At 68.2% G+C, this 56,195-nt stretch carries 54 protein-coding genes and 2 pseudogenes (1 of these 56 running past the window's edge); 25 read left to right on the forward strand and 31 right to left on the reverse strand.

The window, feature by feature from the left end; translation table 11 throughout:
• Positions 1-536: pseudogene (locus ACILQR_RS00005) on the forward strand (hypothetical protein); the annotation flags it as partial.
• Position 537: 1 nt separating this feature from the next.
• Here the strand turns inward: ACILQR_RS00005 and ACILQR_RS00010 are convergent.
• From ACILQR_RS00010 to ACILQR_RS00060, 11 genes and pseudogenes are all read right to left on the reverse strand, one after another.
• Positions 538-978: a TA system VapC family ribonuclease toxin gene (locus tag ACILQR_RS00010; protein ID WP_395649480.1), complete on the reverse strand. Its 441-nt coding sequence runs from the start codon at positions 976-978 to the stop codon at positions 538-540.
• Positions 975-1,196 carry a ribbon-helix-helix protein, CopG family gene (locus ACILQR_RS00015; protein WP_395649481.1) on the reverse strand — a complete coding sequence of 74 codons (222 nt, stop codon included), beginning with the start codon at positions 1,194-1,196 and terminating at the stop codon, positions 975-977. The genes ACILQR_RS00010 and ACILQR_RS00015 overlap by 4 nt, the downstream gene beginning before the upstream one ends.
• 31 nt (positions 1,197-1,227) lie before the next feature.
• On the reverse strand, positions 1,228-2,094 hold the full coding sequence (locus tag ACILQR_RS00020; RefSeq protein ID WP_395649551.1) for an NAD-dependent epimerase/dehydratase family protein: 867 nt from the start codon (positions 2,092-2,094) through the stop codon (positions 1,228-1,230).
• Positions 2,091-3,335, reverse strand: coding sequence for an NAD-dependent epimerase/dehydratase family protein (locus tag ACILQR_RS00025; RefSeq protein WP_395649482.1), 1,245 nt, complete (start codon positions 3,333-3,335; stop codon positions 2,091-2,093). Before ACILQR_RS00025 ends, ACILQR_RS00020 begins: the two co-directional genes overlap by 4 nt.
• Positions 3,336-3,429: 94 nt before the next feature.
• Positions 3,430-5,166, reverse strand: a complete 1,737-nt coding sequence (locus tag ACILQR_RS00030) for a CHAT domain-containing protein (RefSeq protein ID WP_395649483.1) — start codon at positions 5,164-5,166, stop codon at positions 3,430-3,432.
• Between the two features lies 1 nt (position 5,167).
• A complete protein-coding gene (locus ACILQR_RS00035; RefSeq protein ID WP_395649484.1) occupies positions 5,168-5,896 on the reverse strand; it encodes a hypothetical protein in 729 nt (242 codons plus the stop codon).
• 71 nt (positions 5,897-5,967) lie between these two features.
• Positions 5,968-6,711: a DUF1223 domain-containing protein gene (locus ACILQR_RS00040; protein WP_395649485.1), complete on the reverse strand. Its 744-nt coding sequence runs from the start codon at positions 6,709-6,711 to the stop codon at positions 5,968-5,970.
• Between the two features lie 114 nt (positions 6,712-6,825).
• Positions 6,826-7,176, reverse strand: a pseudogene (locus ACILQR_RS00045) (endonuclease domain-containing protein).
• Positions 7,177-7,262: 86 nt separating this feature from the next.
• A complete protein-coding gene (locus tag ACILQR_RS00050; protein WP_395649486.1) occupies positions 7,263-9,443 on the reverse strand; it encodes a prolyl oligopeptidase family protein in 2,181 nt (726 codons plus the stop codon).
• Positions 9,444-9,626: 183 nt separating this feature from the next.
• A complete protein-coding gene (locus tag ACILQR_RS00055; protein ID WP_395649487.1) occupies positions 9,627-11,789 on the reverse strand; it encodes a prolyl oligopeptidase family protein in 2,163 nt (720 codons plus the stop codon).
• Between the two features lie 152 nt (positions 11,790-11,941).
• Complete coding sequence (locus ACILQR_RS00060; RefSeq protein ID WP_395649488.1) at positions 11,942-12,568, reverse strand: EipA family protein; 627 nt, start codon at positions 12,566-12,568, stop codon at positions 11,942-11,944.
• 138 nt (positions 12,569-12,706) lie between these two features.
• Between ACILQR_RS00060 and ACILQR_RS00065 the strand changes: the two genes are divergently transcribed.
• Complete coding sequence (locus ACILQR_RS00065; RefSeq protein ID WP_395649489.1) at positions 12,707-13,252, forward strand: hypothetical protein; 546 nt, start codon at positions 12,707-12,709, stop codon at positions 13,250-13,252.
• 263 nt (positions 13,253-13,515) lie between these two features.
• On the opposite strand, the gene ACILQR_RS00070 is transcribed toward ACILQR_RS00065, so the two are convergent.
• The gene (locus ACILQR_RS00070; protein ID WP_395649490.1) at positions 13,516-14,142 is read right to left on the reverse strand and encodes a methyltransferase family protein; all 627 of its coding nucleotides are present in this window, start codon (positions 14,140-14,142) and stop codon (positions 13,516-13,518) included.
• A 35-nt stretch (positions 14,143-14,177) separates the two neighbouring features.
• Entirely contained in the window at positions 14,178-14,768 is a 591-nt protein-coding gene (locus ACILQR_RS00075) for a hypothetical protein (protein WP_395649491.1), read from the reverse strand.
• Positions 14,769-14,963: 195 nt separating this feature from the next.
• Here ACILQR_RS00075 and sdhC point away from each other — a divergent pair, with 195 nt between their 5' ends.
• Genes sdhC through ACILQR_RS00095 form a run of 4 tightly spaced genes read left to right on the forward strand, consistent with a single transcriptional unit; the run spans position 14,964 to position 18,408 of the window.
• Positions 14,964-15,416 carry a succinate dehydrogenase, cytochrome b556 subunit gene (gene sdhC / locus ACILQR_RS00080; protein ID WP_395649492.1) on the forward strand — a complete coding sequence of 151 codons (453 nt, stop codon included), beginning with the start codon at positions 14,964-14,966 and terminating at the stop codon, positions 15,414-15,416.
• Complete coding sequence (gene sdhD / locus ACILQR_RS00085; RefSeq protein ID WP_395649493.1) at positions 15,413-15,817, forward strand: succinate dehydrogenase, hydrophobic membrane anchor protein; 405 nt, start codon at positions 15,413-15,415, stop codon at positions 15,815-15,817. The genes sdhC and sdhD overlap by 4 nt, the downstream gene beginning before the upstream one ends.
• Before the next feature lie 7 nt (positions 15,818-15,824).
• Complete coding sequence (gene sdhA / locus ACILQR_RS00090) at positions 15,825-17,609, forward strand: succinate dehydrogenase flavoprotein subunit (RefSeq protein ID WP_395649494.1); 1,785 nt, start codon at positions 15,825-15,827, stop codon at positions 17,607-17,609.
• Position 17,610: 1 nt separating this feature from the next.
• A complete protein-coding gene (locus ACILQR_RS00095; RefSeq protein ID WP_271145794.1) occupies positions 17,611-18,408 on the forward strand; it encodes a succinate dehydrogenase iron-sulfur subunit in 798 nt (265 codons plus the stop codon).
• A 3-nt stretch (positions 18,409-18,411) separates the two neighbouring features.
• On the opposite strand, the gene dnaQ is transcribed toward ACILQR_RS00095, so the two are convergent.
• Genes dnaQ through ACILQR_RS00120 form a run of 5 tightly spaced genes read right to left on the reverse strand, consistent with a single transcriptional unit; the run spans position 18,412 to position 22,107 of the window.
• Positions 18,412-19,116, reverse strand: a complete 705-nt coding sequence (dnaQ, locus tag ACILQR_RS00100) for a DNA polymerase III subunit epsilon (protein ID WP_271145796.1) — start codon at positions 19,114-19,116, stop codon at positions 18,412-18,414.
• A 27-nt stretch (positions 19,117-19,143) separates the two neighbouring features.
• Complete coding sequence (gene coaE, locus ACILQR_RS00105) at positions 19,144-19,764, reverse strand: dephospho-CoA kinase (protein ID WP_395649495.1); 621 nt, start codon at positions 19,762-19,764, stop codon at positions 19,144-19,146.
• A complete protein-coding gene (locus ACILQR_RS00110) occupies positions 19,761-20,618 on the reverse strand; it encodes a shikimate dehydrogenase family protein (RefSeq protein ID WP_395649496.1) in 858 nt (285 codons plus the stop codon). Before ACILQR_RS00110 ends, coaE begins: the two co-directional genes overlap by 4 nt.
• Positions 20,615-21,226 (reverse strand): Maf family protein, encoded by a 612-nt coding sequence (locus tag ACILQR_RS00115; RefSeq protein WP_395649497.1) that lies wholly within the window; start codon positions 21,224-21,226, stop codon positions 20,615-20,617. Before ACILQR_RS00115 ends, ACILQR_RS00110 begins: the two co-directional genes overlap by 4 nt.
• On the reverse strand, positions 21,223-22,107 hold the full coding sequence (locus ACILQR_RS00120) for a pyruvate, water dikinase regulatory protein (protein WP_395649498.1): 885 nt from the start codon (positions 22,105-22,107) through the stop codon (positions 21,223-21,225). Before ACILQR_RS00120 ends, ACILQR_RS00115 begins: the two co-directional genes overlap by 4 nt.
• A 524-nt stretch (positions 22,108-22,631) precedes the next feature.
• Between ACILQR_RS00120 and hemE the strand changes: the two genes are divergently transcribed.
• From hemE to rho, 4 genes are all read left to right on the forward strand, one after another.
• On the forward strand, positions 22,632-23,666 hold the full coding sequence (gene hemE / locus ACILQR_RS00125) for a uroporphyrinogen decarboxylase (RefSeq protein WP_395649499.1): 1,035 nt from the start codon (positions 22,632-22,634) through the stop codon (positions 23,664-23,666).
• An 11-nt stretch (positions 23,667-23,677) separates the two neighbouring features.
• A complete protein-coding gene (gene hemH, locus ACILQR_RS00130) occupies positions 23,678-24,733 on the forward strand; it encodes a ferrochelatase (RefSeq protein WP_395649552.1) in 1,056 nt (351 codons plus the stop codon).
• Complete coding sequence (locus ACILQR_RS00135; protein ID WP_395649500.1) at positions 24,730-25,194, forward strand: CopD family protein; 465 nt, start codon at positions 24,730-24,732, stop codon at positions 25,192-25,194. The genes hemH and ACILQR_RS00135 overlap by 4 nt, the downstream gene beginning before the upstream one ends.
• 254 nt (positions 25,195-25,448) lie before the next feature.
• Positions 25,449-26,885: a transcription termination factor Rho gene (rho, locus tag ACILQR_RS00140; protein ID WP_395649501.1), complete on the forward strand. Its 1,437-nt coding sequence runs from the start codon at positions 25,449-25,451 to the stop codon at positions 26,883-26,885.
• Between the two features lie 198 nt (positions 26,886-27,083).
• Here the strand turns inward: rho and ACILQR_RS00145 are convergent, their stop codons facing one another.
• Positions 27,084-28,055: a quinone oxidoreductase family protein gene (locus ACILQR_RS00145; RefSeq protein WP_395649502.1), complete on the reverse strand. Its 972-nt coding sequence runs from the start codon at positions 28,053-28,055 to the stop codon at positions 27,084-27,086.
• 106 nt (positions 28,056-28,161) lie between these two features.
• Here ACILQR_RS00145 and ACILQR_RS00150 point away from each other — a divergent pair, with 106 nt between their 5' ends.
• From ACILQR_RS00150 to ACILQR_RS00180, 7 genes are all read left to right on the forward strand, one after another.
• Positions 28,162-28,401, forward strand: coding sequence for a DUF6489 family protein (locus ACILQR_RS00150; protein WP_271145805.1), 240 nt, complete (start codon positions 28,162-28,164; stop codon positions 28,399-28,401).
• Positions 28,402-28,552: 151 nt separating this feature from the next.
• Complete coding sequence (gene mnmE / locus ACILQR_RS00155; protein WP_395649503.1) at positions 28,553-29,860, forward strand: tRNA uridine-5-carboxymethylaminomethyl(34) synthesis GTPase MnmE; 1,308 nt, start codon at positions 28,553-28,555, stop codon at positions 29,858-29,860.
• A 240-nt stretch (positions 29,861-30,100) separates the two neighbouring features.
• Positions 30,101-31,978, forward strand: coding sequence for a tRNA uridine-5-carboxymethylaminomethyl(34) synthesis enzyme MnmG (gene mnmG, locus ACILQR_RS00160; protein WP_395649504.1), 1,878 nt, complete (start codon positions 30,101-30,103; stop codon positions 31,976-31,978).
• A 44-nt stretch (positions 31,979-32,022) separates the two neighbouring features.
• The gene (gene rsmG, locus ACILQR_RS00165; RefSeq protein WP_395649553.1) at positions 32,023-32,589 is read left to right on the forward strand and encodes a 16S rRNA (guanine(527)-N(7))-methyltransferase RsmG; all 567 of its coding nucleotides are present in this window, start codon (positions 32,023-32,025) and stop codon (positions 32,587-32,589) included.
• Positions 32,579-33,400: a ParA family protein gene (locus ACILQR_RS00170; RefSeq protein ID WP_395649505.1), complete on the forward strand. Its 822-nt coding sequence runs from the start codon at positions 32,579-32,581 to the stop codon at positions 33,398-33,400. The genes rsmG and ACILQR_RS00170 overlap by 11 nt, the downstream gene beginning before the upstream one ends.
• A 25-nt stretch (positions 33,401-33,425) precedes the next feature.
• Entirely contained in the window at positions 33,426-34,310 is an 885-nt protein-coding gene (locus ACILQR_RS00175) for a ParB/RepB/Spo0J family partition protein (RefSeq protein WP_395649506.1), read from the forward strand.
• Positions 34,311-34,336: 26 nt separating this feature from the next.
• Positions 34,337-34,516 carry a hypothetical protein gene (locus ACILQR_RS00180; protein WP_271145810.1) on the forward strand — a complete coding sequence of 60 codons (180 nt, stop codon included), beginning with the start codon at positions 34,337-34,339 and terminating at the stop codon, positions 34,514-34,516.
• Between the two features lie 214 nt (positions 34,517-34,730).
• Here the strand turns inward: ACILQR_RS00180 and holA are convergent, their stop codons facing one another.
• From holA to ACILQR_RS00200, 4 genes are all read right to left on the reverse strand, one after another.
• Positions 34,731-35,783: a DNA polymerase III subunit delta gene (holA, locus tag ACILQR_RS00185; RefSeq protein WP_395649507.1), complete on the reverse strand. Its 1,053-nt coding sequence runs from the start codon at positions 35,781-35,783 to the stop codon at positions 34,731-34,733.
• 142 nt (positions 35,784-35,925) lie between these two features.
• Positions 35,926-36,372, reverse strand: coding sequence for an LPS assembly lipoprotein LptE (gene lptE / locus ACILQR_RS00190; protein ID WP_395649508.1), 447 nt, complete (start codon positions 36,370-36,372; stop codon positions 35,926-35,928).
• Positions 36,373-36,413: 41 nt separating this feature from the next.
• The gene (gene leuS / locus ACILQR_RS00195) at positions 36,414-39,002 is read right to left on the reverse strand and encodes a leucine--tRNA ligase (protein ID WP_395649509.1); all 2,589 of its coding nucleotides are present in this window, start codon (positions 39,000-39,002) and stop codon (positions 36,414-36,416) included.
• Between the two features lie 154 nt (positions 39,003-39,156).
• Positions 39,157-39,642 carry a DUF3576 domain-containing protein gene (locus ACILQR_RS00200; RefSeq protein WP_395649510.1) on the reverse strand — a complete coding sequence of 162 codons (486 nt, stop codon included), beginning with the start codon at positions 39,640-39,642 and terminating at the stop codon, positions 39,157-39,159.
• 348 nt (positions 39,643-39,990) lie between these two features.
• On the opposite strand from ACILQR_RS00200, the gene ACILQR_RS00205 reads away from it, so the two are divergent.
• On the forward strand, positions 39,991-40,383 hold the full coding sequence (locus ACILQR_RS00205; protein ID WP_395649511.1) for an NtrZ family periplasmic regulatory protein: 393 nt from the start codon (positions 39,991-39,993) through the stop codon (positions 40,381-40,383).
• Here the strand turns inward: ACILQR_RS00205 and ACILQR_RS00210 are convergent.
• Positions 40,380-41,021, reverse strand: a complete 642-nt coding sequence (locus ACILQR_RS00210; protein WP_395649512.1) for a thiamine phosphate synthase — start codon at positions 41,019-41,021, stop codon at positions 40,380-40,382. The two genes, ACILQR_RS00205 and ACILQR_RS00210, sit on opposite strands and share 4 nt — an antisense overlap.
• On the opposite strand from ACILQR_RS00210, the gene ACILQR_RS00215 reads away from it, so the two are divergent.
• Positions 41,020-41,748, forward strand: a complete 729-nt coding sequence (locus tag ACILQR_RS00215; RefSeq protein ID WP_395649513.1) for a YggS family pyridoxal phosphate-dependent enzyme — start codon at positions 41,020-41,022, stop codon at positions 41,746-41,748. The genes ACILQR_RS00210 and ACILQR_RS00215 overlap by 2 nt on opposite strands.
• 61 nt (positions 41,749-41,809) lie before the next feature.
• Complete coding sequence (locus tag ACILQR_RS00220) at positions 41,810-42,496, forward strand: response regulator transcription factor (RefSeq protein WP_271145818.1); 687 nt, start codon at positions 41,810-41,812, stop codon at positions 42,494-42,496.
• Between the two features lie 8 nt (positions 42,497-42,504).
• Here the strand turns inward: ACILQR_RS00220 and ACILQR_RS00225 are convergent, their stop codons facing one another.
• Complete coding sequence (locus ACILQR_RS00225; RefSeq protein ID WP_395649514.1) at positions 42,505-43,281, reverse strand: sulfite exporter TauE/SafE family protein; 777 nt, start codon at positions 43,279-43,281, stop codon at positions 42,505-42,507.
• 112 nt (positions 43,282-43,393) lie between these two features.
• The gene (locus ACILQR_RS00230; protein ID WP_395649515.1) at positions 43,394-44,026 is read right to left on the reverse strand and encodes a response regulator; all 633 of its coding nucleotides are present in this window, start codon (positions 44,024-44,026) and stop codon (positions 43,394-43,396) included.
• A 212-nt stretch (positions 44,027-44,238) separates the two neighbouring features.
• Between ACILQR_RS00230 and prfA the strand changes: the two genes are divergently transcribed.
• Positions 44,239-45,306 carry a peptide chain release factor 1 gene (gene prfA, locus ACILQR_RS00235; protein ID WP_292152368.1) on the forward strand — a complete coding sequence of 356 codons (1,068 nt, stop codon included), beginning with the start codon at positions 44,239-44,241 and terminating at the stop codon, positions 45,304-45,306.
• A gap of 191 nt (positions 45,307-45,497) precedes the next feature.
• Here the strand turns inward: prfA and ACILQR_RS00240 are convergent, their stop codons facing one another.
• Entirely contained in the window at positions 45,498-46,751 is a 1,254-nt protein-coding gene (locus ACILQR_RS00240) for a UbiH/UbiF/VisC/COQ6 family ubiquinone biosynthesis hydroxylase (protein WP_395649516.1), read from the reverse strand.
• A gap of 145 nt (positions 46,752-46,896) precedes the next feature.
• On the opposite strand from ACILQR_RS00240, the gene ACILQR_RS00245 reads away from it, so the two are divergent.
• From ACILQR_RS00245 to ACILQR_RS00255, 3 genes are all read left to right on the forward strand, one after another.
• Complete coding sequence (locus tag ACILQR_RS00245; RefSeq protein WP_395649517.1) at positions 46,897-47,466, forward strand: hypothetical protein; 570 nt, start codon at positions 46,897-46,899, stop codon at positions 47,464-47,466.
• A 134-nt stretch (positions 47,467-47,600) separates the two neighbouring features.
• Complete coding sequence (locus tag ACILQR_RS00250; protein ID WP_395649518.1) at positions 47,601-50,048, forward strand: ATP-binding protein; 2,448 nt, start codon at positions 47,601-47,603, stop codon at positions 50,046-50,048.
• Positions 50,049-50,360: 312 nt separating this feature from the next.
• Positions 50,361-51,101, forward strand: coding sequence for a dienelactone hydrolase family protein (locus tag ACILQR_RS00255; RefSeq protein WP_271146267.1), 741 nt, complete (start codon positions 50,361-50,363; stop codon positions 51,099-51,101).
• Here ACILQR_RS00255 and ACILQR_RS00260 read toward each other — a convergent pair.
• Positions 51,098-51,790, reverse strand: coding sequence for a GNAT family N-acetyltransferase (locus ACILQR_RS00260; protein WP_395649519.1), 693 nt, complete (start codon positions 51,788-51,790; stop codon positions 51,098-51,100). The genes ACILQR_RS00255 and ACILQR_RS00260 overlap by 4 nt on opposite strands.
• A 185-nt stretch (positions 51,791-51,975) precedes the next feature.
• Between ACILQR_RS00260 and ACILQR_RS00265 the strand changes: the two genes are divergently transcribed.
• On the forward strand, positions 51,976-52,995 hold the full coding sequence (locus ACILQR_RS00265) for a hypothetical protein (protein ID WP_395649520.1): 1,020 nt from the start codon (positions 51,976-51,978) through the stop codon (positions 52,993-52,995).
• Positions 52,996-53,004: 9 nt separating this feature from the next.
• Here ACILQR_RS00265 and trpS read toward each other — a convergent pair whose 3' ends face one another.
• The 3 genes from trpS to glnD all read right to left on the reverse strand — a co-directional run.
• Positions 53,005-54,048: a tryptophan--tRNA ligase gene (gene trpS / locus ACILQR_RS00270; protein WP_395649521.1), complete on the reverse strand. Its 1,044-nt coding sequence runs from the start codon at positions 54,046-54,048 to the stop codon at positions 53,005-53,007.
• 250 nt (positions 54,049-54,298) lie between these two features.
• Complete coding sequence (gene murJ, locus ACILQR_RS00275) at positions 54,299-55,897, reverse strand: murein biosynthesis integral membrane protein MurJ (protein WP_395649522.1); 1,599 nt, start codon at positions 55,895-55,897, stop codon at positions 54,299-54,301.
• A gap of 9 nt (positions 55,898-55,906) precedes the next feature.
• Positions 55,907-56,195, reverse strand: the final stretch of a protein-coding gene (gene glnD, locus ACILQR_RS00280) for a [protein-PII] uridylyltransferase (RefSeq protein ID WP_395649523.1). The gene runs 2,420 nt beyond the window's last position; 289 of the gene's 2,709 nt are visible here — the last part of the coding sequence; the start codon falls outside the window, past its right edge; the stop codon is at positions 55,907-55,909.

Here is a 56,195-nt window from a genome sequence, read left to right on the forward strand (position 1 = left end):
CCGCTCCGCGTCCGACGCCGACCCCTCGCCCGACCCCGCCGCGCGTCACCCCACCCCGGCCGGCACCGGCCACTCCTGCCCGACCGACTCCGGCCCGGCCGACACCACCGGCCGCCACGCCCCGCCGCAACGAGCCGACGCTGGATCTCAGCACCCTCGCGCAGGGCCCGCGCCGTCCCGGCCCCACCGCCCCCCGCGCCACCACCGGCCAGCAGGGTGCCGGCCGCGCCAGCCAGGCCTCGGGGCCCCAACTGACGGCGATCTTCAACCAGGTCTATCCGAACTGGACCCTGCCCTGCGACATTCCCGGGGCAAACCAACTGAGGATCCGGGTCAACGTCACCCTGTCCACGGACGGCCGGATCACCGCCGGACCGACCCTGGTCGATCCCGATTCCAGCCCCGTCTACCGGGCCGCTGCCGACGGAGCGATGCGCGCCCTTCGCCAGACCGCGCCGTTCGACGTCCCGTCCGGCTTCCCGGGAGGCCAATTCGCACCGGTCTTCAATACCGAGCGCGCCTGTCGCAACCGATAGCTCAGTGAGCGCGGGGGATGAAGTGGAACGCCTCGACCCCGCCGACCACCGGGGTGGGAACGATCCGCCGATCGAAGGTCGCGAACTTGCCTTTGTGGCTGACGGCCAGCGCCAGCAGGTGCAGATCGGTGATCTGGTCCGATCTGGTCAGCAATGATCGGTCGATCAGCTTTGAATCCAGCAGCCGGACATCCCCGTCCCAGTAGGTGTGACGCCCCAGACCCACCAGTTCGTCGAGCATCTCGGCCACCACCGCGGGAGGACCGGGTGTATTCAGATAGCGACGCTGACCCAGAATTCGCAGAACCGCATTCTCGGTAATGGCGCAGGTCGCCCAGCCCGACGAGGCGTGATCGCCAAACCAGGCATGGGCTTCCTCGTGGAAATCATGTTCGCCATCCAGCAGGGCGATCAGAACATTGACGTCGAGCAGGAAGATCAATCGTCTTCGTCCCTCAGCCGATTGACCATATCCAGCGTGACGCGCCCTCCACGGGACGGCAGCAACGGCACGCCGTTGCGGTACTGGCGCTCCTGCGGACGCTCAAGGGTACGGCGAGCCAGTTCCGACATCACCTCTCCCAACGGTCGCCCCTGACTGTTTGCCAGAACCTTGACCCGTTCCAGCACGTCGTCGTCGATGTTCAGGGTGGTGCGCATGATGCCCTCTTAGCGCATCACGCATCACGCATCAATCCAGCAGGAGCGCCGACAACCCCTCCTGCCACGTCGGATACCTCGGCCGCCAGCCCAGTTCCGCCTTGGCGCGGGCGTTCGAGATACGCTTGGAGTCCAGGTAGAAGCGGCGGCTGACGTCCGACACCGACGCATCGTCCCAGGCGACCTCGGGCGGGCGGGGCAGGCCCAGACGATCGGCGGCCCATTCCATGACGCGGTCGGCGGGCGCGGGTTCGTCGTCCACCAGATTGTAGGCGCGACCCGGATGCGGTCGCTCCATCGAGGCGAACAGGCCCGAGACAATGTCGTCCAGATGGATACGGTTGAAGACCTGACCGGGCTTCTTCACCCGCCGGGCGGTGCCGTCCTTCAGCCTGTCGATCACCGACCGGCCCGGGCCGTAGATGCCGGGCAGGCGGAAGATCTGCACCGTCAGCCCCATGCCGCGCCCGGCGTCCAGCCAGTCGGCCTCGGCCCGGACCCGGCGCGCACCCTCGATGGTCGCGGCGTTCAGGGCGTCGTCCTCGAACACCCAGCCGCCGGCCCGGTCGCCATAGACGGCGGTGGACGAGACATAGCCGACCCAGTCGGGCCAGGCCGATCCGGCCGAGGGCGTCGCCGACAGGGCCCGCAGCGCGGGGCAACCCTTGGCGTCAGGGGCGGAGGTAACCAGCACGGCCGTGGCTTGGGAAAGAGCCAGATCCAGAGCGGCGAGATCAGTCGGGTCGATCGCCTCGATCCCCTCGGCCGACAGGGCCGCACGACGTTCGGGATCGCGCGAGGTGGCCACGGCCCGCCCGCCACGCGCAAGGGCTTCCAGGGCGGCAGCGCGGCCGACGTAGCCGCCGCCGAAGACCAGCAGGGATGGGGTCGCGGTCAGGCGACGCCCGCCCGGATCGGGATGACGGGCGCGGGTTCGGGACGGGCCGATTGCATGGGCTCCGCACAGGCTTCGGCCCGACAGGCGTTCCAGGTGGAAACACAGGGAATCTTGGCCCGATCGGCCCGGTCGGCATAACGACCCGCCACCTCGGCGACATCGGCCATCAGCCCCTCGGCCAGGGTGATGGGCTTCAGCCCCAGGTCGCGGAACTGGTCGTTGGCGACGATCAGCTCGTTCTCGTCTGCCTCCTGACGCGGATTGGGCAGGTGGGCGATCTCGGCCCCGGTCAGGCGCGACACCAGGGCGGCCAGGTCGCGGACCCTGTGGCTCTCGGTCATCTGGTTCAGGATCTTGACCCGCTCGCCGCGCTTGGGCGGGTTTTGCAAGGCCAGTTCGACGCAGCGCACCGTGTCCTGGATGTGGATGAAGGCCCGGGTCTGCCCCCCCGCCCCATGCACCGTCAGCGGATAGCCCACCGCCGCCTGCATCAGGAACCGGTTCAGTACCGTGCCGTAGTCGCCATCATAGTCGAACCGGTTGATCAGCCGTTCGTCCATCCGCGTTTCGGCCGTCTCCGCCCCCCAGACGATCCCCTGGTGCAGGTCGGTGATGCGCAAGGCATCGTTCCGGGCATAGAACTGGAACAGCAAGGCGTCCTGCGTCTTGGTCATGTGATAGATCGAGCCGGGGTTCGGCGGGAACAGGATTTCCTGTTCGGCCGGGCCGTGATCGGTCTGGACCGTGACCTTCAGATAGCCCTCGGGGATGCGCAGGCCGGCGGTGCCGTAGCCATAGACCCCCATGGTCCCCAGGTGGGCCAGATGGACGTCACGACCGCTCTCGACGATGGCGGCCAGGATGTGGTGGGTGGCGTTGATGTTGTTGTCGACGGTGTAGAGCTTGTGCCGCGCCGACTTCATCGAATAGGGGGCGGCGCGCTGTTCGGCGAAATGGACGATGCTGTCGGGGGCCTCGTCATGGATCAGGGCGACCAGACGGTCGAATTCCTTGCCCACCGTCATGTTGACGAAGCCGATGGTGCGGCCGGTCAGGTCCCTCCAGGCGGCGATCCGCTCACCCATGGTCCGGATCGGGGTCAGCGACTGGACTTCCAGCTCGTTGTCGATGTTCCGGCGGCTGAGGTTGTCGACGATGGTGACGTCCCAGCCCCGCGCCGACAGATGCAGGGCCGTCGGCCAGCCACAGAATCCGTCGCCGCCCAGAACCAGAACCTTCATCGGGTCGCCTCTTGTCGTTTCTCTTCCGACATCCTGACTAACCCATGCGCATGACAGGGCAAAGCGGCGCTGTTCGCTGCCCTGTCCGAAGGTCTCAGCCCGGTTCGCCGACCAGGGTGAAGGGGGCCCAGAAGGCGGGGTGGCCCCACAGGCGGTTGGCGCGAACGGACTTCATGCCCGTCTGGAGCGCCTTGGCGCGGTCGCCGATGTCGGCGCCGGGGGCGTCCAGCGCGGCGAAGGTGTCGGCGATCAACTCCGTCGTAGCCACGTCCGACACCTCCCAGTGCGACACCAAGACCGACCGCGCCCCGGCATAGAAGAAGGCGCGCGCCAGTCCCGACAGCCCCTCGCCGCCGGGTGTGCCGTCCGAGGCCGCCGTGTTGCAGGCCGACAGGACCACGAACTCGGCCCGCAGCCGCAGCTGGGCGGCTTCGGACGCGCTCAGATAGCCGTCGTCGGCCTCGGTCGCCGTCTCCGGCGGGGTCAGGACCAGACCGGGCTCGGACACGGTGGACCCGGCCATCAGGCCGTGGGTCGAGAAGACGACGAAGCGCGACTGGGACAGAGCACCGGTGTCCGCCTGACGCACGGCGGTCTCGGTGGCGGCCGCGCCGGTGCGGACCAGGGCGCGGGGATAGCGGGATTTCAGGGTGTCGAGCTCGGCCTTGGAGCCGGGCAGATAGGGAAGCGCGCGCAGCTTGGCGACATCGGCCAACCGCCCCTCGCCCATGACACCGTCCGCCGAGGGCGCCCCGCGCGAGCCGTTCTGGGGCGCTCCGGCCAGGATCGGCGCCCCGAAGGCGGCCATGGAAAAGCCTCTCGTCGCCGCCTGGCGCGTCGAGGCGGGGGCGGTGCCCGCCATCGGCGGACAGCCGGGGCTGCGATCGGCGGGATCGGCGACCAGATAGCAGCGCAGCGCCTTCAGGCTCGACACCGAGGGCAGGGTGGCCAGGGCGTAGCGGTCGATCAGCCAGTTGGTCGTTGAAAAGGCATCAGGCCCGGTGTCAGATCCGATCGGCGCCTCGGTGGCCAGCACGGCCAGGGGCAGGGTCGTCAAGGCACCGGTGACGACGGTGATCAGGGTCGTCTTGCCTGCGAACACGCTCTCCACCGGCTGGACCAGCCGGGCATAGAGGCGGTGGGCCTCCGCCCGGTCGAAGGCCGTGACCGGCCGACCGGCGAAGATGGCGGGGTCGATGCCGGGATCGCTGCGCGACGCCGCCGTGGTCAGGGAGGCGCGCAGCTTGGCCACCGAGGCGGTCATGGCCTCTTCGCCCAGGTCCTCGGCCCGCGCCCATTCGATCCGGTCGCGCGACACGCCCCAGACATAGGTCGCCTCGGGGTTCACCAGCACCAGCAGCAGGCCCTCGTCGGGCTTCAGCAAGCCTTGCGCCTCGATCACCGACAGGGCGCGCGGGCTGGTCAGTTCGGAATAGGCGGGAAACCGCGCCTCGATGTCGGCGTCCACCGTCTTCAGCCGGGCCAGCGTCGCCTCATAGGTGGTGCGGGTCGCCGCCCGCTGGGACTGGCCGTCGGCCCCGTCCACGGCATAGAGCCGCTCCAGCTCGCGCTCCAGCCGGTCGCGCGTGGAGATCAGGGTCTCGCGTTCCTCAGCCAGCCGACCCAGGGCGTCGTCGCCCTGGGCGAAGCGGGCGGAGACCTTGGCCAGGGCGTCGGCGGCATCGGACGCGATCGCCCACTGGGCCGCCTCGAAGGCCTCCGCGCGCAGGGATTGCGGCGTGTCCTCGGTACGGGCCACTGCCGATGCCGACAGGCCCGCAACCAGGGCCAGCCCCGCCACCACGGCGGTCAGTCTGCGCCACACAGCCATGTCAGTTGCTCAGGATCTGGACCTTGGTCCAGACCGCGCCCCGGTTGACGATGTCGATCCTCACCTTGCCCCCCTGGCGTCGCTGCACGGTGCAGACCGGATAGTGGTCGCCGAAACCGTCCTCGCACACAAGCGCCCCGGCCTCGTCGCGCACCGACATGTCGATATTGGTGTCGCCGTCACCGATGGCCGCGACCCGCAGCACCTCGCCGCCCCGGGCCTCGACCTCGAACCCATAGGTCTCGCGCGCCTTGATCTCGCGCACCTGAAAGATCGGGCCCTGGCCGAAGGGCGAGGAACGGACGCCTCGCGTCCCGGTGCGCAGCCGGGCGATGGCGTCCAGCACCCCCTGGCTGCCGTTGGCATAGGTCGCGGCCTCGTCCAGCAGGCGATCGGGCGTCAGGACGGCCTCGCCGCTGTCGGCACCGGGCCGAACCGGCACCTCGGCCAGGATGCGCGCGGCCATGATCAAAGCACCGGGATCGGAATGGGTCCGGCCCCAGGCGGCGACGTGGGCGGCGGTGACGATCTGGGTCACCCCCTCGGCCTCGGGCGAAATGGTCATGGCGGCATCAGCCTGGACCGGTTCGGCCACGGTGCGCGACCCCGCGGCGCAGGCCACGGCCAGGCCGGCCATGAGCACACAGGCCAGCGTCGGCAAGGAGCGCAGGCGCGCAAAGGTCTTCATCATCGTTCCCCACAGCCGGGTCGGGACAAGGATCGGCCGCATCCGATCACTCTGAACCCAAAACGCTTTTCAGGGAAACTGACCGAACGTGATCGGGCGAACGCGGGTTCGGATCAGAGGGTGGCGGCCGTCAGGATACGGCGATCCGCCCGCGCCTGGACCAGAACCGCAACCGCCTCGCCCGCCTCCGCTTCGGGCAGGTCGTACAGCACCGGCCGCCCGGTCCAGGCCCCCAGCCGGCTCAGGGACCGGACCACATTGACGTGGCGCACCACGCGGCCCCGGTTGTCGCCACCGTTGACGGTGACGCTCTGCGGGCCCGGACGATAGGTGACGGCCCAGACCTCGGCGCCGCCCTCGGGCGCGGTGCCAGATCCGACGCCGACGCGGTCACCGGCTTCCCGGAACTCGATCTGCGGCGGAAAGACGCGGCGCTCGGCCTCCTGATCGACCGCCTGCTGGACGTCGGCCCGGCGCGCGCCGGACAGCTGGCGGCGGCCGTCGATGATGACCTGGGGCGTATAGACGCCGCGCAGCTGCATGGCCTGGAGGTACGCGCGCTGGCGCTGGGCGAACTCCGGGCGGGCGAAGGTGTCGGGCCAGCCCAGATAGTCCCAGTAATCGACCGCATAGGTCAGGGCGATCACCCCGGGCTCCTGCGCCAAAGCCTCGACGACCCGGTTGGCGGCGGGACAGCCGGAACAGCCCTGGGCGGTGAACAGTTCGACGACGACGGGCTCGGCCGGGGTCGCGCGAACCGGCGGCCGGCCGGGCGTGACCGGCTGGGCCGAGGTGCCCACCGACACGGCTCCGGCGGCGAGCACAGCCCCCGCGATGATCCAGCCCTTGAAGCTCATGACCGGAACCGTAGCGGAGCCGTTCGATCACCGCCCCTCATATTCGCGTGAGGCCTGAATCCTCACCCGTAGGGGGAGGGGGACCGCAGCCCGCTTGGGCTGGGGTGGAGGGGGTCAGCCGCGCACACGCTGCCTGACGCTGGCCACGACTCCCTCAAGGTTCGCCAATACGTCCCGTGCGGCGATCCGATAGACTGTGACGCCACGCGCGTTCAGCCATGCCATTCGATCCTGATCATGGCGGTACCGTTCAGGATGTTCGTGGCTGGCCCCATCGACCTCTACCGCCGGTTTCGCCTCGTCACAGTAGAAGTCGAGGATGTACGGCTCGAGTGGGTGCTACCGTCGGAACTTGGCACCATCGAATTTTCCACCACGGATCGCCTGCCAAAGCAGGACTTCCGGCAGCGTCAGCTTGCGGCGAAGTTCGCGGGCGCGTGCGACAGTGAGTTTGGGCGCTTCCATGCCCGGACTATGCCCACAAATCGCGTGCGCGGCAGGCCCCCTCCACCGCTTCGCGGTCCCCCTCCCCCTACGGGTGAGGATTTTCTTCAGTCCATCAACTGCTGGCTCAGATACACATAATGCCTCGCCCAGCGCCTCGCGTTGGCGACCGGGTCGGCGTCGTTGGAGTGACCGCCTGACGTCTCCTCGTAATAGAGGTGGTCATAGCCCATCTGCCCCAGGCGGGCGGCGAACTTGCGCGCGTGGCCGGGGTGGACGCGGTCGTCGCGGGTGTTGGTGGTGATGTAGAGCCGAGGATAACGGGCCCCCTGACGCAGGTTCTGATAGCCGGAGTAGCGGGCGATCCAGGCGGCCTCTTCCGGGATGCGCGGGTCGCCGTATTCGCCGATCCAGGACGCCCCGGCCGGCAGGTCGGGATAACGGAGCATGTCGATCAACGGGCTCTCGATCACGGCGGCGTTGTAAAGTTCGGGGTGCTGGGTGATCGAGACGGACGTCAGCACGCCGCCGTTCGAGCGGCCATAGATGCCCAGACGACGCGGCGAGGTAATGCGGCGCGCCTCGAGGTCGCGAGCGACGGCGGCGAAGTCGTCGAACGCACGCTGGCGGTTTTCCTTGAGCGCCGCCTGGTGCCAGGCCGGGCCGAACTCGCCGCCGCCCCGGATGTTGGCGATGACGAAGGCCCCGCCGTTCTCGAGCCACAGCCTGCCCATCTCGGGTTTGTAGGCGGGGGGGAAGGCGATCTGGAATCCGCCGTAGCCGAACAGAATGGTCGGGGTCGATCCATTCATCGGCGCGTCGATCGGCCGGACCAGGAAATAGGGCACCTTGGTCCCGTCGGTCGAGGTCGCCTCGAACTGTTCGACCACGTGTTTCGACGCATCGAAACGCGCGGGCGAGACCTTGATCCGGTCGGCGGTGGCGGCGGTCAGGTCGGCCAGGGCCAGGGTGGACGGCGTCAGGAAGCCTTCGAAGGTATAGAAGACCCGCCCCGTCTTGCGCGCCACGTCACCCAGATGCACCGCCGCATTGTCGGCGGCGGGCAGGATGGTCGAGGTCCACGGCCGGGTGGCGTTGTTGTTGAAGGCGATGATCCGCCCCTTCACATTGTCGTTGACGACCACGACGATCTTCTCGTCGGTGACCGCCACGTCCTCGATCGACTGGCGCGCATTGGGGGTGAAGACGACGTCGGCCTCGGTCGAGATGAACAGGTCGCCGGTGCGGGTCGCCGGCCGCAGGGTGTTCAGGGTCACGGCCAGCAGTGAACCCGCCGTCCGCTTCTGGCCTTCGCGGCGGGTCCAGTCCTCGTCCAGGGTGAAGACCAGCCGCTTGTCGATCATGCCCCGGATCGAGATCCGCTCGGGCAGGACCAGCTTGATCATGTTCGACCCGTCCAGCATCCAGGTCTCGGCGCGGTAGGTGTCGAGCGGCCGGTTGACCAGCACGCCCAGGATATTGCCCTCGCCGTCGCGATAGACCGCCGGGCTGACGCCGTATCCGCCGTCGGTGGCGGCACCCCGGAACATCTCGCCGGCGTCGGCCAGGGTCCCGCCCCGGCGCAGGCCCTTGACGATGAAGGGATAGCCGCTCTCGGTCAGGGTCGGCTTGCCGTCCTCCAGCCCGAAGTCGGTGGCGACCAGAAGCGTGCCGCGATCCAGCCAGGCGATGCGGTGCTTGCCCTCGGGCAGGACGAAGCCGTTGTTGGTGACGAAGCCCTTGGCCACGGTGTCGAATTCGCGGACCACCACGGCGTCCTTGCCGCCGTCGGACAGGGAGATCAGGCAGCGTGTCTCGGCGGGGGCCAGACAGTTGGCGCCCTTCCAGACCCAGTCCTTGCCCTCGGACGCCGAAAGCGCGTCGATGTCGAGCAGGGTTTCCCACTCGGGCGTCGCCGTCCGGTAGGAGGCGAGCGTCGTGCGCCGCCAGATGCCCTTGGGGTGTTCCGCGTCCTGCCAGAAGTTGCCGATGCCGTCGCCGAGGAAGCTGGGAGACGGCGTCCGGTCGGTGGCGGACAGGATGTCGAAGGCCTGCTGGCGGAAGGTCTCGTAGCGGGGGTCGCCGGTCAGGGTGGCGAGGGACGTCTCGTTTTCCGACGCGACGAAGGCCATGGCCTCGGTGCCCTCGACCTCCTCCAGCGCCAGATGGTCGTCGGCGGCACGGACACCCGCGGGCGACAGGTCCGTGGGCATGTGGGGCGGGCGGGACTGGGCGAGGGCCGAGGTGGCGAGAGCCATGACCGCAAGGGCACCGATGAGGGACTTCATATCAAACTCGCCTTCTTGATCCTCACCCGCGCAGCGGGGGAGGGGGACCGCGCGAAGCGTCGTGGAGGGGGCGAATGCGAAAACCGTGTCTGGGCGTCGTCGGTCGCATGCGACCTCCTCCACCCCTCCACCGCTTCGCGGTCCCCCTCCCCCGTTCGCTTCGCTCCGGGGGAGGATTGCAGACTATTCCTGCGCTGGGGCGTCCATCAACCGCCGCGTCAGATAGGTATATTCCAACGCCAGCCGCCGCGCGGTTTCACGCAGATTCGCCCCGGCGGCGTGTCCGCCGTCCGTGTTCTCGTAGAACAGCACCGGATAGCCGAGTTCCTCAAGCCGCGCCGCGGCCTTCCTCGCATGGCCCGGATGGACGCGGTCGTCCTTGGTCGAGGTGTGGATGAAGACTTCCGGATAGGGCCGGCCCGCCCGCAGGTTCTGGTAGGGCGAATACTGCTGGATCCAGGCGCGTTCGACCGGCACGTCCGGGTTGCCGTATTCGGCGATCCAGCTGGCCCCGGCCAGAAGCTTGTGGAAGCGCAGCATGTCGAACAGGGGCACCTGGATGACGGCGGCGTTGATCAGGTCGGGCCGCTGGGTCAGCATCGCCCCCATGAACAGGCCGCCCTGCGACCCGCCCATGATGCCGAGCTTGGGCTGGGACGTGATGCGCCGCGCCTCGAGGTCCAGCGCCACGGCCTGGAAGTCCTCATGCGCCCGCTGGCGGTTTTCCTGAAGCGCGGCCTCGTGCCACCGGGGTCCGAACTCGCCGCCGCCCCGGGTGTTGGCGATCACATAGACCCCGCCGCGCTCCAGCCACAGCTTGCCGACCGTGGCCGAATAGCCGGGCAGCAGCGAGCTCTCGAACCCGCCATAGCCGTACAGGATGGTCGGGTTCGACCCGTCCATGGGGATGTCGTCCTTGTGGACCACGAAATAGGGAATCTTCGTCCCGTCGGCCGAGGTCGCCTCGTGCTGATCGACGCGCATTCCGGTGGCGTCGAACTTGGCGGGCAGCGACTTGATCACCTCCGCGCCCGTCCCTGCCGCATCGGCCAGATAGAGGGTGGAGGGCGTCAGATAGCCCGAAACACTGACGAAGACGCGATCGTCGGTGTCGGAACCCGAACCGACCCCGACCGTGACGTTCTCGGGCAGGGCCATCCGCTCATGGCTCCAGTCCGAAGGATCATAGACCTGAACCGAACCCCGGACATTGTCGTACAGGGCGACGATCAGGCGGTTCCTGGTCGTGCCGATGCCCTCGATCGCCTGACGCTCGGTCGGGCGGATGACCAGTTTCGCCTCGACCTTCGGATCGGCCAGCCAGGCGTCGAGGGGCCAGGCGATCACGTCGCCGGTCTTGAAATCCTGGCCCGAGGGCGCGGTCCAGTCCTGCTTGATCGAGACGACCAGCTGGCCGGCGACCAGGCCGTTGATGTCCGACTTGGCCGGCAGGTCCAGCTTGCGCGTCGTGCCGTCGGGGTTCAGCAGCCAGGTCTCGCTCTCGTAGAAGGAGACGCCGCGATTGATCAGCACCGCCTTTACCGCGCCGTCGGCGTCGCGCAGCGTATAGCCGCTGACCGAGACGTCGGTGGGCTGTCCGGTGAACAGGGTCTCGGCCTGATCGATCGACTGGCCGCGCTTGAGCCGCTTGACCACCATCGGATAGCCCGAGGTGGTCAGGGTGCCGGGGCCGAAGTCGCGCGAGACCAGCAGGGTGTCGGCGTCGATCCAGGCCGCGCCGCCCTTGGATTCGGGCAGAACGAAACCGCCCTCGACGAAGGTCTTCGAGACCGCATCGAATTCCCGCAGCACCACCGCGTCCTTGCCGCCGTCCGACAGGGACACCAGGCACAGCCGCTCTTCGGGGGCCAGGCAGTTGGTCCCCTTGTAGACCCAGTTCTTGCCCTCGGCGGTGGCCAGGGCGTCGATGTCCAGGATGGTCTCCCACTCCGGCGTCGCGGTGCGATAGCTGTCGACCGTGGTCTGGCGCCACAGGCCGCGCACGTGCTGCGCGTCCTGCCAGAAATTGCTCAGGGTGCCGTCGCGGTTCCAGCCGACGCCCGGAATCCGGTCGCGGGACTGGACGATGTCCAGCGCCTGCTGGTGCAGCCCCTCATAGCGCGGGTCGCCCTGAAGCACGGCGAAGGTTCGGGCGTTCCGGGCATTGACCCACTCCATGGCCCGCGCCCCGTCCACCTCTTCCAGCCACAGATAGGGATCGGTCGCGTCCGAGGTGGCGAAGGCCCCCTCCGCCAGCGGCGGATTGGGCGGGGTCGGTGTCTGCGCCATGGCGAAGGATCCCATTGCGACGGAAAGAGCAGCGGCGGAGACGAGCGAACGGATCATGAAAAGCTCCGGATACGGGGAGGCCGCACCTTAGAGACGGTCCTGCGAGCGGCAAGCGGCGGGGCCTGAACCTTACCGATTTGTCACATGTCCGCGCTCAGCCAGCACCGGAGCCCTCGGACCCGGCCTGAGGCCTCTCCCCCGCTCGGAACCTAGAAGGGCAGGATGTTGCGCTGACGCGAATAGGCCATGGTCCCCACGTTGGCACCGAGCCGCAAGCCGACGCCGGTCCGCACGGGGGCCAGGACGATGCCGTCCGCGCGCTGGTAGTTCACGCCCAGGCCGCCGATCAGATAGGCGGAGCCCTCGACGCCGGGGTAGCGACGGTAGATCGCGTCCGGCGCATACAGGCCGTAACACAGGGTGAAGACCCGCGACGCATTGCCGCCGACGTCCCAGCCGATCGAGATTCCCTGCCAGAAGACGTCCTGCGGGGCCTGGCCGTCCTTCATGTGCAGGGCGCCACGACCGTAGCGCAGGCCGATGCCCGCGGCACCGGCACCTTCCTCGCCTGCGATATAGGCGGTGGGCCGATCGCCCTGGTCGGCGAAGATGCGTTCGATGACGGAGCCCATGCTCTCGGCCGCGATGCCCAGTTCGCGCGAGCCGGCGGCGACCAGTTCGTCGGCGGTATAGGCAGGGGCGGCGCTGTCCGAGGAGATCGGATAGGCGGGGTCGTTCGGCTGGCGGCCGGTCGAGGCGCAGGCCCCCAGACCCAACGGCAGGGCCGTGGTCGCGGCGACGGCGAGACCGGAGCGGATCAGATTGCGGCGATGCATGAGAAGTCCCCGAGGAAATGGCGTTCGCCCGTCGTCGCGGGCCTGAAACCCAGCCTGCGCGGGTTTTGAGTCAGCCTTGCGGCGACGAGGTTAACGAGAGGTTGCCGACGCAGGCCTCCGAACCCGCTATGAGGCCCCATGGACCTGCCCCTGATCCCCGGCCGTGAATGCGGCCCTTGCGTCGAATGCTGTCGCTTCATCCCGCTGGATCTGCCCGAACTGGCCAAGCCGACCGGCTCCCTGTGTGCATACTGCGTCGATGGGGCGGGCTGTTCGGTCCACGCGGTGCGCCCGCAGACGTGCCGGACCTGGTTCTGCGTCTGGCGGGTGGTCGAGCTGTCCGACGCCTGGCGGCCGGACCGCAGCGGAATCATCGTCCGCCCCGACGGCCTGACCACCGGCGAGATCACCCTCTACGTCGTGCGTCGCACCGACTTCCTGACCGGCGACGAATTTTTCGACACGGTGGCCCAGTGGCTGTCAGAAGGACTGCGGCTGGCGCTCAGCGTCCCCGGCCCTGTCGGAACCCTGCCCGTGCGGGCCGAAGTCACCGACTATCTGCTCCCGGCCGTGGCGGCGGGCGATACGGCGCAGTTCGATCAGCTGATGACACGCTGCCTGGACAGCCTGGCCGCCCACGAGTTCGAGCCGGACGGGATCGAGACGCGTTACGCGGTGATCTAGGATCGTGTGGCGTCGAGCGTGAAAGGTTCATCACAAAGGACACCAAGAAGGACACGAAGAGATCGAGCGGTCTTCCAGTTCAGCGATTACGGCCGTCGGGCATGACCATGAAGGGCGGCTTTGCCGCCGATCGGTGATTCCGCTCTCTGTGGCGAAGGGATGGTGGCCGCCCACGCGGTGCCTTCGTGCTCTTTGTGAATTCTTGGTGGCCTTTGTGATGAACCGTCCATCAGCACAGGCGCTGCCCAAACCCGGTGGCGTTCCTACCAGACGCCCGGGATCAGCCTGAACCGGACCTTCTTCGCGTGTTCCTGATAGGCGGGGTCGCGCATCAGGATGGCTTCTTCGGAATAGATGCGGACGATCTCGAAGCCGAGCCACAGGGTCAGCAGGACCGCGTTCCACACCGACGGGTTCAGCATCAGCGTCCCGGCATAGGCGATGACATAGCCCAGATACATCGGGTGGCGGACGACGGCATACAGGCCCGACCGCTTCACGCCCCGGTTGGCGGCGATCAGGCCGAACGAGCGGCGCAGCGACAGCTTGGCCCCCATGGAGATCAGGAAACCCACGGCCAGAAGCACGGCCCCGGCAGGCAGGCCGCCCGAGGCCGGGATCACCAGCATGGGCAGGAAGGCACCGAGCGCCCCGGTCAGCCAGTCCATCGGCCGGACGCTGATCTGTTCGGTCGGACGGCGCAGCAGCACCATGGCCGCGATCAGGCCCTCGGAAGCCAGAAACATGATGTTGGCCGGGGTGGTTGAGAGGCTCGCGGCGAAACGCCACACCAACCACCCGTACAGGACCAGCATGGCCACGCGTTCGCCGGCGTCGAGCCAGCGGTGCAGGCGGAAACGGCGATCGTCGGGCGCGGCGGCGAGGGTCATGCCGTCCTCTCTGGCACGATCGTCTTGCCGTGTGATTAAGGGGCCCAGCCCGAGGGGCGCGTCAGGGTCACGGTGCGCGCCGCACCCAACCCGGTCAGTTCGCCGGTCCAGCCCGATCCATCCGCATGCAGCCGAAGGGTCACTGTGTCTGTACCCAGGGCGGCGGTGACGGTGCGCACGCCATCCCCCGCAGATATAACGTCGACCGGGGCCGTGCGGTCAGACCGTGCGGGACGCAGCGCGCCCTCCACGGGCCCGGCACCGTCGTCGGACAGGACCAGCTCCAGCACGGGACGGCCCTCGGCATCGACCACGCGCCATAGGCCGTCGAGCGAGCCCATGCGCGCGTTCTGGCGCAGACGCGCGGCCTCGACGCCCTGCTGATAGCTGAGTTCGGCCGGGGTGCGGCGGCCCTCGTAGTTGTTGCGATAGGCCTCGACCGCGACCGGAGCGGTGATCGGCCGACGGCGAACCGAGGCGTCGGCATCGCCCTCCGCGATCTGGCGGCCGAAGCTGGAAGGCGGTTCGTAGGGCCGGACGACCGGCGGCGCATAGACCTCGGTCCGCGCCGAATAAGCGCGGTCCTGTCCTGAAAGCCCCGCGAGCATGACGACGAGCAGCAGCATGTCGCCAAACTGTCGCGAGACGGGACTCGTGACTAGTGCCGATGCGCAACACGCGAAAACGTGATCGGTTCCGACGTTCTGCAAGATTTTGCGCCGCAGTGCACAAGGGTCGCGTTGACACCGGCCCGCGCGCGTCACTAAAGCCTTGCCACCTGCCCGAGCGACTGAATTCGCTGGGTTTTGAGAACGATTCGCATGACGAGCTCGAACGACCCTACCGACGCCCAGACCGGTCGTCTTGTCCTTCAGCCCAACGGCCGCCCCCGACCCCTCTCGCCGCATCTTCAGGTCTGGCGCTGGCACGTCACCATGACGGCCTCGATCCTGTTCCGCGTCACAATCGGGGCGGCGACCGTCGCCGCCGCGATCCTGGTGGCCGGCCTCGGAGCGCTCGCCTTCGGACCCGACGCCTATGCGACGGCGATGGGCCTGATGGGATCGCCGCTGGGACTGCTGGTCGGGTTCGGACTGACGGTGGTGCTGTTCTCCCTGCTGCTGAACGGCGGACGCCACCTCATCAACGACGCCGGCCAGGGTCTGACGATCGCGCCGGCCAATCTGCTGTCCAACATCGCCGTCTGGGGCCCCGTGCCGCTGGCGGTGCTGTTCTGGGTCCTGTTGTTCGCCTCGGGGAGGGTGTCGCTGTGAGCGGTGCGTCCAAGTACAAGAACGGCGTCCGGGTCTCCGAACGCCACGGCGCGGGCGAATGGACCACCGAAAAGGTCCTGCTGCTGCTGCTGATGCCCCTTGGCGTCTGGGTCGCGTCGAGCGTCTTCACCCTGACCGGCACCGGCTATGACGCCACCCTCGCCTGGTTCGCCAACACACTAAACGCGGGCCTGGCGATCGTCACGGTCATCGTCTTCTTCGGCTTCGCCAGCCTGGCCTGGAAGGTCATCGTCGAGGACTACATCCACAAGCCGGGGACCAAGACCCTGTTGCTGGCCCTGCTCAACATCGTCTTCCTGGCCCTGACGGCGGCCAGCGTCTTCTTCATCGTGCGGCTGGCGCTGGGATCCGCGCCGCTGCCTGCCGGTTTCGGAGCCTGAACGCCTGATGGCTGACTACAATCTGATCGATCACGAATACGATGTCGTCGTCGTGGGTGCCGGGGGCTCGGGCCTTCGTGCCGCGCTCGGCGCCGCCCAGCAGGGCCTCAAGGTCGCCTGCGTGACCAAGGTCTTCCCGACCCGCTCCCACACGGTGGCGGCGCAAGGCGGCATCTCCGCCTCGCTCGGCAACATGGGCGAGGATTCGTGGAAATGGCACATGTACGACACCGTCAAGGGGTCGGACTGGCTGGGCGACCAGGACGCCATCGAATACCTGGTCCGCGAGGCGCCCAAGGCCGTCTATGAGCTGGAACACTGGGGCGTGCCCTTCTCGCGTACCGACGAGGGCAAGATCTACCAGCGCGCCTTCGGCGGCATGACCCGCAACTACGGCGAAGGCCCGGTCCAGCGCACCTGCGCCGCCGCCGACCGCACTGGTCACGCCATCCTGCACACCCTGTACGGCCAGTCGGTGCGTCGCGAGGTCGAGTTCTTCATCGAGTATTTCGCGCTCGACCTGATCATGCAGGACGGGGCCTGCACGGGCGTCACCGCCTGGAAGCTCGACGACGGCACCATCCACCAGTTCCGCGCCAAGCTGGTGATCCTGGCCACCGGCGGTTACGGCCGCGCCTACTTCTCGGCCACCTCGGCCCACACCTGCACCGGCGACGGCAATGCCATGGTGCTGCGCGCCGGCCTGCCGCTCCAGGACATGGAGTTCGTCCAGTTCCACCCGACCGGCATCTACGGCTCGGGTTGTCTGATCACCGAGGGCGCGCGGGGCGAGGGCGGCTATCTGACCAACTCCGAAGGCGAGCGGTTCATGGAACGCTACGCCCCCTCGGCCAAGGACCTGGCGTCGCGCGACGTCGTCAGCCGCTCCATGACCATGGAGATCCGTGAAGGTCGCGGTGTGGGGCCGAAGAAGGACCACATCTTCCTGCACCTGGATCACCTCGATCCGAAGATCCTGCACCAGCGCCTGCCGGGCATCTCCGAAAGCGCCAAGATCTTCGCCGGCGTCGACGTGACCAAGCAGCCGATCCCGGTCATCCCGACGGTCCACTACAATATGGGCGGCATCCCGACGAACTATCACGGCGAGGTCCTGACCAAGGTCGGCGACAATGCCGATACCGTTGTGCCCGGCCTGATGGCTGTGGGCGAGGCGGCCTGCGTGTCCGTGCACGGCGCCAACCGTCTGGGTTCCAACAGCCTGACCGATCTGGTCGTGTTCGGCCGCGCCGCCGGCCTTCGCGCCGGTGAGGTCGTCGACAAGGCTGCGCCGGTTCCTGCCGCCCCGGCCTCAGCTACCGCATCCCACCTTGCCCGCCTGGACAAGTTCCGCAACGCCTCGGGCACCAATTCCACGGCCAAGCTGCGCAACGAGATGCAGCACGCCATGCAGTCGGACGCCGCCGTCTTCCGCACCGGCGAGACCCTGAACGAGGGCGTCGCCAAGCTGCGCGACATCCACGCCCGCTCGGCCGACATCAAGACCGTCGATCGCGGCATGATCTGGAACACCGATCTGGTCGAGGCTCTGGAATACGACAACCTGATCGATCAGGCGCTGGTCACGATCGAGAGCGCGGCGAATCGCGAAGAAAGCCGCGGCGCCCACGCCCGCGAGGACTTCCCCGACCGTCACGACGAGCAGTGGATGAAGCACACCCTGGCCTGGCGCAAACCCGGCGAGGGGGTCACGATCGACTACCGTCCCGTCCACACCTACACGATGTCCGCCGACATCGAGTACATCAAGCCCAAGGCGAGGGTTTACTGAGATGGTTCAACTCACCCTCCCGCGCGGTTCCAAGCCCTCCAAGGGCAAGGTCTATCCGGCCCCGGCCGGCGCGAAGAACGTCAAGACTTACAAGGTCTATCGTTACGACCCGAACGTGAACGCCGACCCGACCTGGGACGAATACCAGGTCTCGTCCGACGACCACGGGCCGATGCTGCTGGACGCCCTGATCCACATCAAGAACGAGATCGACCCGACCCTGTCGTTCCGGCGTTCATGCCGCGAGGGCATCTGCGGCTCGTGCTCGATGAACATCGACGGGCGCAACACCCTGGCCTGCACCAAGGGCTGGGACGAATGCTCGTCCTCGACCATCGCCATCGCCCCCCTGCCCCACCAGGCCGTGGTCAAGGACCTGGTGACGGACCTGACCCTGTTCTACGCCCAGTACGACTCGATCAAGCCGTACCTGCAGTCCGACGACGAGGACCCGACCACCGAGCGGCTGCAGAGCCCCGAGGACCGGGCCAAGCTGGACGGGCTGTACGAGTGCATCCTGTGCGCCTGCTGCTCGACCTCCTGCCCCAGCTACTGGTGGAACCAGACCGAGTATCTGGGCCCGGCGGCGCTGTTGCAGTCGTATCGCTGGATCTCCGACAGTCGCGACGACAAGACCCAGGAGCGGCTCGACGACCTCGAGGACCCCTTCAAGCTCTATCGCTGCCACACCATCATGAACTGCGCCCAGGTCTGCCCCAAGGGCCTGAACCCCGCCAAGGCCATCGCCGAAACCAAGAAGCTGATGGTCGCCCCGGGCCGGAAGAAGCAGGCGGCGTAAGGGTCAGCCGACCCCGTAGCCGTCCCACAGCGAGCGGTCCTTCAGGGTCGCGGCCAGAAAGGCGAGGTGGCGGTCGCGTTCGGCCTCGGTCGAGCGGGGCGCGAGCGGGCGGGGGCGCAGACCGTGCCCGCCGGCGGCGGCGAAGGCGGCGGCCTGTTCGGCACCCTTGCGGCTGGTCAGGTCCAGGACACGCTCCTTGCCGCCGCGCAGCTCCAGATAGACCTCGGCCAGGAGACGGGCGTCGATCAGGGCACCGTGGAAGGTGCGGTCGGCCAGATTGATCTTGTAGCGTTTGCACAGGGCATCCAGCGAGTTGGGCTGGCCGGGATGCTTGGCCTGGGCCAGCGCCAGGGTGTCGATCCAGCGGGTCTCGTGCAGCAGGGCCTGCCCGCAACGGCCGCACTCATGATCGATGAAGTTGCGGTCGAACTGGGCGTTGTGGGCGATCACCGGCGCGTCGCCGATGAAGTCCATCAGGTCGATGACGATCTCGGCGAATTTCGGCGCGTCCTTGACCTTGTCGTCGGTGATGCCGTGGACGCGGATGGCGTCGGGAGGGATCAGGCGCTCGGGATTGACCAACCGGTGAAAGGTCCGCCCCGTCGGCAACAGGTCCAGGATCTCGATACAGCCGACCTCGATCAGCCGGTCGCCCGTCCTGGGGTCAAAGCCGGTGGTTTCGGTGTCGAGGACGATTTCGCGGGCCATGGACGAATTATGGGGCCGTTCGCCGCCTCAGGAAAGGCCGGGCCGTCGCGAAGACCAGCCTGGACTGAGGACAGTTTCGACGATCCGGCGCACCTGCACCCGCGCCGCGTCCAGCCCCCGCCCGGTATCGATGACGAAGTCGGCGCGGCGACGCTTTTCGGCGTCCGGCATCTGGCGTTCCAGGATGGCGGCGAACCGTTCGGGCGTCATGCCGGGCCGGGCCAGGACCCGCGCGCGCTGGATATCGGCATCGGCGCTGACCACGACCACGGCGTCCATGGCCGCGTCACCGCCGGTTTCGAACAGCAGGGGGATGTCCAGCACCGCCAGTCGGACGCCCCTCGCCTCGGCCCGCGCCAGATCCTCCAGCCGCCCGGCCGCCACCAGGGGGTGGACGATCCGTTCCAGCCGTTTGAAGGCCGTGTCATCCCGGCCCAGGGCCTCGGCCAGCCGGGTCCGGTCCACGGCACCGTCCACGACCACGCCGGGGAAGGCCTCGCCTACCGGCCCGACGGCTGCACCGCCCGGCGCATAGAGCCGATGGACCGCATCGTCGGCGTTCCAGACGGCCGCACCCTCGTCGGCGAACATCGCCGAGGTCGTCGACTTGCCCATGCCGATCGAGCCGGTCAGGCCGATGATGATCAAGAGGCCTCTCCAATGGCGGCCAGCAGCAGGGGGCGCAGATTCAGCGCCGGCGGTTCGGTGCGGAATATGGCCCGGAACGAGGGCCCCGCCTGACCGATCAGCATCCCCAGCCCGTCGACCGGCGTCAGCCCCTGCGCCTGCGCCGCCTTGAGAAAGGCCGTTTCGACCGGCCGATAGGTCATGTCCATGACCACCGTGCCCGCCGCCAGCCGTCCCAGGTCCAGGGTCGGCGGAACGCTGAGCGCATTGACGACCAGGGCTGCGCCGTCGAAGGCCCCCCCCTGTCCTGAAATGCCTTCGTCCGCGACCGACACCGCAGGGCCCAGATCGGCCGCCAGCGCCTCGGCCCGGTCCCGCGACCGGTTGACGAGCCGGACCTTCGCCCCCGCCGCCGCCAGGGTCTGGGCCGCCGCCCGCGCCGCGCCGCCTGCGCCCAGCATGACCACGATCGCGCCGTCCAATGTCAGCGCAGGGGCCTGATCGGCCAGGGCCGCCAGCAGGCCGAACCCGTCGGTCGAATCGGCGTGGACCCGGCCGTCCTCGAACACCAGAACGTTAGCCGAGCCCGAAGCGGTCGCCTCAGCGCTGGCGCTGTCGGCCATAGCGAAGGCCTGTTCCTTGAACGGGGCGGTGACATTGACCCCGGCCAGCATCCCGGCCCGGCCGAACGCCACCAGGGTCTCGAACGCGGCCTCGTCGGGCGGGGCAAAGGCGGCATAGACGGCGTCCATCCCCGCCGCCTCGATCCAGGCATTGTGGATGACCGGGCTCAGCGAATGGGCCACGGGCCGGCCAACGATGCCGCCCAGCCTGGCCGCGCCAGTGATCAGACGGCTCGCCGACTTGCCGGTCATTGGATCAACACGCCGCAGCGCCTCAGCTCAGCCAGCACCGGCCACAACGGCAGGCCCAGGACGGTGAAATAGTCGCCCTCGACCCGCTCGAACAGCTGGGCCCCCAGGCCTTCCAGGCGATAGGAGCCGACGCAGGACCGGATCGCCTCGCCTTCTTCGGCGACATAGGCATCCAGAAAGGCGTCCGACGTCTGGCGCATCACCATCCGCGCCGTATCGACCCCCGACCAGACCACCGCGCCGTCCCTGGTCAGGGCCGCGCCGGAATGCAGGGTGTGGGTCCGGCCGCGCATCGCCGCCAGCCGGGCACGGGCCTCCTCGACCGACCCAGCCTTGGAGATCAGGCCTCCGTCAAAGGCTAAAGTCTGATCCGCCCCCAACACCCAGGCCTCAGGCCGATGTCGCGACACGGCAAGCGCCTTCGCACAGGCGAGCTCGACCGCGAGCTCTTCAGGCGACGCATCGGCCATGGCGACCTTGATGGCATCCTCGTCCACCCCCGCGACCTCGACCGTGAAACTGACCCCCGCATTCGCCAACATAGACGCCCGGGCGCTGCTGCCCGACGCGAGTACAAGGGTTTCGCGGGGGGGCGTTCCCCCCGTCACCAGGCGGCTCCGAGGCGGCGTGTGCGTTTTTCGCTGAGCAGGTTGACGATGCCGGCGGCGGTTTCCTCGACCGAGCGGCGGGTGACGTCGATGGTGGGCCAGCCGCGACGCTCGAAGGCCCGACGCGCCTTGACCGTCTCGTCACGCACGGCGTCGTGGTCGACATAGGCCGAGGACCGGTCGGCGTTCAGGCCGTCAAGGCGGTTCCTGCGGATCTGGATCAGGCGATCGGGCGAGACGGTCAGACCGACCACCAGAGGGTTGCGCAGGGCGACCAGCCGCTCTCCATCTTCCTGACCCGGCACCAGGGGTACATTGGCGGCGCGGATGCCCCGGTGGGCCAGATAGATGCAGGTCGGGGTCTTGGACGTTCGTGACACGCCGCACAGGACGACGTCGGCCCCCTCCAGCTGCTCCAGCGTGCCCTGACCATCGTCATGGGCCATGGCGTAGTCGAGCGCCGCAATGCGGTTGAAATATTCGTGGTCAAGCGCGTGCTGGGCCCCGATCCGGGTCGACAGGGCCGCACCCAGATAGCGGGACAGGGCCCCGACCAGCGGATCCAGCGCCCCGATGTGTGGCATGTCCAGGGTCCGGCAGCCCTTCTCGAGTTGGGCCCGCAGGTCCCGATCGACGAGGGTGTGCAGGACCACGCCCGGGGCCACGGCGATTTCCTCCAGCACCCGCTCCATCTGTTTAGAAGAGCGGACCAGGGCATAGATGTGCTCGATCGGGATGACACCGTCGAACCGGGCGGTGACCGCCTTGGCCATGGCGTTCAGTGTCTCGCCGGTGGAATCCGAGACTAGGTGGACGTGGAAATAGGTGGCCAGTCGCGAGACGCCGGGTCCGCGCGCGCCGTCCGTTGGGGCGGGGCTCACGACGGGGTCCGCAAACTGAGGTGGGGATGCATCCGTGGCTTCCTGTGGATCACCCCTGGGACGAGGCGTTCAAGTCCGGTCGAAACGTCCCGTCGCCGGGGCATCGTTCTCTATAGCGCCGCGCCCTCGGGACGGCGAGACGGGATCGCGGGCGCCGTTTGAACCGCCAGAGCCTCGACTGTCCCAAGGGTGACGTGCGCCGTTCGCCTGCATGGGGAAAGTCCTAACGAAAGGTAAACGGTGCCCGTCGTCATCAACCGCCCGAACGGCCCTCAAACACCCGCGCGTTAAGGGTTGGTTAAGGATTATCCCCGGTTTCGACAGGGTGCGATGAATGCGCGCAGAGACCGTTACGCGTCTGTTAAGGTTCTGTTTACGTTCATGGCGAGAAGGCCGTATCATCCCCGTCATCCCGGGCCCTACCTTCTGCCTCCATAATTTTTCTATTCTTGTTCAGGTGAAGGGGAGGGTCAGGCTTGAGAGCGGGGCTTGAGACCAAGGCGGGGGTCTCGTAGAGCCGGGTCATGACAACGCCTGCGCTGCTCCAAGTCCTCGCCGGACAGACTACGCCCCGTCCGCCCGTCTGGTTCATGCGTCAGGCCGGGCGCTACCTGCCGGAGTACCGGGCTCTGCGGGCGGAGGCCCCCGACTTCATCGCCTTCTGCATGAACCCGGAGATGGCGGCCGAGGCGACGCTTCAGCCCATGCGTCGGTTCGGCTTCGACGCCGCCATCGTCTTCGCCGACATCCTTCTGATCCCCCAGGCCCTGGGTCAGGATGTCTGGTTCGAGACGGGGGAGGGGCCGCGTCTGGGCGAAATGCCCGTCGTCGGCCGGATGGCGGAGATGGCGCCGGGGGCCGGCGACCACCTGGCCTCGATCGGCCAGACGCTGTCGCGGGTGCGCGCGGCTCTGGAGCCGGAAAGGGCCCTGATCGGGTTCGCCGGGGCCCCCTGGACCGTGGCGACCTATATGCTGGACGGCCACCACAACCGGATCGGCAAGGGCGAGCGCGCCACGGCCCGGTCCTATGCCTATGCCGAACGCGAGAAGGTCGACGGGCTGCTCGACGTCCTGATCGAAGCCACGGCTCATTATTTCCGGATGCAGCAGGACGCCGGCGCCCAGGTGCTGAAGATCTTCGAGAGTTGGGCGGAAGGGTTGCCCGACGACCTGTTCGACCGGCTGGTGCTGGAACCGCACAAGCGGCTGGTGGCCCGATCCCGCGAACTGGGCGTCACCGTGCCCCTGATCGGCTTCCCGCGCGGGTCGGCTGCCCATGCCGAACGCTATGCCCGTGAGGTCGATGTCCAGGCCGTGGCGCTCGACACCGCCTGTCCACTGGAGATCGGCAAAAGGGTTCAGGCCATCAAGCCGATCCAGGGCGCGCTCGATCCCCTGCTGCTGCGCGTCGGCGGCGACCTGCTGGACCGGCGGGTCGATCAGCTGATGCAGGCCTGGGGCGACGGGCCGTGGATCTTCAACCTGGGCCACGGCATCCTGCCGGACGTGCCGATCGCCCATGTCGAACAGGTCCTCAAGCGGATTGGTGCGCAGTGACCGGCCCGACCCTGAACCGTCGGATCGCCGTCGTCCTGTTCAACCTGGGTGGGCCGGACGATGCGACCTCGGTCAAGCCCTTCCTCTTCAACCTGTTCAGCGACCCGGCCATCATCGGCCTGCCGGGATTTCTGAGGAATGCCGTGGCCCGCTTGATCTCGTCTCGGCGAGAGACCTCGGCCCAGGCCAATTATGCGATGATGGACGCAGGCGGCGGCTCGCCCCTGCTGCCCGAGACCCGCAAACAGGCGGCGGCGCTTGAGACTGTGCTGGGGGCCACTTTGCCGGCCGATCAGGTCCGCACCTTCATCGCCATGCGCTACTGGAACCCGCTGACGGAACAGACCGCCGCTGATGTCGCGGCCTTCGCGCCCGATGAAGTCGTTCTGCTGCCGCTCTATCCCCAGTTCTCGACGACGACGACCGAGTCCTCGCTCAAGGCCTGGAATGCCGCCTATGCCGGGCCGGGCCGCACCCGTGCCGTCTGTTGCTACCCCCAGGCACCCGGCTGGATCGAGGCCCAGGTCGAGGGCATTCGTGCCGCCCTGGTCCAGGCCGGCGACGATCCGGTCCGCGTCCTGTTCTCGGCCCACGGCATCCCCGAGAGCCTGGTGCTTAAGAAGGGCGATCCCTACCAGGAACAGGTCGAATCCACCGTCGCTGCCGTGATGGCCGGGTTGGGCGAAGGCGTTGACCACGTCCTCTGCTATCAGAGCCGGGTCGGGCCGATGAAGTGGCTGGGGCCGACCACGCCCGACGGGATCGCTCAGGCCGCCAGCGACGGCGTCGGTGTCATCGTCGTCCCCGTGGCCTTCGTCTCCGAACATATCGAGACCCTGGTCGAGCTCGACATCGAATACGGCGAACTGGCCCACAGCCTGGGCGTCGCCCCCTATCTGCGCACCCCGACGGTCAGTCTCGCGGCGCCCTTCATCGCCCAGCTGGCCGAGGCCGTGACCGGGGCTATCGGGCGCGCCGACCTCGTCACCGCCCCCTGCGGTCAGGGCTGCAAGGCGCGCTGGAAGGCCTGTCCCTATCAGGCCGAGCTGGAAGGCCGCGCCGCATGAACTCTTATGACATTGCCCGGGGCCTTCACATCCTGGCCGTGATCGCCTGGATGGCCGGCCTGCTGTTCCTGCCGCGTCTCTATGCCTATGACGCCGAACAGGCCGACAAGCCCGAGCCGCTGAAGACCGAGATGCGGACCCTGCTGCGTGCCTGGCAGGGGCGGCTGCTGAAGATCATCCTCAACCCGGCGGCGGCCCTGTCGCTGATCTTCGGGACCTGGCTGATCCATCTCGACGTGCAGATGCGGGGGCCCGAGTTCCTCGCCCAGCCGTGGATGGTCGTGAAGCTGCTGGGTGTCGTCCTGCTGTTCGGCTGGCACGGCTTCCTGTCGGCGGAGCGCAAGCGGATCCTGGCGGGGACGTCGGTGAGGACCAGCCGGTTCTGGCGCATGACCAACGAGATTCCCTTCCTGCTGGCCATCGTGATGGTGCTGTCGGTGACGACGGAGTGGACGTTCTAGGAACTCCCTCTTCCCCTGGGAGAGGGGGCCATCGTCTCAGCCCCGCTTGACCCCGCCCCCCGATCCGTGGTTTCGCTGCGCGTGAGGCGTGGCTTCGGCTGCGCTGCCCTTCTCTCTGCGCCGACCGGTGCGCCTGGCTTCTCAAGCCGCCGCCGGACCCGACGCCCTCCCTCCGGCCCACAAGGCCAATCTTTTCCAAGCCTCCCGTCCCGCGCCGCCTGGCGTCCGGGCGCGCGGCCGAGTGCTATCCCGACATGACCGACATCAACGACACCGAGTCCGCCGCTCCCGAGGCTGAGGCCCTGGACACGCCCTCTTCGGAAGATCAGTCGCCCGACGCGACCCCCGAAGAGATCGCCGCCGCCGACAGCGCCATCGAGGCCGCCGAAGCCGAGGACGAGGAGGAGGGCGAGGCCGTCGTCCCGTCAGGCCGGATCACGCTTCAGGAACTGAACGACAAGACCCCCGCCGACCTGGTCGCCTTCGCCGAACAGCTCGAGATCGAGAACGCCGGCAACCTGCGCAAACAGGACCTGCTGTTCGCCATCCTCAAGGCCCTGGCCGACGAGGAGGTCGAGATCATCGCCGACGGGGTTCTGGAAATCCTGTCCGACGGCTTCGGCTTCCTGCGCAGCCCCGGTGCCAACTACCTGCCGGGTCCGGACGACATCTATGTCTCGCCCTCGCAGATCCGCCGCTTCGGCCTTCGCAACGGCGACACGGTCCACGGGGCCGTTCGTGGCCCCCGTGAAGGCGAGCGCTATTTCGCCCTGCTCAAGGTCGACACGATCAATTTCGAGAGCCCGGAAACGGTCTCGACCAAGGTCCTGTTCGACAATCTGACCCCGCTCTATCCCGACGAGCGGCTGCACATGGAAATCCAGGATCCGACGCTCAAAGATCGCTCGGGCCGGGTCATCGACATCGTTGCCCCGCTCGGCAAGGGCCAGCGCTGCCTGATCGTGGCCCCGCCGCGCGTCGGCAAGACGGTGATGCTGCAGAACATCGCCAAGTCGATCGAGAAGAACCACCCCGAAGTCTTCCTGATCGTCCTGCTGATCGACGAGCGCCCCGAAGAAGTGACGGACATGCAGCGCACCGTAAAGGGCGAGGTTGTGGCTTCGACCTTCGACGAACCAGCCACCCGCCACGTCGCCGTCGCCGAAATGGTGATCGAAAAGGCCAAGCGGCTGGTCGAGCACAAGCGCGACGTCGTCATCCTGCTGGACTCGGTCACCCGCCTGGGCCGGGCCTATAACGCGACCGTCCCGTCCTCGGGCAAGGTCCTGACCGGCGGTGTCGACGCCAACGCCCTGCAACGGCCCAAGCGGTTCTTCGGTGCGGCACGCAACGTGGAACAGGGCGGCTCCCTGACCATCATCGCCACGGCTCTGATCGACACCGGCAGCCGGATGGACGAGGTGATCTTCGAAGAGTTCAAGGGCACCGGCAACTCCGAGATCGTGCTGGACCGCAAGGTCGCCGACAAGCGCATCTTCCCCGCCATCGACGTGCTGAAGTCCGGCACTCGCAAGGAAGAGCTGATCACGCCGAAGGATCAGCTGACCAAGACCTATGTCCTGCGCCGCATCCTGAACCCAATGGGCCCGCAGGACGCGATCGAGTTCCTGCTCGACAAGTTGCGCCAGTCCAAGAACAACGCCGACTTCTTCCAGTCGATGAATACGTAAGGCGACGTCTCCTCCCCGTTCGCCGCTTGGCGAATGGGGAGGTGGCAGCGAGCCTCTTGCGAGCTGACGGAGGGGGCGACACGGTTTCGACGGTGAAGCCTCGCGTACCTCTCACGTCAGTCAGCGTGTCGCCCCCTCCGTCACGATGCGAAGTCGCATCGCGCCACCTCCCCATCGCTGCGCGACGGGGAGGAGACCTTACGGCACCAGGATGCTCGATCCCGTCGTGTCGCGAGATTCCATCGTGCAGTGCGCCTCCTGGATATCCTCCAGTCTGAACGTCCGGCCGATCTCGATCCTGACCCGTCCCGAGGCGATCTCGGCAAACAGGGCGGCGGCGCTGTCGTCCAGCTCCTCGGTCGTGGTGACATAGTCGAACAGGGTCGGCCGGGTGACGAACAGCGACCCGCCACGCGACAGTCTCAACGGATCGAACGGCGGGACCGGGCCGGAAGCATTGCCGAAGATCACCAGCATCCCGCGCCGGCTGAGGCTGGCCAGAGACGCCTCGAAGGTCGTGGCCCCGACCGAGTCATAGGCCACGGCGACACCCTTGCCGTCCGTGATTTCTCGCACCCGCGCGGCGATATCTTCGTCGCGATAGAGGATGGTGTGGTCGCAGCCTCGTGTCCGCGCCAGGGCGGCCTTTTCCGCCGATCCGACCGTGCCGATCACGGTTGCGCCGATCCCTTTGGCCCATTGGCACAGGATCTGACCGACGCCTCCGGCAGCCGCGTGGACGAGGATGACCTGACCCTGTTTCACGTGAAACGTTCGCCGAACAAGGTATTCCGCGGTCATGCCTTTGAGCATCACGCCGGCCGCGACCGTGAGCGGGACTTCGTCCGGCACATGCACGGCGCGGGCCGCCTCGACGACATGAGCCTCGGCATAGGCGCCGACCGGGCCGCTGGCATAGGCGATGCGGTCGCCGACCTCGAACCGCGTCACGCCCTCGCCGATCGCCTCGACGATCCCTGCGCCCTCCAGCCCGAGACCCGTCGGACAGGGCAGGGGATAGAGGCCTGTCCTCTGATAGGTGTCGATGAAGTTCAGGCCCATCGCCTCGTGCCGGACGCGAACCTGACCGGGGCCGGGCTCGGGGGTCGGGACATCGACCACGGTCATCACCTCGGGTCCGCCGGGTGTCTCCATCCTGACGGCGCGCATCAGGCCGGGTTCCTTGCGAACGAGGGGTGCGAGGTGGGCATTGGCGGGTTCCTTTCGGGGGCCGGATCGGCCTAAGAACGCATGAACTCTAGGTCGGAGCGCCGCCGTGAAAGTCAATATCGAGATCGAGTGCGAACCCGCCGAGGCGCGCGCCTTTCTGGGCCTGCCCAATGTGGAGCCGCTGAACGACCACCTGGTCGCCGAGATGCAGAAGCGGATGGACGCCAACATGTCGGCGATGCAGCCCGAGGAACTGATGAAGTCCTGGACCAGCTTCGGCCTCCAGGCCCAGGACCAGTTCCGGCAGTTGATGCAGGCAGCGGCGACGTCGGTGACCAAGCCGTGATGCAAGCTTCTCCTCCCCATCGCGGAGCGATGGGGAGGTGGATCGGAGCTCTTCGCGAGGAGACGGAGGGGCTGTGTCAGCGATCGCCTGCGCTGACACAGCCCCTCCACCCCTTGGGGGTCCCCCTCCCCATTTCATGGGGAGGAGAGCGTTGACCTCCACCGTCTTCGCACTCGCCACCCCGCCGGGACGCGGCGCGATCGCCATCCTGCGCCTCTCAGGCCCAGGAACCGATGCCGCCTTGGGCGCTCTCGGCGCAGGCAGTCCCAAGCCCCGCCTCGCCTCCTTGCGCAACCTGACCCACCAGGGGACCGTCATCGACCAGGCGCTGGTTCTCCGGTTCCCCGGTCCACGATCCTACACTGGCGAGGACTGCGCAGAGCTGCATCTGCATGGCGGCCGGGCGGTGGTCGAGGCGGCGTTGAACGCGCTGATCGCGCTTGGCCTGTGCCCTGCCGAGCCCGGAGAGTTTACACGCCGGGCCTTCGAGAACGGCCGGATGGACCTGGCCCAGGCTGAGGCCGTCGCCGATCTGATCGACGCCGAGACCACGGCCCAGGCGGCCCAGGCGCTGGGCCAGCTCGACGGCGCGCTCAGCGCGACCTATGGCGGGTTCCGACGGGACCTGCTGACGGCTCTGGCGCTGGTCGAGGCGGAGATCGACTTTCCGGACGAGGAGATCCCGGACAATCTGGCCCGCACGGCAGGGCCTGTCCTGGATCGTCTGGCGGCGGATCTGCGGGCCGCCCTGTCCGACGCGGACCGGGGCCGTCGTGTCCGGGAGGGTTATCGCATCGTCCTGATCGGCGAGACCAACGCCGGCAAGTCGTCCCTGTTCAACGCCCTTGTTTCACGTGAAGCAGCCATCGTGACCCCGATCGCCGGCACCACCCGCGACGTGCTGGACGCCGAACTGGTCATCGGCGGCTATGCCGTCACCCTGTCGGACACCGCCGGTCTGCGCGACAGCGATGATCCGATCGAGGCCGAGGGCGTGCGTCGTGCCCGGGCGCGGGCTCAGGATGCCGACCTGCGCCTGTGGGTCCGCGCGCCCGGCGACCCTGAGGGGGCCGCTGCCGGGTTCGCACGGGCCGACGACCTGGTGGTCCTGACCAAGGCCGACCTTGGCACGCCGGGATCGTCATCCAACCACGACACGATCAGGCTCAGCACGACGACGGGTCAGGGACTGGCGGAGCTTCACGACTGGATCGCCGCCCGCCTGGCCCGTGATCTTTCGGGGACCGACTTCCCGGCCGTGACCCGCGAACGTCATCGTCTACGCCTGACCGAGGCCCTCGCCGCCGTCGAGGCGGGTCGCATCGCCCTCGACATCGCCCCGGAGATGGCCGCCGACGACCTCCGCCGCGCCGCCGACGCCCTGGCGCGTGTCACGGGCGCGATCGGGGTCGAAGACGTCCTCGGCGAGGTCTTCTCCACCTTCTGCATCGGGAAGTGAGACGGACGGCTCTCCTCCCCATGCGCAGCATGGGGAGGTGGCGCGGCGCTTCTTCAGCGCCGTGACGGAGGGGGCGACACGGCCTCGACGGCGAGCCCTCTGACAATCCTCACGCCAGGCACCGAGTCGCCCCCTCCGTCTCCTCGCGAAGGCGCTCGGATCCACCTCCCCATCGGCTGCGCCGACAGGGAGGAGAACATAGCGTGGAAATTCCCCGCCGTTTCCCCTATGTCCCGCGCCATGAACTCCCCTTCGACCTTCGACGTCATCGTCATCGGCGGTGGCCATGCCGGCTGTGAGGCGGCGGCGGCTGCGGCACGGTCGGGCGCGCGCACCCTGCTGCTGACCCAGAAGCTCGAGACCATCGGCGAAATGTCGTGCAACCCGGCCATCGGCGGCCTGGGCAAGGGCCATCTGGTGCGCGAGATCGACGCCCTGGACGGCTTGATGGGACGGATCGGTGACAAGGCCGGGATCCAGTTCCGCCTGCTGAACCGGTCCAAGGGTGCTGCCGTCCAGGGGCCACGCAGCCAGATCGATCGCCGCCTGTACCGCGAGGCCATGCAGGCCGAGCTGGCCCGGACCCCGAACCTGACCCTGATGGCGGGGACCGCCGAGGGACTGATTCTCGACGGCGATCGCGTCTGCGGGGTGACGACCGGGGAGGGGGTGGCGATCCGCGCTGGGGCCGTGGTCCTGACCACGGGCACCTTCCTGAACGGCGTGATTCACTGCGGGGAGGAGCGGACGCCCGCCGGCCGACGCGGTGACGCGCCCTCGACCGGTCTGGCCGCCGACCTCTATGGCGCAGGCCTGTTGATGGGGCGGCTCAAGACCGGCACTCCGGCGCGGCTCGACGGTCGGACCATCGCCTGGGACCGGCTGGAGATGCAGGCGGCCGATGAGGTTCCTGTACCGTTCAGCTTCCTGACCGACCGGATCGACGTGCCCCAGATCGCCTGTGGCATCACTCACACGACCCAGGCAACCCACGACATCATCGCCGCCAACCTGGGTGAGAGCGCCGTCTATGGCGGCCACCTGACCGGACGCGGCCCGCGCTACTGTCCCTCGATCGAGGACAAGGTGGTGCGATTCGCCGACAAGACCTCGCACCAGGTCTTCCTGGAACCCGAGGGGCTGGACGATCCGACGGTCTATCCGAACGGCATCTCCACCTCGGTCTCGCCCGAGACCCAGATGGCGTTTCTGCGGACCATGCCCGGTCTGGAATCGGTCGAGGTTTTCCGCTTCGGCTATGCGATCGAGTACGATTATGTCGATCCGCGCGAGCTGACCCCCATGCTCGAGGTCAAGCGGCGGCCGGGCCTGTTTCTGGCCGGTCAGATCAACGGCACGACCGGGTATGAGGAGGCGGGGAGTCAAGGGTTGATTGCGGGGCTCAACGCGGCGCGTCTGGCTGCAGGTGCCTCGCAAATCCAGCTGGGGCGGGACCAGGCCTATATCGGGGTGATGATCGACGATCTGGTCACACGCGGTGTGACCGAGCCCTACCGGATGTTTACAAGCCGTGCGGAGTACCGTTTGACGCTTCGGGCCGATAACGCCGATCAACGGTTGACTCCACTTGGGATCGCGCTCGGCATCGTCTCGTCTGACCGCGCCGCACGATACGGGGCCAAGGCGGTCGCCCTCTCTGAGGCCTCGGCCCTGGTCCGCGAAACAACCTTCACCCCGAAGGAGGCGCAGGCGCTGGGCATCACCGTCAATCCCGATGGACAGCGGCGGACGATGCGCGATCTGCTGGCCTATCCCGGCGTGGACCTGTCGGCGTTCGTCGGTGCTCATCCCGGGATTGCCGATTGGCCCGCTTCTGTGCGCGAGCAGGTCGAGATCGACGCAGGCTATGCCGGCTATCTGGATCGGCAGGCCGCCGACGCCCAGGCCCTGCGTCGGGAAGAGTCGCTGGCCCTGGGACACGACATCGACTACGCGGCGATCGGCGGCCTGTCGAACGAGCTGTGCGAGAAACTCAGCCTGGTGCGGCCCACGACCCTGGGCCAGGCCGGCCGGATCGAGGGCATGACGCCCGGTGCCCTGACCGCGCTCTTGTCGCACGTGAAACGTTCCGCCAAAGCGGACACCGTCGCCGCGTGACCCCCGCAGAGTTTCAAACGGCGACCGGGGCCTGGCCCGAGCGGATGGCGGACCTCGCCGTCTTCCTCGATCGGCTGACGGAGGCCAATGCGGTGATGAATCTTGTCGGGCCCGACAGCCTGCCGGACTTCTGGAACCGCCACGCCTTCGATTCGGCCCAACTGCTCGACCTCGCGCCCGAGGCCCGCACCTGGGCCGATTTGGGGGCCGGGGCAGGGTTCCCGGGGGTCGTTCTGGCGATCCTGTTGAAAGGCCGTGCCGACGCCCATGTCTGGCTGATCGATTCGCTCCAGAAGCGCTGCCGTTTCCTCCAGACTGTCGTCGACGAACTGGACCTGCCGGCGACCGTCGTCTGGGGCCGGGCCGAGGAACAGGAGATCAAGGTCGATGTCGTGACGGCCCGCGCGGTCGCCCCGCTGGAGAAACTTCTGGGTTATGCACAGCCCTATCTGAAGTTCGGTGCACAAGGTCTGTTTCTCAAGGGAGAGAAGGCCGAAGCCGAGTTGCAAGAGGCCCGCAAGGTCTGGCAAGTGGATGCAGACCTCTCCGTCTCCCGCAGCGATCCGCGCGGACGAATCCTAACCGTCAGGACACTGCGCCGTGGCTCTTGAACGCGAAAAGCGAACCCGTGTGCTTGCCGTCTCCAACCAGAAGGGTGGGGTGGGCAAGACGACGACGGCCATCAACCTGGGCACGGCCCTGGCGGCGATCGGGGAAAAAGTCCTGATCGTCGACATGGACCCCCAGGGCAATGCCTCGACGGGTTTGGGTGTTCCACGTGAAACACGCCGGATCACGATTTACGACGTGGTGGTCGACGGACGGTCGGTCCACGAAGCGGCGGTCCAGACCAGCGTCCCGGGCCTGTTCATCATCCCCGCCGATGCCGATATGTCGGGTGTCGAGATCGAACTGAGTCAGGCAGACCGGCGATCCTATCGACTGCGCGATGCCCTCGAAAAGCCCGCCGATGCTGGCCATACCGCGTATGACTACGTCCTCATCGACTGCCCGCCGTCCCTGAACCTTCTGACGCTCAACGCCATGGCGGCCGCCGACGGGGTGCTGGTGCCCCTGCAGTGCGAATTCTTTGCGCTGGAGGGCCTGACGCAGTTGATGAAGACGATCGAGATGGTCCGTCAGAGCCTGAACCCGTCTCTGGAAATCCAGGGTCTGGTCCTGACCATGTACGATCGCCGCAATGCCCTGTCGGGTCAGGTAGCGGCCGATGTACGCAGCCATTTCGGCGACAAGGTCTATGACGCCGTCATTCCCCGCAACGTCAGGGTCTCGGAGGCCCCGTCGTTCGGCAAGCCTGTCCTGATCTATGACCTGAAATGCACCGGCAGCCAGGCCTATCTGCGCCTCGCCAAGGAAGTGGTCGGCCGCGAGCGCCGTCGCCGCGCCCAACTCGCCGCCTGAACCTTAACGAACGGAATTGCCTGAAGTGTCTGAACGTCAACGCGGTCTGGGTCGCGGTCTGTCTGCCCTGATGGGTGAGACCATCAACGAACCGGTGTCGGTCACCGGTGATGCATCGCGTGGCGTCACCACCCTGCCGATCGAGCAGATCAAGCCCAACCCCCACCAGCCCCGCAAGATCTTCGCCCAGGAACAGCTGGACGAACTGGCCAACTCCATCCGCGACAAGGGGGTGCTCCAGCCCATCCTCGTGCGGCCGATCACCGGACAGGCCGACCTGTACCAGATCGTCGCCGGCGAACGCCGCTGGCGCGCGTCCCAGGCGGCCCGCCTGACCGAGGTGCCCGTCGTCATCCGCGAAATGGACGACGCCGAGGTCTTCGAGGTCGCGATCATCGAGAACGTCCAGCGCGCCGACCTGAACCCCATCGAAGAGGCCGAGGCCTACAAACAGCTGATGGAACAGTTCGCCCGGACCCAGGACATGGTCGCCGGCATCGTCGGCAAGAGCCGCAGTCACGTCGCCAACACCATCCGCCTGTTGCAACTCCCCGACGGGGTCATCGACTATGTCCGCGACGGTCGGCTCAGCGCCGGCCATGCCCGGGCCCTGGTCACCGCGCCCGACCCCGCAGCCCTCGCAGAACAGGTCCACCGCGACGGCCTGAACGTGCGCCAGACCGAAGCGCTGGCCCGCAAGGCCGCCGCAGGTCCGGCCGCGCCAGTGACGAAGGCCGGAGGCGGTTCCCGCGAGGGAGCCGCTGACATCGCGGCGCTGGAGAACGACCTCGCCGACGCCCTGGGGCTCAAGGTATCGCTCGCCGACAGGGGCGGGAAGGGGGACCTGGTCCTGTCCTACGCCACGCTCGAACAGCTCGACGATCTCTGTCGGCGTCTTATGCGCCTGTAGCGGCCATCCCGTGCTAGGCTGACGCCATGAACGATACGCCTGAGACCCCCGCCGAAGCCCTGAAACGCGTCCTCGCCGCCAAGAAGGCCGGTGCAGCCGGCGGTGGCGGTGGCTTCAAACCCGCCCAGCACGCCGAAAAGGCCGCCCAGGCCAAGAGCGCCGCCATGGCCAAGCCCGCATTCAAGAAGGCGTCGAAGCGGGGATAGGTGGCATCTCCTCCCCGTGCGTAGCATGGGGAGGTGGCGCGGCTCGGCTTCGAGCCGTGACGGAGGGGGCGACACGCTTTCTCCGAGGGGCCTCCCAAGCCCCGGTTCAAGGCAGCGAGACGCCCCCTCCGTCAGCTCGCAAGAGGCTCGCTGCCTGAGGACGGCTCGTATACGAGCCGCCCGCAGCCCCATCGCTTCGCGACGGGGAGGAGAGCTACAACCCCAGACGCTTGGCCCGCGCCGCAATCTCCAGCAGCAGCCGTTCGGCGATCAGGGCCTCGGGCATTCCCGTCGTCTTCGTCGCCACATCGGCGGTGTTGATGCTGTCCAGCACCCGGTCGAGGTCGTCGAGGCGCCAGGCGCGGGCCTGACGCAGCATTTCGGCCTCCTGTTTCCAGAAGACGCCGGCAGCCTTGGCGGCCTCCTTGGCGCCGCTGCCGGTCTCCTGAAGCACATTGATGCGCCGCAGCTTGCCCAGGTGGATCGAGGCCTGACGCACCGCCATGACGGCGCTCTCGCCCTCGGCGAGCGCGCGGCGCAGGCCCGACTGCGAGGGCGCGGGACGTCCGCCGAAGGCCTGCAGTGCCGCGTCCTGAAGCGAGGCGTCGGGTTCGACCCCCAGATGGGCCTCCAGCTCGGCCACGTCGATCTGACGGCCCGAGCCGGGACCGATATAGAGCACCAGCCGCTCGATCTCCTGGCGCATCAGGCCGCGCTCGCGGGGCAGGCGGGACACGAACCGGTCGAGCGCATCGGACGTCAGCGACACCTTTTCCCCGGCCAGGGCCTCGCGGGTCATGCGGGCGACGTCGCCGGTCTCGTCCTCGTAGCAGACGATGGCGGCCGAGCCCTTGCCGGCCTCGGCGGCCTTGCGCAGCGCGGACTCGCGGCCAAGCGCGCCAGCCTCGATGACCAGCATGGCGTCGGGGTTGAAGCCGCCGTCGCCGTGGGTCTTGACCACGGCCGCCAGCATCTTGTCGATCGAGGCCTTGTCGCCACCCAATCGCACGCGGATCAGACGCCGTCCGCCGATCATGCTGAGCGCCGTCAGGGCCTCTTCCAGCCGCGCCTCATCGCCGTCGATATCGCTGTCGGTCAGGACGGTGACGTTGAAGGGGTCGTTGAGGTCCGGTGTGACCGTCTTGCACAGGACGGTGGCGCGCTCGGAGACGCCCGAGCGGTCCTTGCCATGAATGAGGACGGCCCGGATCCCTGCGTCCGGACGGGCCAGGAAGCGGTCGATCTCGGGCCGCTTGGCCAGGATCATGAGAAAATCCTCACCCGGAGCGTAGCGAACGGGGGAGGGGGACCGCCGCAGGCGGTGGAGGGGGCGAAACCAAGCGTGGTGTCTGGGGTCGCCCCCTCCACCACTTCGTGGTCCCCCTCCCCCGCGAAGAGGCGGGTGAGGATCACTGGGACAGCGCCCTGAGGATATCCAGACGGATCAGTCGGGCCAGTTCGGCGGCGGCGCGGTCCTCGCCGTCCTGCTGGGCGGCGATAGCGGCGTAGGGTTGGTCGGCGGCGGCGTAGGTCAGGGTCGCGGTCTCGACGCCGGTCAGGGGCGTGCCCGCGCCTGTGGGCGTCAGTGTCCAGGCCGTGCGGACGGTCAGTTCATAGCGGGTGGCGGTATCGTCGATCCGGCGGCCGAGCGGACGGCGGCTCTGTTCGGTCAGGGTGGTCAGGCGCCAGGCCGGTTGCGATCCCCGGTCCCAGCCGAGGGAGTCCTCGAGTTGTTCGCGCAGGCGATAACCCAGACGGTTGTCCTCGGCCGTCACCGCGATCCGCGACATGACCGGAGCGCCGCCCGTGGCGTACATCGGCGTAAATCCGCAGGCGCTGGTCAACAGTCCCGCCATCGAAATCGCAACGAGGCTAAGCGCCGCCGGGCGCCCCCGGCTCATCCGGCTACCAGATTGACGATGCGGTCGGGCACGACGATGACCTTGCGGATGGATTGGGCGTTGGCTTCCAGATAGGCCTGAACGGCGGGATTGGCGAGCGCCTCGGCTTCGACGGCCTTGGGATCGGCCCCGCGCGGCATCGTGATCTCGCCCCGGCGCTTGCCGTTGATCTGGATGGGAAGGACGACCTCGTCATCGGCGGCGAGGCCTGCGTCGAAGACGGGCCATGGGGCGTCCAGGACCATGCCGTCTTGGCCCAGCCGCGCCCAGGCTTCCTCGGCCAGGTGGGGGGTGAAGGGGGCGATCAACCGGGCCAGGGCCGACAGGGCCTGCGCCTTCGCCGCACCGCCCGCGTCCTTCGCGTCACGGACCGTGGCCAGAAAGGCGTACAGTTTCGCGATGGCCGAGTTGAAGCGGAAGCCTTCGACGCCTTCGGACACGGCCGTGATGGCCTTGTGGGTCTCGCGGACCATGGCGGTGTTGGCCGTCGCGTCGCCCTCGGGAGCCGCATCATAGGCGTCGAACTCGGCCCAGACGCGCTGGACGAAGCGGCTGGCGCCCTCGACCCCGCCGGGGGTCCACTGGACATCGCGCTCGGGCGGTGAGTCGGACAGGACGAACAGGCGGCCCGCGTCGACGCCGTGGCTGTCGAGGATTTCCTGCGGCGCGACGACGTTCTTCTTGGACTTGGACATCTTCTCGATGTCGCCGATCATCAGGGTCTCGCCGGTCGAGAGCTGACGGGCGCTGCGGACACCGTTGTCGTTCTTCAGGTCCACGTCGGTCGGTTCGACCCAGCCCCCGTCGGCGCGGCGATAGGTCTCGTGGACCACCATCCCTTGCGTGAACAGGCCGGCGAAGGGCTCGCGCACCGACAGCATCCCGGCGTCGGCCAGGGCGCGGGTCACGAACCGGGCATAGAGCAGGTGCAGGACCGCGTGTTCGACCCCGCCGATATACTGGTCGACCGCCAGCCAGTGGTCGGCGGCGGCGGCGTTGATCGGCTCGGCCGCCGTGGGATCGGGGAAACGGGCGAAATACCAGCTGGAATCGACGAAGGTGTCGAGGGTGTCGGTCTCGCGCGTCGCATCGGCCCCGCAGGACGGGCATTTGACGTGTTTCCAGGTCGGGTGCCGGGCCAGGGGGTTGCCGGGCACGTCGAAGGTCACGTCATCGGGCAGGACGACGGGCAACTGGTCCGCCGGAACCGGAACGACGTCGCAGGCCTCGCAGTGGATGACCGGGATCGGACAGCCCCAGTACCGCTGTCGGCTGACGCCCCAGTCGCGCAGGCGATAGATGGTCGCCCCCTTGCCCTGACCGGCGGCCTCTATGCGTTCGATCGCGGCGGCCTTGGCGTCTTCGACCGACAGGCCGTCCAGGAAGTCGGAGTTGAAGATGGAGCCCGGACCGACATAGGCCTCGGTCCCGATCTCGACGGTGTCGGCCCCGTCGGGCCTGACCACGGGGGTGACGGGCAGGTCGTATTTGCGGGCGAAGTCCAGGTCGCGCTGGTCGTGGGCGGGGCAGCCGAAGATGGCCCCCGATCCGTAGGTTGAGAGCACGAAATTGGCCGCCCAGACCGGCAGGGTCTTGTCGGGGTCGAAGGGATGGCGAACGCGGACGCCCAGGTCCACACCCAGCTTTTCGGCCTTCTCGATGTCGGCTTCACTGGTGCTGGTCCGGGCGCAGGCCTCGGCGAAGGCGGCGACGTCGGGGCGATGGGCGGCGATCGCCTTGGTCAGAGGATGGTCGGGGGCCAGGGCCAGGAAACTGGCCCCGAACAGGGTGTCAGGCCGGGTCGTATAGACCTCGATCGGGTCGCGGGCGTGGTTGGGTTCGCCTTCGGGCGAGGCGGGCAGGAAGTCGGGGGCGACCGTGATATCCCACCACAGGGTCGCGCCCTTGGACTTGCCGATCCAGTTTTCCTGCATCAGCCGGACCTTGTCGGGCCAGCGGCCTTCCAGGGTCTTCAACCCCTCGATCAGGTCGTCGGCATAGTCGGTGATACGCAGGAACCACTGGTTCAGCTTGCGCTTCTCGACGATCGCGCCCGAGCGCCAGCCCCGCCCGTCGATGACCTGTTCGTTGGCCAGGACGGTGTTGTCGACGGGGTCCCAGTTGACCACGCCATCCTTGCGATAGACCAGACCGCGCCGGTACAGCTCCAGGAACCAGGCCTGCTGCTTGCCGTAGTATTCGGGATCGCAGGTGGCGAATTCGCGGCTCCAGTCCAGCGACAGGCCCAGCAGCTTCAGCTGCTCGCGCATCGCGGCGATATTGTCGTAGGTCCAGCCCTTGGGATGGATGCCCCGCTCCATGGCCGCGTTCTCGGCCGGCATGCCGAAGGCGTCCCAGCCCATGGGATGCAGGACATCGAAGCCCTGGGCGCGCTTGTGACGCGCCACGACGTCGCCCATCACATAGTTGCGGGCGTGACCCATGTGGATGTTCCCCGACGGATAGGGAAACATCTCGAGCACATAGTATTTCGGCCGGCCGGTATCCTTCGCGACGAAGGCGTCGGCCTGGGCCCAGCGCGCCTGCTGGCGGGGTTCGGCGGTCTTGGAGTCGTAACGGGCCACGGGAATCCTGGAAGCGGAGAGGGCGATCCCCTCCGCGCTCACATAGCCCGAATGGCAAGACGGCCCAAGAAAATCGGGACGCGCGTCGCGCTCAAGCCGCGAGGCTCCGCGAGCAGAGCGTTAGCGCCCCAAAAGAGAGCGGGTTGAGCCTGGCTCAGCCCGCGTTGGCGAGGTTCAGCTGACGCGCCTTGGTCAGGATGGCGTTCTCGAGGTCGGTCTCGGTCTGGGCGGCGACGGGCGCGCTGGTCCAGGCCCCCGAGGCATCCTTGACCTCTTTCGTCACCGTGACGTTCAGGGCGTCGGCCCGCAGACGGGTGTCGAGGATGAAGACCGTGGCCTTGAAACGCTCGTTCGGCGTCTGGGGGTTGACGTACCAGTCATAGTTGACGACCCCGCCCCACGGATCGGCGGTCATCAGGGGCATGAAGCTGAGGGTGTCGAGGGTGGCGCGCCACAGATAGGCGTTGACGCCGATCCCGGCCTGGGCCGCCGCCGTGCGGGCCGCCGTGTCGTCGCGCTTGCCCATGAAGGGGATGCCGCCACAGGCGGACAGCAACAGGCCGGAGGCGATGGCGGCGATCGCGACACTCCGGGTCAGGGTCGTTGACCGGGTCCTGGCCGTCGCTGTGTGGGGGGCCATCAAGAAAATCTCCGTCAAGTCTGTGGACGCCGAACCGCTTGAGCCTGACGGCCGCGCAGGGGCGACAGCGCCGCCTCTGCAAGGTCGGCACCGTAGCGTGGCTCTATAACACGCTGAAAAGGGGCAATGACAAGGCGAAGCTGCCCCCTTGGCGTTGCAAGCGACCGGCCCGGCCCCCACCTGTCGCGTGACGCATGGGCCACAGCCCGGTCCAGAGTCGCTGGAACCAGGGTGATTTGGGCTCGTTGCGTTGACCGAACGGTCGCGGGGTGTCTAATCGCGGCTGTTCACGGTGAAGACACCGGTTCGTCTGTAGCGCGGCCTGTCGGTCGCGATGAAGGGTTGGAAATGCGGTTCGGCGCGATCATCGCAGGACTTATCGGGGCCGCCGCCCTTGTGACCGTCGCCGGAGAAGCCTCCGCGCAGACGCGTTCGCGCGCGCCCGCCGTTTCCCTGTCCGAAGCCTCCGCCGCCCAGAGTTCGCAGGCCGCCCCGCAACGTCGTGGCCTGCGCTGGAACGAGAACGGTCGCTGGGGCCTGAACTTCAACATGAACCAGCCCGTGGGCCGCGAAGCCCGTTGGGGTGACGCCGAAGCCGGTGCCTACTATTCGGTCACGCCGCGCCTCAGCGTCGGTGCCGCCGCCACCCTGGGCCGTCAGGTTCAGGATCCGGCCCGTGCCCCCGAGACCGATCGCCGCTCCCAGCCGCGCATCCGTCTGGAATCGATCTTCCGCTTCTAGGGTTTCGGCCCGAAGGCCTGCTGGATGGCATCAACGCCAGCCAATCCGCACGCGCCGCTCCCGGCCAACCGGCCCACCGTCTCCAGACCCAAGCCGCCCAGAGCATAGACCGGCAGGCCGGTTGACCGAACGAGGGCCACGATCGCCTCGACCCCCAGGGCCGGCTTCACGGACGACGTCCCACCCGCTTTGAAGATCGGCGACAGCACCAGGGCGTCGAGACCGTCGGGCGCAGCCCCTTCCGGCAGATGGCGGGCCGCCGTCAGCAGCCAGTCGGGATTGCGCGCCCGCAGCGCCGCCGCCTGGCCCGCCGCCCGTTCGGGCAGGTGGACCCCGTCCGCTTCGATCCGTTCGGCCAGGTCGGCATCCAGCCCGATCAGCAATCTGACGCCCCGATCGGTGGTGATCCGGCGCAGGTGTCGGCCCACAACCTCGGCGTCCTCTCGTCCAAAGCCCCGATACACCACGCAGGCCCCCTCCGGCAGGCGCTCGGCCGTCCGCAACGGCTCTGGCGTCCTCACCGGGTCGGTGAAGAACAGCAGGGGCGGCAATCGGCGCGGGCTGACAGGCGCAGCGGCGCGGGCTAGAGCCACGGCGGCGTCCCACAGTGTCCTTGCGTCGCCCGAGAGGTCCATCATGCCCTCATCTCCTGTCGAGAGCCCCGCGTCCATATGGCCCGCGTCCATCGCCGACCGGCTGGCCCTGATCGACGGGCGCATCCGGGCCGCCGCCGAGGCCTGCGGTCGCGATCCCGCCTCCGTCACCCTCACCGTCGTGTCGAAGACGCAAGGCCGCGAGGCGATCGACGCCGCCCTGGCCGCCGGGGCGAGCGTCTTCGGCGAAAACCGGGTGCAGGAGGCGCAAACGCGCTGGACCGAGGAACGCGCCCGGTCCGCCGACGTCGAGCTGCGGCTGATCGGGGCCCTGCAGTCCAACAAGGCGGCCGATGCGGTGGCCCTGTTCGACGTCATCGAGACCCTGGACCGCGACAGCCTGGCCCGGGCCCTGGCCACGGCGATCCAGAAGGCCGGCCGGTCGCCGCGCCTGCTGGTCCAGGTCAATACCGGCGAGGAGCCGCAGAAGGCCGGCATCATCCCCCGCGACCTCGACGCCTTCCTGAACAGCGCCCGCGACGACTACGGCCTGTCGGTCGAGGGTCTGATGGCCATTCCGCCGGTGGACGAGGCGGCGGGGCTGCATTTCGCCCTGCTGGCCAGGCTCGCCGAGCGGAACGGCCTGAAGGTCCTGTCCATGGGGATGAGCGGCGATTTCGAGACGGCGATTCGGTTCGGCGCAACCCATGTCCGGGTCGGATCGGCGATCTTCGGGGAACGAAAGTCGCCCGAGGCACCCTCTAGGGTCTGATTCCGCTTCATTTTCCCGCTCGCCCTTGGCGGATGGGCCAAGCCTCGCCATTGTTACTGACATGCCCACAGCCAAGACCCTGCTCATCATCGACGACGACGACGACCTGCGCGAGGCCCTGGCCGAACAGCTGGCGCTGCACGAGGAGTTCCGCACGGTTCAGGCCGCGACGGCCACCGAGGGCGTGCGGCTGGGGCGAGAGATCCGCGCCGACCTGATCCTGCTGGACGTGGACCTGCCCGACATGGACGGGCGCGAGGCCTGCCGCCTGTTGCGCAAGGACGGGGTCTCGACCCCCGTCATCATGCTGACGGCCCAGGATTCGGACGCCGACACCGTGCTGGGGCTGGATTCGGGGGCCAACGACTATGTGACCAAGCCCTTCCGGTTCGCGGTCCTGCTGGCCCGCATCCGTGCGCACCTGAGAAGCCACGAACAGTCCGAGGACGCCGTCTTCGCCATCGGCCCCTACGAGTTCCGCCCGGCGGGCAAGCTGCTGCTCGACGACAAGGGCAAGAAGATCCGGCTGACGGAAAAAGAGACCAATATCCTGAAATACCTCTATCGCGCCGGGGCCAAGCCGATCTCGCGCGAGGAACTGCTGACCGAGGTCTGGGGCTACAACGCCGGGGTCACGACCCACACCCTGGAAACGCACATCTACCGCCTGCGCCAGAAGATTGAGCCCGAGCCCGGCGCGGCGCGGTTGTTGCTGACCGACGCGGGCGGGTATCGCCTCCAGCCCTGAAGGCCGGCTCAGAGCACCCCGAACAGCCGCAGCGCCTGATAGCCGGCGCTGAACAGCACCACCGCGCCGACGCCGTAGGTCAGCACGCGCTTGGGGGCGATGCGGGCGATGATGCCGGCGAAGGGCGCGGCCAGCAGGCCGCCGACGATCAGTCCGATCACCGACATGGCGTGGTCCACCACCCCGTCCGCCTGTTGCCAGTGACCGGTCAGCAGGGCCGCCAGGAAGGTGGCCGAGATGGTCGCGGTGACGAAGAACTCCGCCGTATTGGCCGTGCCGATCGAGATGCGCGGATCCTGACCCGAGCCGACCATGGTGGTAGTGACGGTGGGGCCCCAGCCGCCGCCGCCGATGGCATCGAAGAAGCCCCCGACCAGTCCCAGCGGTCCGGCCAGCCTGGTCGGAAACACCCGCTCTCGGGTCTGTTTGGTCGCGCGCCAGATGATGACCAGGCCCATGATCGACAGATAGGCGGTGATCCAGGGCTTCAGCAGGTCGCCGTCGATACTGGTCAGGACGAAGGCCCCCAGGCCCCCGCCCAGCGCCCCGCCCAGGGCCAGGGGCACGAACAGGCCCCAGTTGACGTTCTTGTTGACCGCGTGGGACCCGGCCGAGGCGGCCGTTGTGAAGACCTCGGCGGCATGGACGCTGGCCGAGGCTGTCGCCGGCGGCACCCCGAAGGCCAGCAGCACCGTCGACGAGATCACGCCATAGGCCATGCCCAGGGCACCATCGACGATCTGGGCACCGAAACCGACGAGCAGGAAGATCCAGAAATCTTGCATGGAGGCCTGTGTTGAAACCGTGGTCAGGTTTTCAGATGCGACCGGCCCACGGTAAAGCGACAAATCCTAGCGGCCGAGGGGAGTATTCCTCGCATCGTCAGGGCGATAAGGCTCAGCCGGCTCCGATGCGCGCCACCGCGTCCAGCACCTCGCGGCCCGTATAGGGTTTGAGCACCAGGGCCTCGGCCAGTTCGGCGTGGCGCGCGGCGGCGGGCAGATCGCCCGACAGGAACAGGCTGCGCACGCCCCAGCGGGTCTTGAGCGTCCGGGCAAGCGTGATGCCGTCCCCCTCGCCCGACAGATTGATGTCCAGCAGCGCCAGGTCGATCGGCTGGAGCGCGGCCATCGCCTCGGCTGCCTCGGCGTTGTGGAAGGGTCCGATGATGCGGTGACCGGCCTCGGACAGCAGGGCGGTCAGGTCGGCGGCCATCTCCGGATCGTCCTCGACCAGCATCAGGGTGTAGGTCTCGGTCGAGACCGGCGTCGTGGCGTCGCCGGGTGCGGTCTGGCGGATCAGGACGGCGCGCAAGTCGGCCCAGACCTCGGTGTCGGCTCGGTCGATGTCCAGGTCATAGACCCCGGCTAGGGCCTTGAGCTCGGCCGATGCGGTTTCGGTCATGCCGCCGGGTGCCTGACCCAGCAGGCGATCGTAGAGGGCGCACAGGCGTTCGATACTGTCCTGAAGCGGGGCCTCGCCCGGGCCTTGGTTCTCCGCAGAGGATGTTTCGGGGGGACGGTCGAACATCGGGGCAGCCTCCGGGGTTGAACAGCAGCACCGCACCTAAGCCTCGGCGGCCCTGTCCGTAACCGCCTCTGACGCCAACGTGAGACCGGCTCACATGGCGGTCACAATTTCGCCATCGCGCGGATCGGCCGCACGGCGGGCTCGGCCGCATCGACATCACGGCGTCTGTCGGCGTAAAGACCGCCCTCTTTCCAGAACAGGTGACCTCTCCCTTGCGACTGCCCCAGGCCCGGCTCGATCAGGTGCTCGACCGCTTCCACCAGGTGGAGGCGCGGATGGGTGCGGCCAGCGATGGACAGGAGATCGTGCGCCTGTCCAAGGAGCACGCCGAGATGAAGCCGGTCGCCGACGCGGTTCAGGCCCTGGCCCGGGCGCGCGCCGAGATCGAGGATCTGGCCGGGATGGCCGAGGACCCCGAGATGGCGGCCATGGTCGCCGACGAGCTGGAGACCCTGAACGCCCGGCTGCCGGACATGGAGCGGGACGTCGCCCTGTTGCTGGCCCCGCGCGACGCCGACGAAAATGCCTCGGCCGTGCTGGAAGTTCGCGCCGGCACCGGCGGGGACGAGGCCGCGATCTTCGCCGGCGACCTGTTCCGGATGTATTCGCGCTACGCCTCGACGCGCGGCTGGCGGGTCGAACTGGACTCGGCGACCGAGGGCGACGCCGGCGGCTACAAGGAAATCATCGCCACCGTCACCGGCGACGGCGTGTTTGGCCGGCTCAAGTTCGAGTCAGGCGTCCACCGGGTCCAGCGCGTCCCGGCGACGGAGACGCAAGGCCGCATCCACACCTCGGCCGCCACGGTCGCGGTCCTGCCCGAGGTCGAGGACGTCGAGATCGATATCCAGGACAAGGACATCCGTATCGACACCTTCCGCGCCTCCGGCTCGGGCGGCCAGCACGTCAACAAGACCGATTCCGCCGTGCGCATCACCCACTTCCCGTCCGGGATCGTGGTGACGTCCTCGGAAAAGTCGCAGCACGTCAACCGCGACAAGGCGATGAAGAACCTGCGGGTGCGCCTCTACGACATGCAGCGCCAGATGAAGGACAACGCCCGCTCGGATGCGCGCAAGTCCCAGGTCGGCTCGGGCGATCGCTCCGAACGCATCCGCACCTACAACTATCCGCAAGGCCGGGTGACCGACCACCGCATCGGCCTGACCCTGCACAGCCTGCCCCAGATCATCGAGGGCGACATCGACCCCCTGCTGAACGCCCTGATCGCCGAGGATCAGGCCGCCCGGCTGGCGGACCTGGAGGCGGAGTTTTCGTAATTCTCCTCCCCGTTTGCGGAGCAAATGAGGAGGTGGCGCGGCGCTTCTTCAGCGCCGTGACGGAGGGGGCGACTCGGTGCCTGGGGTAGGGTCGCTCGGGTCTGATCGGACAGAGCGAGTCGCCCCCTCCGTCTCGCCGCAAGTGCGGCGATCCACCTCCCCATTCGCCAAGCGGCGAACGGGGAGGAGAACTACACCACCTCGCCTCGCAGCAACCTCGGCAGATCGCCCGTCGCGCCGCCGGCCTCGCGCATGAAGGCGCGGCGGAGCGGCCCGATGCGGTTGACGGCCGCCATGCCGAGGTCCCGGGCCAGCCGGATCGGAGCGTGGTCGTTGGAGAACAGCCGCACGAAGCCGTCGAAACCGGCCGCCAGCGCCGCATTGTCGAACCGGCGCCAGCGGGCGTACTGCTCCAGCACCCCGACCGAGCCGATATCGAGCCCGAGCCGCATCGCCTCGATCAGCACTTCGGCCAGGGCGGCGGCGTCCTTCAGCCCCATGTTCAGCCCCTGGCCCGCTACTGGATGCACCCCATGGGCCGCGTCGCCGATCAGGGCGGTGCGCGGCGCGGTTAGAGCCTCGGCCAGGTCGAGCGCCAGCGGATAGACGAAGCGGGGGCCCTCAGGCGTCGCGCCATCCAGGAACTCGCCGAACCGCCGCATCAGGTGCGACTGAAAGGCCTCGTCCGAACAGTCGCGCAGGGCCTCGGCCGCGCGGGTGGTCTCGGTCCAGACCAGGCTGGCGCGCTGGTCGGTCAGGGGCAGGATGGCGAAGGGGCCCGAGGGCAGGAAATATTCGTGGGCCACGCCGCCGTGGGGCCGACCCAGCCGGACCGTGGCCACGACCCCGCTCTGGCCATAGGTCCAGCCGACCGTGCCGATGCCGGCGGCCTTGCGCACGACGGAACCCCGCCCCTCGGCCCCGACGACCAGAGGTGCCCTCAGAACCGTGCCATCCGTCAGGGTCACACTCGCCCCGAAGCCGTCGGTGGTGACCGACGCGACGGACGCAGGGGCCCGCACCTCGATCCCGGCATCCGTCACGCCCTGCGCCAGGGCGGCGCGGATGTGGCGGTTCTCGACCATGTATCCGAGGGGCTCGCCGCCGTTGGCGTCGCCGATCTCGGCCGCGTCGAACCGCAGATAGGCCGGGGACATCGCCTTGGACGCCGCGCCGGGACGGCGTCCGTCGGTGACCAGGATGTGATCCATGCGACAGGCGTTCGGCCGCAGGGCCTCGCCGATGCCCAGCGCGTCCAGCATCCGGAAGGTCGAATAGGCCACCGCCGTCGACCGCCCGTCGAAGGTCGGGGCCAGCTGGGCGCTGAAAGGCTGGGGATCGATCAGGACGACCTTCAGCCCCCCTTGCGCGGCGGCGAGGGCGAATGTGGCTCCGGCCATGCCGGCGCCGGCGATGATGACGTCATGGGTGAAGGGCGATGCCATGGCCGCTTGTCGCGCCGCAGGGGCCCCGCGTCCAGTGGCGGGAGGTCGCAGACCCTGAAAGCCATTCACCTTCGCTTCACCCTTTCCGCACACCGGGCGTCAAGACGGCGGTGCCTAGTGTGCCGGTTGATATCGGAGGGCCAGAATGGCGCGCGCACAGTTTCAAAAGGGCCAGAAGGTCTGGGTCGAATGCGTCGGCGCATGGGCCAGTATCGAAAAGGTCCAGCCGGTCTGGGCCAAGGGTTTCGACGAACCGGTCCGGGTCACCTACGACATCGGCCTGGGTCGCGAGTTTCTGGCCAATGAGCTGATGCTGCCGGTCGAGGACGAGGCGGGGTCGGACCTGGGCGACTGGCGGCTGCTCCGGGCCCGCAACAAGTGGCAACAGGCCGACGATGTGCCGCATCATCCGGTGCCGGGCACCTATCCCGTCGTGGTCACCGATCCTGCCGACTGGGGCGGCTGGCGCGTGCCGGGGGCCGAATACGACCGCGATCCCGAGCGGATCGAGTTCCAGGCCCGGCTGATCGCCGCCGCGCCGCGCCTGCTGGCCTTGGCCCAGGCCCTGGTCGACAGCGTCGCCGAAAGCCCCGACGACGCCCCGCCCGAGACCCTGGCCCTGGCCCGCAGGGCCCGCGAGGTGCTCAAGACCGTCACCGACGTCCTGGCCCCGCCGCCTGAACAGGCCGCGCCGAGGCCCCGCGTCGCTGCCTGAATCGTCCAAAGGTTTGGTTAACGAAGCCTCGACAGGATTCCGCGACGCAGCCTAGATTCAAGGCTTCAGCGAATCGTGCGCGCCCGAAGGTCCGCATCGGCCTGTCATGCGTCTGGACGAACGGGGAGAAGGCCTTGCGGGGCACGGAGCGCCGCTATCAGGGAGCAGGCCGCCGGGCTTCGGACGCCGGTGGCGGAACGCTGGCCAGATGGATCCGCGTCGGCGTCCTGACCCTGGCCCTGTGCGTCGCTGCCTATGTCCTGCTGGTCGCGCGAGAGACGGCCCGGCCCGAGCGTGAGCTGGAAACCCTGCGCGCTCGCGTCATCGCCGACGACGCCCGGCTGTTCGCCGCCGAGATGGACGCCCGGCTTCGGGCGACCGATGCGGCGATGACGGCCGGGGCCGCTGCCCTGCGCGCCCGTCCGACCCGACCGCTGGACGCCGTCGAGGCGGCCCGGGCCCTGGCTCCCGAAACCGCCTTCGCGGTGATGTCCCCGACCGGCGAGACCCTGGCCGCCGCGGGCGCACCGGGCGGGGCCTTCGTCCAGGCCGGCAACACACCGGCCTCGGCACCGGCCGCACTCGGTGTCGCGACCGACGGCAAGGCCCTGGTGCAGCGCTCGGTGGGCAATGGCAACCGGCTGGTCGCGCGGATTCCCCTGACCGCGCCGGCCGGATCGGTGGGCGAGGACGGGGTCTCCCTGTCGCTGGCCCTGCCCGGAGGTCCGGTCGTCCCGGTCGCCGGGGTCGATCATCCCGCCGTCGATGGCTCGACCCTGTCCGCAGCCACCGGGTCGATCGATACGCGCAGTCCGAACGGCCTCGCCCTGCACACCGTCGCCGCTCCGCTCGGGTCCAGCGGTCTTCACGCCCTGGCCTCGCGTCGTGCCGGAGGGGCCACCAGCCTGCTGGGCGACGTCTGGGTCCTGGCCGCGCCGATCGCCCTGGGCCTGCTGGTGATCGTCCTGCTGCTGCTGCAACGGTGGCGACAGAAGCGCGCCGGTCGCGACTGGGCCGAGACCGAACACCGGTTCCGCGTCGCCGTCGAGGCGGCCCGGTGCGGCGTCTGGGAATGGGACCTCGAGGTCGAGGAGGTGGTGATCTCCGACTATATGGCGACCCTGCTGGGCCTGCCCCAGGGCGGGGTGGTCGCGGCCGAAGAGGTCTTCGCCCGGGTCCATCCCAAATACCGCGAGATCGTCCAGCACGCCCTGAGCCAGGCCGCGACCTTCGGCGCCTTCGAGACCACCTTTCCCGTCACCGGCCTCGACGGTGCCGTGCGCTGGATCGACGCCCGGGGCCAGGCGCGCGGGGCCCGCACCGAGGAAGGGTTCGCGTCCATCCTGGGCGTCGCCCTCGACATCACCGAGGCCCGCCGCGCCAAGGCCCATGCCCAGGCCGCCGAGAGCCGGCTGCGTGACGGGATCGAGAGCGTGTCCGACGCCTTTGCCCTGTTCGACCGCCAGGGCCGGCTGATCCTGTGCAACCAGGCCTTCAAGGATGCCTTCGGCCTCCAGCCCGAGATGACCCGGCGCGGCGCCTCCAAGGACGAGCTGAACCGGATCGCGGCCCTGGCCATCAAATGCGAACATCCGGCCTCCAGCGACCGGGCCGGGGTGCATGAGGTCGAGCTGCACGACGGCCGCTGGCTGCAGCTGTCGGAGCGGTTCACCTCGGACGGCGGGGCTGTGGTCACCGCCACCGACCTGACCACCATCAAGCGCCAGGAGGCCGAGACCCAGCGCGCCGCCGCCTCCCTGCGGGCCACGGTCGACCAGCTGGAATCCAGCCAGGAAAAGCTCAGCCTGCTGGCCCGCAAATACGAGATCGCAATGACCCGGGCCGAGGCCGCGAACCAGGCCAAGTCCGAGTTCCTGGCCAATATGAGCCACGAACTGCGCACCCCCCTGAACGCCATCAACGGCTTCTCCGAAATCATGGCCGGCGAGATGTTCGGCCCCGTCGGTGACGCCCGCTACAAGGGCTATGCGGGCGACATCCTGAAGTCGGGCCAGCATCTGCTCAGCCTGATCAACGACATCCTCGACATGGCCAAGATCGAGGCCGGCAAGATGACCCTGCACTACGAGAAGGTGTCGCTGAAGGAGGTCTGCGAGGACGCGCTCAGGCTCATGCGCGGCAAGGCCGAGGAGGCGGGCCTGACCCTGGTGCTGGACGCGCCGGAGCTACCCGACATCGACGCCGACCAGCGCGGGATGAAGCAGGTGATGCTGAACCTGATCTCCAACGCCATCAAATTCACGCCGGAGGGCGGGTCGGTCACCGTCTCGGTGCGAGAGATCGATCGCGGCCGCCAGAAGGTCGCGGTCGCCGATACCGGCATCGGCATCGCCCCTGAGGACCTCGGCCGGCTGGCCCGCCCGTTCGAACAGGTTGAGGGCCAGCATTCCAAGACCACGCAAGGCACCGGCCTGGGCCTGGCCCTGACCAAGTCCCTGATCGAGATGCACCACGGCCTGATGACCATGGACAGCGAACCCGGCAGCGGCACGGTGGTCAGCTTCGACCTGCCGGTGATGCGCCCCGCCGAGCTCACGATCGACCAGGCCCGCGCGGCGTAAGGGGGGTCGGACAAGCGAGATTTCCTTCTCCCCTTGCGGGAGAAGGTGGCTGAGCGAAGCGAAGTCGGATGAGGGGTCACGCAGACCTTCGGAATCGGCGCTCGCTCAACCCACTCCATTCAACCGTGCGACCCCTCATCCGTCAGCCTTCGGCTGCCACCTTCTCCCGCAAGGGGAGAAGGATGCCCGGGGAGCAGGCCGAGTCCTTTACCGGTGAGACCGCGTCCCTCATCCTGACCGCTTCGCGAACGGAGAGGTAGACGGCCCTCTGGCTTCTCGACCCGACGGCCGAGAACAGCTTAGGATCACCCCATGGACACCCTCTCCCAACGCTGGGCCAAGCTCTTGCCCAACACCATCGTCGTCGGGCCCGACGACGCCCGCCCTCGACCGGCGGTGATCCTGTTCCACGGCTGCGGCGGGATGCGGCCGCATCTGCCGCTCTATGCGGCGGCGGCCAAGGCGGCCGGGTGGCGGGCCTTCATCGTCGACAGCTACGCGCCGCGCGGCTGGGGCCGCATGTTCGCCCTGTCCATGGTCTGCACCGGCGCGACCCTGAGGGGCCATGACCGGGGCGGCGATGTGCTGGCGGCGATCCAGGGCGTCTCGGCCCGCGCGGACGTCGATGCGAGCAAGATCGCCGTCGCGGGCTGGAGCCACGGCGGCTGGGGCATCATGGAACTGTTGGCCGCCCCCCGGACCCGGCCCGGCGAACTGGGCGTCGCCGACACCGGGTCGGCCTCGCTGGCGGGACTGAAGGGGGCCTGGCTGGCCTACCCCTATGTGGGTTTCATGGCGACGGCCCGCGCCCGGCCGTGGCGGCACAAGCCCCGCACCGAGGTGGTCATCGCGCGCAGCGACCACCTGACCACGGTGCGCAACGCCGAACGCATCTTCGCCGATCACCGCAATCAGGGTGCCCGTATCGAAACCTGGATCGCCGAGGGCACCCACTCCTTCGACGAACCGACCGGGGCCATGCCCATGCGCCATGACCCCGCCCTGACCCAGGTTGCGGTGGGCCGGTTCGAGGCGTTTTTGCGGGGGCTCTAGGCCAGCACGGTGTAGCTGACCGGGATTCGCACGGAGAATCCCAGGCTTTCATAGAGGCGGATGGTCGTCGCAGCCTCCGCCTTCGCGTGCAGAAACGCGTGATCCCCCTCGGCCAGTATATCCGAGACCACGATCCGCGACAGGGCCCCGGCCAGACCCTGGCCGCGATGATCGGGGTGGACGCAGACGGCGCTGAGTTCGCTGAACCCCGGAACCCGCATCCGCCGCCCCGCCATGGCGATCAGCCGGCCGTCGCGCCTTACGCCGAAGAATCCGCCGAGCGCATGGGTCCGCTCGCGGAAAGGCCCCGGCTGGGTCAGGGTGGCCAGGGCCAGCATCTCAGGCGCATGGGCCTCGCCCAGAGGTTCGGCATCCATCGTCGCCCCGCCACCTGCCGTCAGGGCGGAACAGACCATCTGAACGCAGGGATAGCCGCCCACGACCTCGGCCCCGTCGGGCAACACCCCGTCCATCGGCCCGCCCGCCCGCTCGACGATGCCAGAACCTGGATAGAGCCGCGCCAGCTCCGTCATCGCCGCCCGCGCCTCGGGACCGTCGTCAGCCGCCGCGAGGAACACGCCACAGGCCGGATCGAGACGCACCGCCCTCGCATCCCCTATGGCGAATCCGGCCAGCCGCGAGATCAGGGCGTTCCACGTCGGTCGATCAAGGGGATGGTCCAGGGTCATGGGCGCAGAATGCCGGGGTCGAGAGACCGCGACCAGTCTTCGGCGAACGTCAGGTCCGAAATGCGCGAACGCTCAGGTCTAGACCAGTCAGAGCGGGTTTGGCCGACCTCGAAACTTAAACTTGTATGATCAACCATGATGCACCTAAGGTCCGTGCAGCGTAACAGCCAAGGTCGGGGGGCCTCATGAAGAAGCTGAAGAATCGTCTCTCGATCGACCGAATCGAGAGCGTCTATCTGGCCATTCTGCGGATCGCGGTCCTGACGGTTGCGACCATATCGTTGATCGCCGCTGCAGGGTTCGCACTGGACGGGCTGTGGCGATTTGCGGTCGTCACGGATGTAAAGCAAGAGCCCACGGCCGTGGCTCCAGCTGAAGTGATTGCTGCGATGAAAATGCCGCCGCCCGCTGCCGAGCGTGGGGATGCACAAATCCCTGCTCACGTTCGTGCGGCCCATGCCGAGTTTTCGAGCAAGGTCTTCTCGGTCTACTATTCGGTCTATCGAAAGGCCTCGGAAGCTTACAAGAAATCCGAGGATACGACTCTCACTCAGGCCGAACTTATGTCGGCCCTGGGTTATGATTTGGAAACCTATGCCAGCGGCGAAGTGCCGGCGACAAAGCTATTCGTGGAAAACACGGCTTACCAGCAACAGGCTCAGACCGCCGTCGCCGCTGCGATGGCCGACGCGACGGCTTTGGGACAATTGCAGGAATACAAGGCGGCGCAAAAGACCGCACAAAGCTGCACCACCGAGTATGAGCGGCGCACGATGTGGGATTCCAACAGCACGGCTTGCTCGGACTGGTTCTATCAGCCTTATGGTTGCAACGTGACCCGCAGTGTCCCAGTTCAACGCTGTGTCGCAGCCTATCCGGAAGGCATCGTCAGCCCAACGGTGGCCTTTGGTCGAGCCGATGACGCATTCCGGGTCATCTGGGCTCAACGGGCCGAGGCGAACGCCCAGGCCGCGGCCGACAAACGCTACGCTCGCGAAGAGACCCGTTCCAAGATCGGACCTCGCCTGATGTTGGCGTTGCAGATCATCGGCGGCTTTCTAGTCGTGATGTTCTTCTTCCTGCTGATCGCAGTCGAACGGCATCTGCGGCGGGTTGCAGAGCCAACCAAGGACGCCTTGGTCGATACCGATGAATCGGTCGCGCCCAAACCGGCCGAACCTACAGACCCGGCCAGCGACGTCTGACGCTCTGACTCAGCGCCAGAAGCCCACGATCGACTTCACCTCGTCCACTACCGGGTCGGCGATCGCCGCCGCCCGTTCGGCGCCGTCCTTGAGGACGCGGTCGATCTCGGCGGGATCGGCCATCAGGCGGCGCATCTGCTCGGTCACCGGGGCCAGCGAGGCGACGGCCAGGTCGGCCAGGCGGGGCTTGAAGGCGCCGAAGCCCTGGCCCGCGAACTCGCCAGTGACGGCGTCCTTGGTCTGGTCCGACAGGGCGGCATAGATGGCGATCAGGTTCTTGACCTCGGGCCGGTCGTCCAGGGCCTCGCCGACCTCGGGCATCACCCCCATGTCGGTCTTGGATTTCCTGATCTTGCCGGCGATGGTGTCGGCGTCGTCGGTCAGGTTGATGCGGCTCTGGTCCGACGGGTCGGACTTGCTCATCTTGGCCGCCCCGTCGCGCAGGCTCATGACCCGGGGCGCGGGCCCCTGGGTCAGGGGTTCGGGCAGGGGGAAGAAGCCGGGCACGCCGAAGTCGGTGTTGAACTTGGCGGCGATGTCGCGCGTCAGTTCCAGATGCTGTTTCTGGTCCTCGCCGGTCGGAACCTCGGTCGCCTTGTACAGCAGGATGTCGGCCGCCTGGAGCACCGGATAGGTATAGAGGCCGACGCTCGACCGCTCCTTGTGCTTGCCCGACTTCTCCTTGAACTGGGTCATCCGGTCCAGCCAGCCGAGGCGGGCGACGCAGTTCAGCACCCAGGCCAGCTCGGAATGGGCGCGCACCGCCGACTGGGGCCAGATGATCGAGCGGGCAGGGTCGAGGCCCGAGGCCAGATAGGCGGCGGCGATCTCGCGCGTCTGGGCGGCCAGTTTGGCGGGGTCCTGCCAGACGGTGATGGCGTGCAGGTCGGCGACGAACAGGAAACAGGGGGCGCCTGCGTCCTGAAGCTCGGTGAACCGCTTCAGAGCCCCCAGATAGTTGCCGAGGTGGAGCGCGCCCGAGGCCTGGATGCCGGACAGCACCCGGCGCGGGCCGGTATAGGCGGGAACGGCTGGGGGAGCAGCATCTGACATGGGGCGGCAGATGCCCTAGCGAAGGGCGGAGGGCAAGCTTCTCCTCCCCGTCACGAAGCGATGGGGAGGTGTCTCGGCCCCTCTTCAGGGCCGTGACGGAGGGGGCAACACGCTATCGACGGTGAGGGCTGTCAGACGCCCATGGACAGATCGAGTCGTCCCCTCCGTCAACGCGCAAGCGGCTCGCTGCCTGAGGACGGCTCGTATACGAGCCGCCCGCAGCCCCATGCTACGCACGGGGAGGAGAACTTTACTCCAGACCCGCGTTCGGCGTCGGCGCGCCGGGCTCGCGACGAAGCACGGCCTTGAGCTCGGCGGGGGTCACGGCGCGGAAGGCGATCAGGCAGGCGGCATAGACCAGGCCGCCGACGCCGCAGATCACCAATACCGCGATCTCCTTGGCCAGCAGCCATCGTGACAGGTCTTCGTAGAAGACGCTGGCGGCGAACAGCACCCCGGCCATGGCGGCGCTGGCGGCCAAGACGCGGGCGATGCGGGACACGAACCGGGGCGAGGCGTGCCAGGCCTTCTCGCGGATCAGGGTCCCGCCCAGCAAGGCGACATTGACCCAGGCCGAGACCGAGGTGGCGATGGCCAGGCCCTGGACGCCGTCGACGCCGATCCGGCTGAACCAGAAGAACAGCCCGGCTCCCAGGACGACGGTGATGACCACGGAAGTGACGGCGAAGATCATCGGACGGCGCGTGTCCATCCGCGCGAAGAAGGGCGGGGTCAGGACCTTGGCCAGGACGAAGGCAGGCACCCCCCAGGCGAACTGGCGCAGGGCGTCGGCCGTCCGCGCCGCATCGGCGGTGGTGAAGGCCCCGCGCGTCATGGTCGCGTCGATGACCACGAAGGGCATGACGAACAAGGCGATGGCCGCGGGCAGGGTGAAGGCCATGGCCAGGGTGATGCCGTCGTCGAGCGTCCGCTGGCCGCCCTCGTGATCGCCGGAGACGAAGGCCTTGGTCAGGCGGGGCACCAAAGCCAGGCCGATGGCGACGCCCACCAGGCCGAGCGGCAGCTGATACAGGCGGTCGGCGTTGTAGAGTACGGAGCGCGCGCCGGCGTCCGACCCGGTCAGCACCTGGCTGACCACCGAATTGAGCTGCAACGCGCCGCCGGCCATGGCACCGGGAATGGCGAGCTTGAGCGTCGTCTTCACGCTGGCCGTGACCCTGGGCCAGTGGATGCGAAGGCGGACGCCGAGTCGCCGGACGCCCCACCACAACAGGCCGGCCTGGACGAGGCCTGACACCGTCACCGCCGCCGTGACGGCCTTGAGCGTGTCGGGCTGGCTCATCGGCAGGAATTCTGGTGCCAGCAGCGGGATCAGGGTGCAGACGTTGAGAAACGCCCCGACCCCGGCCGTCAGGGCGAACTTGCCCGCCGTGTTCAGCACTCCCGACAGCAGGGAGGCGATGGTCATGCAGGCCAGATAGGGCATGGCCAGCTGGGTCGCGGTGATGGCGACCCGCATGACCCCTGAATCGTCCTTCCAGGCCGACATCAGAAGCGGAATGATCCATGGCATGGCGACCTGCATGGCGATGCAGAATGCGGTCACGACCGCGAACATGAAGCTTAGCGCCTCGGACGCCGTGACGGCGGCGGCCTCCTCGCCCTCGGCGGCACGGACCCCGCCGTAGATGGGCACGAAGGCCTGGGCGAAGGCGCCCTCGGCGAACAGGCGCCGGAACAGGTTGGGCAGCATGATCGCCGTGGCCCAGGCGTCCATCATCGGCCCCTGGCCGAACCGTGCCGACAGGGCCAGATCGCGCGCGAACCCCAGGATGCGGCTGCCCAGGGTCAGGGTCGACTGGACGATGGTGTTGCGGGCCAGGCTCATGGTCGGCGCTTAGCGCGCTTCCGAGACCGGTGAAACGGCCTTTCGGCGGATCGGGCGGTTCAGGTCGGAGACGTCGCGGGCACTGGCCCGGGCGGCGGTGATGCGCCTGCCGGCCGGGGCGGCGGGCGTGCGTTCCAGCACCGCCTCCAGCGCCGTCTGGATCTCGATCAGCAACTGTTCGGCAAAGACCTTTCGGCCCTTGCGATCGACGACATAGAAACTGTCCACCGCCCGTTCGCCATAGCCAGCGACATGGGCCGAGCGGATCGACAGGCCCAGGTCCGTCAGGGTGCGCGAC

This window comes from Brevundimonas sp., from assembly GCF_044239655.1.
In the GTDB taxonomy this organism is placed as follows: Bacteria; Pseudomonadota; Alphaproteobacteria; order Caulobacterales; family Caulobacteraceae; genus Brevundimonas.

Bases quoted from the DNA above. Each gene is read 5' to 3' on its own strand.
- ACILQR_RS00015 (WP_395649481.1), bottom strand. From the start codon at position 1,196: ATGCGCACCACCCTGAACATCGACGACGACGTGCTGGAACGGGTCAAG.
- ACILQR_RS00025 (WP_395649482.1), bottom strand. From the start codon at position 3,335: ATGAAGGTTCTGGTTCTGGGCGGCGACGGATTCTGTGGCTGGCCGACG.
- ACILQR_RS00030 (WP_395649483.1), bottom strand. From the start codon at position 5,166: ATGGCTGTGTGGCGCAGACTGACCGCCGTGGTGGCGGGGCTGGCCCTG.
- ACILQR_RS00035 (WP_395649484.1), bottom strand. From the start codon at position 5,896: ATGCGGCCGATCCTTGTCCCGACCCGGCTGTGGGGAACGATGATGAAG.
- ACILQR_RS00040 (WP_395649485.1), bottom strand. From the start codon at position 6,711: ATGAGCTTCAAGGGCTGGATCATCGCGGGGGCTGTGCTCGCCGCCGGA.
- ACILQR_RS00050 (WP_395649486.1), bottom strand. From the start codon at position 9,443: ATGAAGTCCCTCATCGGTGCCCTTGCGGTCATGGCTCTCGCCACCTCG.
- ACILQR_RS00055 (WP_395649487.1), bottom strand. From the start codon at position 11,789: ATGATCCGTTCGCTCGTCTCCGCCGCTGCTCTTTCCGTCGCAATGGGA.
- ACILQR_RS00060 (WP_395649488.1), bottom strand. From the start codon at position 12,568: ATGCATCGCCGCAATCTGATCCGCTCCGGTCTCGCCGTCGCCGCGACC.
- ACILQR_RS00065 (WP_395649489.1), top strand. From the start codon at position 12,707: ATGGACCTGCCCCTGATCCCCGGCCGTGAATGCGGCCCTTGCGTCGAA.
- ACILQR_RS00070 (WP_395649490.1), bottom strand. From the start codon at position 14,142: ATGACCCTCGCCGCCGCGCCCGACGATCGCCGTTTCCGCCTGCACCGC.
- ACILQR_RS00075 (WP_395649491.1), bottom strand. From the start codon at position 14,768: ATGCTGCTGCTCGTCGTCATGCTCGCGGGGCTTTCAGGACAGGACCGC.
- sdhC (WP_395649492.1), top strand. From the start codon at position 14,964: ATGACGAGCTCGAACGACCCTACCGACGCCCAGACCGGTCGTCTTGTC.
- sdhA (WP_395649494.1), top strand. From the start codon at position 15,825: ATGGCTGACTACAATCTGATCGATCACGAATACGATGTCGTCGTCGTG.
- ACILQR_RS00095 (WP_271145794.1), top strand. From the start codon at position 17,611: ATGGTTCAACTCACCCTCCCGCGCGGTTCCAAGCCCTCCAAGGGCAAG.
- dnaQ (WP_271145796.1), bottom strand. From the start codon at position 19,116: ATGGCCCGCGAAATCGTCCTCGACACCGAAACCACCGGCTTTGACCCC.
- ACILQR_RS00110 (WP_395649496.1), bottom strand. From the start codon at position 20,618: ATGACCGGCAAGTCGGCGAGCCGTCTGATCACTGGCGCGGCCAGGCTG.
- hemE (WP_395649499.1), top strand. From the start codon at position 22,632: ATGACAACGCCTGCGCTGCTCCAAGTCCTCGCCGGACAGACTACGCCC.
- ACILQR_RS00135 (WP_395649500.1), top strand. From the start codon at position 24,730: ATGAACTCTTATGACATTGCCCGGGGCCTTCACATCCTGGCCGTGATC.
- rho (WP_395649501.1), top strand. From the start codon at position 25,449: ATGACCGACATCAACGACACCGAGTCCGCCGCTCCCGAGGCTGAGGCC.
- ACILQR_RS00145 (WP_395649502.1), bottom strand. From the start codon at position 28,055: ATGCGCGCCGTCAGGATGGAGACACCCGGCGGACCCGAGGTGATGACC.
- mnmG (WP_395649504.1), top strand. From the start codon at position 30,101: ATGAACTCCCCTTCGACCTTCGACGTCATCGTCATCGGCGGTGGCCAT.
- rsmG (WP_395649553.1), top strand. From the start codon at position 32,023: ATGGCGGACCTCGCCGTCTTCCTCGATCGGCTGACGGAGGCCAATGCG.
- ACILQR_RS00180 (WP_271145810.1), top strand. From the start codon at position 34,337: ATGAACGATACGCCTGAGACCCCCGCCGAAGCCCTGAAACGCGTCCTC.
- holA (WP_395649507.1), bottom strand. From the start codon at position 35,783: ATGATCCTGGCCAAGCGGCCCGAGATCGACCGCTTCCTGGCCCGTCCG.
- lptE (WP_395649508.1), bottom strand. From the start codon at position 36,372: ATGGCGGGACTGTTGACCAGCGCCTGCGGATTTACGCCGATGTACGCC.
- ACILQR_RS00200 (WP_395649510.1), bottom strand. From the start codon at position 39,642: ATGGCCCCCCACACAGCGACGGCCAGGACCCGGTCAACGACCCTGACC.
- ACILQR_RS00205 (WP_395649511.1), top strand. From the start codon at position 39,991: ATGCGGTTCGGCGCGATCATCGCAGGACTTATCGGGGCCGCCGCCCTT.
- ACILQR_RS00215 (WP_395649513.1), top strand. From the start codon at position 41,020: ATGCCCTCATCTCCTGTCGAGAGCCCCGCGTCCATATGGCCCGCGTCC.
- ACILQR_RS00210 (WP_395649512.1), bottom strand. From the start codon at position 41,021: ATGATGGACCTCTCGGGCGACGCAAGGACACTGTGGGACGCCGCCGTG.
- ACILQR_RS00220 (WP_271145818.1), top strand. From the start codon at position 41,810: ATGCCCACAGCCAAGACCCTGCTCATCATCGACGACGACGACGACCTG.
- ACILQR_RS00225 (WP_395649514.1), bottom strand. From the start codon at position 43,281: ATGCAAGATTTCTGGATCTTCCTGCTCGTCGGTTTCGGTGCCCAGATC.
- ACILQR_RS00230 (WP_395649515.1), bottom strand. From the start codon at position 44,026: ATGTTCGACCGTCCCCCCGAAACATCCTCTGCGGAGAACCAAGGCCCG.
- ACILQR_RS00240 (WP_395649516.1), bottom strand. From the start codon at position 46,751: ATGGCATCGCCCTTCACCCATGACGTCATCATCGCCGGCGCCGGCATG.
- ACILQR_RS00245 (WP_395649517.1), top strand. From the start codon at position 46,897: ATGGCGCGCGCACAGTTTCAAAAGGGCCAGAAGGTCTGGGTCGAATGC.
- ACILQR_RS00255 (WP_271146267.1), top strand. From the start codon at position 50,361: ATGGACACCCTCTCCCAACGCTGGGCCAAGCTCTTGCCCAACACCATC.
- ACILQR_RS00260 (WP_395649519.1), bottom strand. From the start codon at position 51,790: ATGACCCTGGACCATCCCCTTGATCGACCGACGTGGAACGCCCTGATC.
- ACILQR_RS00265 (WP_395649520.1), top strand. From the start codon at position 51,976: ATGAAGAAGCTGAAGAATCGTCTCTCGATCGACCGAATCGAGAGCGTC.
- trpS (WP_395649521.1), bottom strand. From the start codon at position 54,048: ATGTCAGATGCTGCTCCCCCAGCCGTTCCCGCCTATACCGGCCCGCGC.
- murJ (WP_395649522.1), bottom strand. From the start codon at position 55,897: ATGAGCCTGGCCCGCAACACCATCGTCCAGTCGACCCTGACCCTGGGC.